This is a genomic window from Pseudomonas syringae pv. coryli str. NCPPB 4273 (assembly GCF_000972175.1).
In the GTDB taxonomy this organism is placed as follows: domain Bacteria; phylum Pseudomonadota; class Gammaproteobacteria; order Pseudomonadales; family Pseudomonadaceae; genus Aquipseudomonas; species Aquipseudomonas syringae.
In genome coordinates, this window is record NZ_AWQP01000065.1 from 1 (window position 1) to 57,671 (window position 57,671).

52 protein-coding genes and 2 pseudogenes (1 of these 54 running past the window's edge) are annotated in these 57,671 nt (G+C 59.5%); 22 read left to right on the forward strand and 32 right to left on the reverse strand.

Features of this window, described 5'->3' with window-relative positions; translation table 11 throughout:
- Positions 1–77: 77 nt before the first annotated feature.
- Positions 78–596, reverse strand: a complete 519-nt coding sequence (locus P406_RS22670) for a DUF2946 family protein (protein WP_235810382.1) — start codon at positions 594–596, stop codon at positions 78–80.
- Positions 597–1,444: 848 nt separating this feature from the next.
- Between P406_RS22670 and arnB the strand changes: the two genes are divergently transcribed.
- The 8 genes from arnB to P406_RS22710 are packed head-to-tail and all read left to right on the forward strand — an operon-like array spanning position 1,445 to position 10,268.
- A complete protein-coding gene (arnB, locus tag P406_RS22675) occupies positions 1,445–2,593 on the forward strand; it encodes a UDP-4-amino-4-deoxy-L-arabinose aminotransferase (RefSeq protein ID WP_046237426.1) in 1,149 nt (382 codons plus the stop codon).
- The gene (gene arnC, locus P406_RS22680) at positions 2,590–3,603 is read left to right on the forward strand and encodes an undecaprenyl-phosphate 4-deoxy-4-formamido-L-arabinose transferase (protein ID WP_046237427.1); all 1,014 of its coding nucleotides are present in this window, start codon (positions 2,590–2,592) and stop codon (positions 3,601–3,603) included. The genes arnB and arnC overlap by 4 nt, the downstream gene beginning before the upstream one ends.
- The gene (gene arnA / locus P406_RS22685; RefSeq protein WP_046237428.1) at positions 3,600–5,594 is read left to right on the forward strand and encodes a bifunctional UDP-4-amino-4-deoxy-L-arabinose formyltransferase/UDP-glucuronic acid oxidase ArnA; all 1,995 of its coding nucleotides are present in this window, start codon (positions 3,600–3,602) and stop codon (positions 5,592–5,594) included. The genes arnC and arnA overlap by 4 nt, the downstream gene beginning before the upstream one ends.
- A complete protein-coding gene (gene arnD / locus P406_RS22690; RefSeq protein ID WP_046237462.1) occupies positions 5,594–6,475 on the forward strand; it encodes a 4-deoxy-4-formamido-L-arabinose-phosphoundecaprenol deformylase in 882 nt (293 codons plus the stop codon). Before arnA ends, arnD begins: the two co-directional genes overlap by 1 nt.
- Complete coding sequence (gene arnT / locus P406_RS22695; protein WP_046237429.1) at positions 6,475–8,124, forward strand: lipid IV(A) 4-amino-4-deoxy-L-arabinosyltransferase; 1,650 nt, start codon at positions 6,475–6,477, stop codon at positions 8,122–8,124. Before arnD ends, arnT begins: the two co-directional genes overlap by 1 nt.
- Positions 8,121–8,465, forward strand: coding sequence for a 4-amino-4-deoxy-L-arabinose-phosphoundecaprenol flippase subunit ArnE (gene arnE / locus P406_RS22700; protein ID WP_003416769.1), 345 nt, complete (start codon positions 8,121–8,123; stop codon positions 8,463–8,465). The genes arnT and arnE overlap by 4 nt, the downstream gene beginning before the upstream one ends.
- Before the next feature lie 26 nt (positions 8,466–8,491).
- Positions 8,492–8,896 (forward strand): 4-amino-4-deoxy-L-arabinose-phosphoundecaprenol flippase subunit ArnF, encoded by a 405-nt coding sequence (gene arnF / locus P406_RS22705; protein WP_003344963.1) that lies wholly within the window; start codon positions 8,492–8,494, stop codon positions 8,894–8,896.
- Positions 8,874–10,268 carry a UDP-glucose dehydrogenase family protein gene (locus P406_RS22710; RefSeq protein WP_046237430.1) on the forward strand — a complete coding sequence of 465 codons (1,395 nt, stop codon included), beginning with the start codon at positions 8,874–8,876 and terminating at the stop codon, positions 10,266–10,268. Before arnF ends, P406_RS22710 begins: the two co-directional genes overlap by 23 nt.
- 20 nt (positions 10,269–10,288) lie before the next feature.
- Here the strand turns inward: P406_RS22710 and P406_RS22715 are convergent, their stop codons facing one another.
- The gene (locus P406_RS22715; RefSeq protein ID WP_046237431.1) at positions 10,289–11,770 is read right to left on the reverse strand and encodes an ArnT family glycosyltransferase; all 1,482 of its coding nucleotides are present in this window, start codon (positions 11,768–11,770) and stop codon (positions 10,289–10,291) included.
- Positions 11,771–12,183: 413 nt separating this feature from the next.
- On the opposite strand from P406_RS22715, the gene P406_RS22720 reads away from it, so the two are divergent.
- The gene (locus P406_RS22720) at positions 12,184–14,595 is read left to right on the forward strand and encodes a lectin (protein ID WP_046237432.1); all 2,412 of its coding nucleotides are present in this window, start codon (positions 12,184–12,186) and stop codon (positions 14,593–14,595) included.
- 146 nt (positions 14,596–14,741) lie between these two features.
- Here the strand turns inward: P406_RS22720 and P406_RS22725 are convergent, their stop codons facing one another.
- Complete coding sequence (locus tag P406_RS22725) at positions 14,742–15,761, reverse strand: hypothetical protein (protein WP_003416781.1); 1,020 nt, start codon at positions 15,759–15,761, stop codon at positions 14,742–14,744.
- Positions 15,762–16,181: 420 nt separating this feature from the next.
- Positions 16,182–17,786, reverse strand: coding sequence for a hybrid sensor histidine kinase/response regulator (locus P406_RS22730; protein WP_046237433.1), 1,605 nt, complete (start codon positions 17,784–17,786; stop codon positions 16,182–16,184).
- 265 nt (positions 17,787–18,051) lie between these two features.
- Here P406_RS22730 and P406_RS22735 point away from each other — a divergent pair, with 265 nt between their 5' ends.
- Positions 18,052–20,214, forward strand: a complete 2,163-nt coding sequence (locus tag P406_RS22735; RefSeq protein WP_235810426.1) for a TonB-dependent receptor family protein — start codon at positions 18,052–18,054, stop codon at positions 20,212–20,214.
- 27 nt (positions 20,215–20,241) lie between these two features.
- On the opposite strand, the gene P406_RS22740 is transcribed toward P406_RS22735, so the two are convergent.
- Both P406_RS22740 and P406_RS22745 read right to left on the reverse strand, forming a co-directional pair.
- Positions 20,242–20,790, reverse strand: a complete 549-nt coding sequence (locus P406_RS22740; protein ID WP_003344936.1) for a cupin domain-containing protein — start codon at positions 20,788–20,790, stop codon at positions 20,242–20,244.
- Between the two features lie 128 nt (positions 20,791–20,918).
- Positions 20,919–21,668, reverse strand: a complete 750-nt coding sequence (locus P406_RS22745; RefSeq protein ID WP_046237434.1) for a gamma-glutamyl-gamma-aminobutyrate hydrolase family protein — start codon at positions 21,666–21,668, stop codon at positions 20,919–20,921.
- 127 nt (positions 21,669–21,795) lie between these two features.
- Between P406_RS22745 and P406_RS22750 the strand changes: the two genes are divergently transcribed.
- The 3 genes from P406_RS22750 to P406_RS22760 all read left to right on the forward strand — a co-directional run bounded on the left by P406_RS22750 (position 21,796) and on the right by P406_RS22760 (position 24,917).
- Positions 21,796–22,683: a LysR family transcriptional regulator gene (locus P406_RS22750; RefSeq protein ID WP_046237435.1), complete on the forward strand. Its 888-nt coding sequence runs from the start codon at positions 21,796–21,798 to the stop codon at positions 22,681–22,683.
- Positions 22,684–22,828: 145 nt separating this feature from the next.
- Positions 22,829–23,893 carry a Rieske 2Fe-2S domain-containing protein gene (locus P406_RS22755; RefSeq protein ID WP_046237436.1) on the forward strand — a complete coding sequence of 355 codons (1,065 nt, stop codon included), beginning with the start codon at positions 22,829–22,831 and terminating at the stop codon, positions 23,891–23,893.
- Between the two features lie 73 nt (positions 23,894–23,966).
- The gene (locus P406_RS22760) at positions 23,967–24,917 is read left to right on the forward strand and encodes a PDR/VanB family oxidoreductase (RefSeq protein ID WP_046237437.1); all 951 of its coding nucleotides are present in this window, start codon (positions 23,967–23,969) and stop codon (positions 24,915–24,917) included.
- Here the strand turns inward: P406_RS22760 and P406_RS22765 are convergent, their stop codons facing one another.
- Both P406_RS22765 and P406_RS22770 read right to left on the reverse strand, forming a co-directional pair.
- A complete protein-coding gene (locus tag P406_RS22765; protein ID WP_003410621.1) occupies positions 24,918–25,628 on the reverse strand; it encodes a GntR family transcriptional regulator in 711 nt (236 codons plus the stop codon).
- A gap of 75 nt (positions 25,629–25,703) precedes the next feature.
- Positions 25,704–27,674 carry a putative bifunctional diguanylate cyclase/phosphodiesterase gene (locus tag P406_RS22770; protein WP_046237438.1) on the reverse strand — a complete coding sequence of 657 codons (1,971 nt, stop codon included), beginning with the start codon at positions 27,672–27,674 and terminating at the stop codon, positions 25,704–25,706.
- Between the two features lie 234 nt (positions 27,675–27,908).
- Here P406_RS22770 and P406_RS30410 point away from each other — a divergent pair.
- Positions 27,909–28,007: pseudogene (locus P406_RS30410) on the forward strand (nucleoside hydrolase); the annotation flags it as partial.
- A 26-nt stretch (positions 28,008–28,033) separates the two neighbouring features.
- On the opposite strand, the gene P406_RS22775 reads toward P406_RS30410, so the two are convergent.
- Positions 28,034–28,717: a hypothetical protein gene (locus P406_RS22775; RefSeq protein ID WP_046237439.1), complete on the reverse strand. Its 684-nt coding sequence runs from the start codon at positions 28,715–28,717 to the stop codon at positions 28,034–28,036.
- Positions 28,718–28,855: 138 nt separating this feature from the next.
- Positions 28,856–29,755: a LysR family transcriptional regulator gene (locus tag P406_RS22780; RefSeq protein ID WP_046237440.1), complete on the reverse strand. Its 900-nt coding sequence runs from the start codon at positions 29,753–29,755 to the stop codon at positions 28,856–28,858.
- 139 nt (positions 29,756–29,894) lie between these two features.
- On the opposite strand from P406_RS22780, the gene P406_RS22785 reads away from it, so the two are divergent.
- Together P406_RS22785 and P406_RS22790 are read left to right on the forward strand one after the other, a co-directional pair.
- A complete protein-coding gene (locus P406_RS22785) occupies positions 29,895–31,238 on the forward strand; it encodes an MFS transporter (RefSeq protein ID WP_024960947.1) in 1,344 nt (447 codons plus the stop codon).
- Between the two features lie 18 nt (positions 31,239–31,256).
- Positions 31,257–32,531 (forward strand): glucarate dehydratase family protein, encoded by a 1,275-nt coding sequence (locus tag P406_RS22790; RefSeq protein ID WP_046237442.1) that lies wholly within the window; start codon positions 31,257–31,259, stop codon positions 32,529–32,531.
- A 16-nt stretch (positions 32,532–32,547) separates the two neighbouring features.
- Here P406_RS22790 and P406_RS22795 read toward each other — a convergent pair whose 3' ends face one another.
- From P406_RS22795 to nac, 16 genes and pseudogenes are all read right to left on the reverse strand, one after another.
- Positions 32,548–34,212 (reverse strand): PqiB family protein, encoded by a 1,665-nt coding sequence (locus P406_RS22795; protein ID WP_046237464.1) that lies wholly within the window; start codon positions 34,210–34,212, stop codon positions 32,548–32,550.
- Between the two features lie 251 nt (positions 34,213–34,463).
- Positions 34,464–35,081 carry a hypothetical protein gene (locus tag P406_RS22800; protein ID WP_046237443.1) on the reverse strand — a complete coding sequence of 206 codons (618 nt, stop codon included), beginning with the start codon at positions 35,079–35,081 and terminating at the stop codon, positions 34,464–34,466.
- A gap of 55 nt (positions 35,082–35,136) precedes the next feature.
- Positions 35,137–35,556: pseudogene (locus tag P406_RS22805) on the reverse strand (IS66 family transposase); the annotation flags it as partial.
- Positions 35,520–35,735, reverse strand: coding sequence for a transposase (locus P406_RS22810; RefSeq protein WP_024683471.1), 216 nt, complete (start codon positions 35,733–35,735; stop codon positions 35,520–35,522). The pseudogene P406_RS22805 and the gene P406_RS22810, both read right to left, overlap by 37 nt.
- A gap of 127 nt (positions 35,736–35,862) precedes the next feature.
- Positions 35,863–36,696: an ABC transporter substrate-binding protein gene (locus P406_RS22815; protein ID WP_003416820.1), complete on the reverse strand. Its 834-nt coding sequence runs from the start codon at positions 36,694–36,696 to the stop codon at positions 35,863–35,865.
- Between the two features lie 52 nt (positions 36,697–36,748).
- Entirely contained in the window at positions 36,749–37,477 is a 729-nt protein-coding gene (locus tag P406_RS22820) for an amino acid ABC transporter ATP-binding protein (protein ID WP_170963801.1), read from the reverse strand.
- A 19-nt stretch (positions 37,478–37,496) separates the two neighbouring features.
- On the reverse strand, positions 37,497–38,237 hold the full coding sequence (locus P406_RS22825) for an amino acid ABC transporter permease (RefSeq protein ID WP_003410639.1): 741 nt from the start codon (positions 38,235–38,237) through the stop codon (positions 37,497–37,499).
- Positions 38,238–38,243: 6 nt separating this feature from the next.
- A complete protein-coding gene (locus P406_RS22830) occupies positions 38,244–38,945 on the reverse strand; it encodes an amino acid ABC transporter permease (protein ID WP_046237444.1) in 702 nt (233 codons plus the stop codon).
- Between the two features lie 117 nt (positions 38,946–39,062).
- Positions 39,063–39,815 carry an SDR family oxidoreductase gene (locus tag P406_RS22835; RefSeq protein ID WP_024643282.1) on the reverse strand — a complete coding sequence of 251 codons (753 nt, stop codon included), beginning with the start codon at positions 39,813–39,815 and terminating at the stop codon, positions 39,063–39,065.
- A gap of 127 nt (positions 39,816–39,942) precedes the next feature.
- Positions 39,943–40,713 carry a LamB/YcsF family protein gene (locus tag P406_RS22840; RefSeq protein ID WP_046237445.1) on the reverse strand — a complete coding sequence of 257 codons (771 nt, stop codon included), beginning with the start codon at positions 40,711–40,713 and terminating at the stop codon, positions 39,943–39,945.
- Complete coding sequence (locus tag P406_RS22845; protein ID WP_046237446.1) at positions 40,703–41,125, reverse strand: acetyl-CoA carboxylase biotin carboxyl carrier protein; 423 nt, start codon at positions 41,123–41,125, stop codon at positions 40,703–40,705. The genes P406_RS22840 and P406_RS22845 overlap by 11 nt, the downstream gene beginning before the upstream one ends.
- Complete coding sequence (locus tag P406_RS22850) at positions 41,125–42,096, reverse strand: 5-oxoprolinase subunit C family protein (protein WP_003394178.1); 972 nt, start codon at positions 42,094–42,096, stop codon at positions 41,125–41,127. The genes P406_RS22845 and P406_RS22850 overlap by 1 nt, the downstream gene beginning before the upstream one ends.
- Complete coding sequence (pxpB, locus tag P406_RS22855) at positions 42,093–42,764, reverse strand: 5-oxoprolinase subunit PxpB (RefSeq protein ID WP_046237447.1); 672 nt, start codon at positions 42,762–42,764, stop codon at positions 42,093–42,095. Before pxpB ends, P406_RS22850 begins: the two co-directional genes overlap by 4 nt.
- Positions 42,761–44,113, reverse strand: a complete 1,353-nt coding sequence (gene accC / locus P406_RS22860) for an acetyl-CoA carboxylase biotin carboxylase subunit (protein ID WP_046237448.1) — start codon at positions 44,111–44,113, stop codon at positions 42,761–42,763. Before accC ends, pxpB begins: the two co-directional genes overlap by 4 nt.
- A 55-nt stretch (positions 44,114–44,168) precedes the next feature.
- Positions 44,169–44,615, reverse strand: coding sequence for an acetyl-CoA carboxylase biotin carboxyl carrier protein (locus tag P406_RS22865; protein ID WP_046237449.1), 447 nt, complete (start codon positions 44,613–44,615; stop codon positions 44,169–44,171).
- Between the two features lie 115 nt (positions 44,616–44,730).
- Positions 44,731–45,642, reverse strand: coding sequence for a nitrogen assimilation transcriptional regulator NAC (gene nac, locus P406_RS22870; RefSeq protein WP_024960961.1), 912 nt, complete (start codon positions 45,640–45,642; stop codon positions 44,731–44,733).
- A gap of 275 nt (positions 45,643–45,917) precedes the next feature.
- Here nac and P406_RS22875 point away from each other — a divergent pair, with 275 nt between their 5' ends.
- From P406_RS22875 to P406_RS22885, 3 genes are read left to right on the forward strand one after another with little or no spacing between them, the layout of a single operon-like run.
- Positions 45,918–47,126, forward strand: a complete 1,209-nt coding sequence (locus P406_RS22875; RefSeq protein ID WP_046237450.1) for an aspartate transaminase — start codon at positions 45,918–45,920, stop codon at positions 47,124–47,126.
- Positions 47,127–47,136: 10 nt separating this feature from the next.
- A complete protein-coding gene (locus P406_RS22880) occupies positions 47,137–48,729 on the forward strand; it encodes an MFS transporter (RefSeq protein WP_046237465.1) in 1,593 nt (530 codons plus the stop codon).
- Positions 48,730–48,786: 57 nt separating this feature from the next.
- Positions 48,787–50,118: an OprD family porin gene (locus P406_RS22885; RefSeq protein WP_046237451.1), complete on the forward strand. Its 1,332-nt coding sequence runs from the start codon at positions 48,787–48,789 to the stop codon at positions 50,116–50,118.
- Between the two features lie 53 nt (positions 50,119–50,171).
- Here P406_RS22885 and P406_RS22890 read toward each other — a convergent pair whose 3' ends face one another.
- Complete coding sequence (locus P406_RS22890; protein ID WP_046237452.1) at positions 50,172–50,480, reverse strand: putative quinol monooxygenase; 309 nt, start codon at positions 50,478–50,480, stop codon at positions 50,172–50,174.
- A gap of 26 nt (positions 50,481–50,506) precedes the next feature.
- Positions 50,507–51,691, reverse strand: a complete 1,185-nt coding sequence (locus P406_RS22895; RefSeq protein ID WP_046237453.1) for an L-dopachrome tautomerase-related protein — start codon at positions 51,689–51,691, stop codon at positions 50,507–50,509.
- A 278-nt stretch (positions 51,692–51,969) separates the two neighbouring features.
- Here P406_RS22895 and P406_RS22900 point away from each other — a divergent pair, with 278 nt between their 5' ends.
- Positions 51,970–52,551, forward strand: coding sequence for a TetR/AcrR family transcriptional regulator (locus P406_RS22900; protein WP_003410674.1), 582 nt, complete (start codon positions 51,970–51,972; stop codon positions 52,549–52,551).
- A gap of 5 nt (positions 52,552–52,556) precedes the next feature.
- Here the strand turns inward: P406_RS22900 and P406_RS22905 are convergent, their stop codons facing one another.
- The 3 genes from P406_RS22905 to P406_RS22915 all read right to left on the reverse strand — a co-directional run bounded on the left by P406_RS22905 (position 52,557) and on the right by P406_RS22915 (position 55,242).
- Positions 52,557–53,531: a 5-oxoprolinase subunit C family protein gene (locus P406_RS22905; protein WP_003410676.1), complete on the reverse strand. Its 975-nt coding sequence runs from the start codon at positions 53,529–53,531 to the stop codon at positions 52,557–52,559.
- A complete protein-coding gene (locus tag P406_RS22910) occupies positions 53,528–54,400 on the reverse strand; it encodes a 5-oxoprolinase subunit B family protein (RefSeq protein ID WP_003344902.1) in 873 nt (290 codons plus the stop codon). The genes P406_RS22905 and P406_RS22910 overlap by 4 nt, the downstream gene beginning before the upstream one ends.
- Before the next feature lie 86 nt (positions 54,401–54,486).
- On the reverse strand, positions 54,487–55,242 hold the full coding sequence (locus P406_RS22915; RefSeq protein ID WP_003416851.1) for a 5-oxoprolinase subunit PxpA: 756 nt from the start codon (positions 55,240–55,242) through the stop codon (positions 54,487–54,489).
- Positions 55,243–55,397: 155 nt separating this feature from the next.
- Between P406_RS22915 and P406_RS22920 the strand changes: the two genes are divergently transcribed.
- Positions 55,398–56,315 carry a LysR family transcriptional regulator gene (locus P406_RS22920; protein WP_003410683.1) on the forward strand — a complete coding sequence of 306 codons (918 nt, stop codon included), beginning with the start codon at positions 55,398–55,400 and terminating at the stop codon, positions 56,313–56,315.
- 12 nt (positions 56,316–56,327) lie between these two features.
- Here P406_RS22920 and P406_RS22925 read toward each other — a convergent pair whose 3' ends face one another.
- Positions 56,328–57,263: a LysR family transcriptional regulator gene (locus tag P406_RS22925; protein ID WP_046237454.1), complete on the reverse strand. Its 936-nt coding sequence runs from the start codon at positions 57,261–57,263 to the stop codon at positions 56,328–56,330.
- A gap of 157 nt (positions 57,264–57,420) precedes the next feature.
- Between P406_RS22925 and P406_RS22930 the strand changes: the two genes are divergently transcribed.
- Positions 57,421–57,671, forward strand: partial view of a RidA family protein gene (locus P406_RS22930; protein WP_003394156.1) — the 5' portion only. 154 nt of this gene lie beyond the right edge of the window; the window shows 251 of its 405 coding nt (coding positions 1–251); the start codon lies at positions 57,421–57,423; its stop codon lies beyond the right edge, outside the window.

Genomic DNA, 57,671 nt, shown 5'->3' on the forward strand with positions numbered 1-57,671 from the left:
TCTACGTGTTGTAAATGAGCATTCCGAGCCTGTTTTTAACGAAGCATCACCGAGCGCAGCCACTTTTCGTACAGAGCCTAAGGGGCCTGTGGATTGAGTCCCGGGAGGGTATACCTTGGCAGGTTGCCGAGCCAGAAGTCGGGCAACACAAAACGAGTGCGGCGGACACGGATCAGCCAGCCCAGCGCCACGAAGAAAATCATCGCCAGCGTCAGTGTGCCGGCAAACGAACACTCTCCCGACTGCGCCTTCATGCTGCCTGACATGTCCATCTTCTTGGAAGAATCGTGCATGGACATGTGCATCGTGTGATGCCCGGCATGCATATCAGACATCCCATGATCTGCATGGGAAACCGAAGCCATTGCAGTGCCCGCAAAGGCGGCCATCATCTGGCCGTGACCGATGCTGCACGCAAGACCATTGAACAGGACAACTGCGTACAGTATCCAGGCAATGGGCGAGCAATGGGTTCGGAAGAAGTTCATGGCGGCTAATTTAACATCTCTGGCCGGAACTAGACAGAACGGGGTGAGCGGGTCGGCAGCCTGCGCAGGGTCGATAAACGGGTGGCATGGGTTATCCGAGTCCGCCACCTGTTCGCACGAGGCAAAGCACGCCGCGTGGCCCTTTGCTTTGCTGCATCGAATAAACCTGGCAATGGCAGTCGAGCGGACCGTCGTTCTACACCCGTTGTTAACTACTTCGTCGGTACCCTCTCCTTACAGGATCGTGCCGAATATAAAGGCACATGAAGTAAGCCTTGAACACTTCGCACCCATCAGCACGCCTGCATGAAACTGCCTTGACCTTATAACTCACCCAAACATTTCTCGATAATTACCTATACCAACCTGTTCCTTATCATCAAACTTTCTCTCTGCCGCACTGCCCGACCCTACCGCCTGGTTATATATATCACTTGATAGCGGTCATGTTTTCTACACCCGGCAAGCTTCCTTCTGACCGGGGTTTACGCGAATGCAACGCCTGCGTCTCGAAGAACCGAGAAAAAAGCTGCCCCCCCAATGAAACCTGATCAATAGCAAGCTTTTCGAGTCAGGCTCGACCCTGCCCAACAACGCAAAACCCATTCCCCGGTCATGAAAGCTTCATTAAAAAAACCTGCAACTGCAACACACTTCATCCGCTTTAACTTTCCATGATTATCATGAGCAAGCTGAACTAAAGCTGTCTGTTCATGACGCGTTCGATGAAATCTGAACGGCAGATTAATAATTCTACATGGACGTATAACGGCGTTGTCGTTCGTTTGGCTTTCACCCTACTCTATGATTCGAAAGCCTGCCAGGCGATACAAAAAAGCAACGGCGTCTGGACATTATTTTCATAGTTGAACGCCTAAGTTCACCGCACTCACGCGCACTCGTGGTGTGACTTTTTTATGTTCGGCCCTGCTGCGTCAATCGGAGAGTCTCTGTAGATGAGTCAAACTTTTCTTGCCTTTTCACGGCCGTCCATTGGCGATGAAGAAATTGCTGCGGTAACGCGTGTGCTGCGTTCCGGATGGATCACCACTGGCCCGGAATGTCAAAAGCTGGAGGAAGAGTTCGCCGCGCGGGTCGGCGCGCAGCATGCAGTGGCACTGTCTTCGGCCACTGGGGCAATGCACGTTGCGCTGCTGGCGCTGGGCGTAGGGCCTGGCGATGAAGTGATTACGCCGTCGCAAACCTGGGTGTCGACAGCCAACATAATCTGCCTGCTGGGGGCCACTCCGGTGTTCGTCGATGTCGACCGTGACACCCTGATGACCAGCGCTGCGCTGATAGAGCAAGCCATCACCCCGCGAACCAAGGCGATCGTGCCGGTGCATTACGCAGGCGCTGCATTCGATCTCGACCCGCTGTATGCGCTGGCCGACCGGCACGGCATCACCGTGATCGAAGACGCTGCGCATGCCGCCGGCACTGCTTACCAGGGACGTCCGGTCGGCCAGCAGGGCACTGCGATCTTCTCTTTTCACGCAATCAAGAACATGACCTGTGCCGAAGGCGCGATGCTGGTCACCGACAATGCGCGACTGGCTGATCGGGTGCGTCAGCTTAAATTCCATGGTCTGGGTGTCGATGCTTACGACCGCCTGACCCTGGGTCGCAAGCCCCAGGCCGAGGTTATGGAGCCTGGTTTCAAATACAACCTGGCCGACATCAATGCGAGCATTGCGCGGGTGCAGTTGCAACGCCTCGATGCCATCAATGCGCAGCGCCAGGCGCTCGCCAGCCATTACCTCGAACGACTGGCCAGCAGCCCCGTTCTGCCTCTCGCCCTGCCCCGGCATGCCCAGCAACACGCCTGGCACCTGTTCATTCTGCGCATCGATCCCGAGCGCTGCGGGCTGGATCGCGACGCCTTCATGAAGGCCTTGCAAGCGCGAAACATCGGCACCGGCATTCACTTCATCGCGACTCACCTGCACAGCTATTACCGCAAGCGTTTCCCCGACGTCCGCCTGCCCGACACGGAATGGAATTCATCAAGGCTGTGCTCCATACCCCTGTTTCCCGACATGACCCTCGATGATGTCGAGCGGGTTGTCGGTGCCATTGAATCGACCGTGGAATCCAGCCATTGAAACCGTATCCCATCAAGTTCGTGTCGATCGTCATCCCTGTCTACAACGAACGACAAAGCCTGCCAGAGTTGTTGCGCCGCACTGAAGCGGCCTGCAAACAGCTCGACCACCGCTTCGAAATCGTGCTGGTCGACGATGGTAGCCGCGACGACTCGGCAGACATTCTCCAGCGGGCTGCCGAGCGCGCCGACAGCCCCTTTGTCGCAGTGATCCTGAATCGAAACTACGGTCAGCACGCTGCCATCATGGCCGGATTCGAGCAGTGCCAGGGCGACGTGGTCGTCACCCTAGATGCCGACCTGCAGAATCCACCCGAGGAAATCCCTCGTCTGGTAAAGCTCGCTGAACAGGGATACGACGTAGTCGGCACGGTGCGCAGCAATCGTCAGGACTCCGCCTGGCGACGCTGGCCATCGAAACTCATCAACCTGGCCGTGCAGCGCTCCACCGGCGTGGCCATGAACGATTACGGCTGCATGCTGCGCGCATACCGGCGCACGATTGTCGACGCCATGCTCGCCTGCCGGGAGCGCAGTACGTTCATTCCGATTCTGGCGAACGGCTTTGCGCGACACACCACCGAGGTGCTGGTCGATCACGCCGAACGCGAGCACGGCGACTCCAAATACAGCCCGATGCGCCTGATCAACCTCATGTTCGACCTGATCACCTGCATGACCACCACGCCCCTGCGCCTGCTCAGCATCATCGGCTTCAGCATGGCGTTGCTCGGTGTCTCGTTCGCGGCCCTGCTGATCGTTCTGCGCCTGATCTTCGGCGCGTCATGGGCCGGGGACGGCATGTTCGTACTGTTTGCCGTGCTGTTCGTATTCACCGGCGGGCAGTTCATCGGCATGGGACTGCTGGGTGAATACCTGGGCCGGATGTACAGCGATGTGCGTGCGCGTCCGCGGTTCTTTATCGAAAAGGTCGTGCGCAGCTCGTCACCGGTTGCCACCGACCGCATTGATTCCTCTGTAACTCCCTATATGAACAAGGTCGCGCCATGAGCACTAAAGCTGTCGTTTTCGCTTATCACGATATTGGCTGTGTCGGCCTGCAGGCGTTGCTGGACGCGGGCTATGAGATTGCGGCGGTGTTCACCCATGCCGACGACCCCAAAGAAAAAACCTTTTTCGGCTCTGTGGCGCAGATGTGCGCCCGGCACGGCATTGCAGTGCATGCCCCCGAGGACCCGAATCACCCGCTATGGGTAGAGCGCATCGGCAAACTGGCGCCGGACTTCATTTTCTCCTTCTACTATCGCCAGCTGCTCGGCGATTCGCTGCTGGCCTGCGCGAAAAAAGCTGCGCTGAACCTGCATGGCTCGCTGCTTCCGCGTTATCGCGGACGCGCGCCGGCCAACTGGGTGCTGGTCAACGGCGAAAGTGAAACCGGCGTTACCCTGCATCAGATGGTCAAACGCGCGGATGCCGGGCCTATCGTCGCTCAGCAGCGGGTATCGATCAGTGCCACCGATACCGCCTTGACGCTGCATGGCAAATTGCGTGACGCCGCCGCTGACCTGCTTTGCGAAACACTGCCCCTGCTGGCCGCGCAAGGGCAACTGCCAGCTACGCCCCAGGATGAATCCCGTGCGACGTATTTCGGTAGGCGCACCCCGGCCGACGGTTTGATTGACTGGTCGCTGCCAGCCACTCAGCTCTATAACCTCATCCGCGCGGTAACACAGCCCTACCCTGGCGCGTTTTGCCCGGTCGGCGACAACAAGCTGATCGTCTGGGCTGCCAGCGTGGACACAAGCAGCAATGGCGAGGCGCCCGGCACGGTCATCAGTCACGAGCCATTGCGTATCGCCTGTGGCGAGGGCTCGCTGGTCATCACCGCAGGGCAACGCGGTGACAGCGGCTTGTACCTCAGTGGTGCACAACTGGCGCGCGAATTCGGGTTGGTAGCAGGCTCACAACTGCTCGACAAGACAAAGCGCCGGTCGGTTCGTCGTACCCGAGTGTTGATCCTCGGCGTCAACGGTTTCATCGGCAACCACCTGTCAGAGCGTCTACTGCAGGATGACCGTTACGAAATCTACGGCATGGATATCGGCTCGGACGCCATCGAGCGCCTGCGTGCCAAGCCGAACTTTCATTTCATCGAAGGTGACATCAGCATCCATACCGAATGGATCGAATACCACATCAAGAAATGCGATGTCGTGCTGCCGCTGGTGGCCATCGCAACGCCGATTGAATACACGCGCAATCCACTGCGGGTTTTCGAGCTGGATTTCGAAGAGAACCTGAAGATCGTCCGCTACTGCGTGAAGTACAACAAGCGCGTGATTTTCCCCTCCACGTCCGAAGTCTATGGCATGTGCCAGGACGCAAACTTCAACGAAGACACGTCAAACCTGGTCGTTGGCCCGATCAACAAGCAGCGCTGGATCTACTCGGTGTCCAAACAACTGCTGGACCGGGTGATCTGGGCCTATGGCCAGAAAGGCCTGCAATTCACCCTGTTTCGCCCATTCAACTGGATGGGGCCGCGTCTGGACCGCCTGGATTCGGCGCGCATTGGCAGTTCGCGGGCCATCACCCAACTGATCCTGCACCTGGTCGAAGGCACGCCCATTCGCCTGGTGGACGGCGGCGCCCAGAAGCGCTGTTTCACCGATGTCGTCGACGGCATCGAGGCGCTGGCGCGGATCATCGAAAACCGCGATGGGCGCTGTAACGGACAGATCATCAACATCGGCAACCCCGACAACGAAGCCAGCATCCGTCAATTGGGTGAAGAGCTGCTTCGCCAGTTTGAAGCCCATCCGTTGCGCGGCCATTTCCCGCCTTTCGCGGGCTTTCGTGAAGTCGAAAGCCAGTCTTTCTATGGCAAGGGCTACCAGGATGTCAGCCATCGCACGCCGAGCATCGACAACGCCAAAAAGCTGATTGGCTGGACGCCGGGTATCGAGCTGAGCGAAACCATCGGCAAAACCCTGGATTTCTTCCTGCGCGAAGCCATGGCTGAAAAAGCGGATCAGTGCTGATGCAGGCAGGCTTGAGAATCGATGTCGACACTTACCGGGGCACGCGTGAGGGCGTGCCCCGGCTGCTGGACATACTCGACGAAGCGCAGGTCAAGGCGACCTTCTTTTTCAGTGTCGGCCCCGACAATATGGGGCGCCATCTATGGCGCCTGGTAAGGCCCACGTTCTTCTGGAAGATGCTTCGCTCCAGGGCGGCGAGCCTGTATGGCTGGGATATTCTGCTGGCCGGTACCGCATGGCCGGGCAAACCGATCGGCCGGGACCTTGGCCCGCTGATGCGCCGCGCGCTGGATGCAGGTCACGAAATCGGCCTGCATGCCTGGGATCACCATGGCTGGCAAGCCAATGCCGGACACTGGAGCGACAGACAGTTGACCGCCCAGATACACCGTGGGGTCGATTGCCTGAGCGACATCCTCAGCCATCCGGTGGTCTGCTCCGCAGCGGCAGGCTGGCGCGCCGACCAGCGCGTCGTGCAGGCCAAAGAGGCGTTTGGCTTTCGCTACAACAGCGACTGCCGTGGCGCCAGCCTGTTTCGCCCGCTGCTGGCCGACGGTAGCCCCGGTACCGCTCAGATTCCAGTGAACCTGCCGACCTTCGATGAGGTGATCGGCGCGCACCTCAAGCCGGATGCGTTCAACGACTACATTCTCGGCCGCTTCGCCGCACGACGGCTCAATGTCTACACCCTTCACGCCGAAGTGGAAGGGATCATCATGGCCGACGGTTTCAGGCAACTGTTAAAGCGGGCCAATACCCAAGGCATCCACTTCGCGCCGTTGGGTCATCTGCTGCCCGATGCTATCGAACGGTTGCCTTCCGGGCATATCGTTCGCGGCCACCTGCCTGGCCGCGAAGGCTGGCTGGGGGTGCAGCAGTGATGCACGTCAGGCATCGTCATCTTGCACTGCTGTTATTGGCGTTCGTGCTGGCTTATCTGCTGCCGCTGGGCTTTCACGGCCTGTGGATTCCCGATGAAACCCGCTATGCGCAGATCAGCCAGGAAATGCTCCACAGCGGTAACTGGATCGCGCCGCACTTCATGGGGCTGCGTTACTTCGAAAAACCGGCTGCCGGTTACTGGCTGATTGCACTGGGGCAGCAGGTCTTTGGCGAGAACCTGTTCGGCGTGCGCATTGTGTCGGCACTGGCCAGCGGCTTGAGCGTGCTGCTGGCCTATCTGCTGGCCGGCAAGATCTGGAACGACCCGCGCAAGCAGTTCGCCAGCGCCTTGCTGTTCATGAGCTTCGGCTTTGTCGCCGGCCAGGCCGGTTACACCAATCTTGATCCGCAATTCACCCTCTGGACCAACGTGACACTGCTGGCATTCTGGTACGCCGTGCACAGCGTCGGTCGAGCGCGTCTGGCGGCATGGGCGTTAGTCGGCGTGGCCTGCGCAATGGGCTTCATGACCAAGGGCTTTCTCGCCTGGGCACTGCCCGTCATCATCGCCCTGCCCTATATGCTGTGCCAGCGACGCCTGGGCGAGCTGCTCAGATTCGGCCCGCTCGCGGTACTGATTGCCGTTGCCGTCTGCCTGCCGTGGGCGCTGGCGATCCACCAGCAAGAACCCGACTACTGGCGTTACTTCTTCTGGCACGAGCATATTCGCCGCTTTGCCGGGGACAATGCCCAGCATGCCCAGCCCTGGTGGTTCTATATACCGCTGCTGGTGGCGGCCTGTGTGCCGTGGGCGCTGCTGCTGCCGGTAACACTGAAACAGGCATGGCAAGAAAAAAGCCGCCCTGACATTGCCTTTTTGCTGCTGTGGCTGCTGCTGCCGCTGGCGTTTTTGAGCCTGAGCAAAGGCAAATTGCCGACCTACATACTGCCGTGCCTGCTGCCGTTGGCGCTGCTGATGGCCAACACTCTGGTCGAGCGCCTTGATCTAGGCCACAGCACAGCGTTGCGCGCGAACGGAATATTCAACGCGACCGTCACTTTTCTTGGGCTTGTGGCGTTGATCTACCTGCAACTCAAGCAGCCCGTCTACGAAAACGAACCGATGCATCTGTCACTGGCGGTCATCGTGCTTCTCGGATGGACACTCGCCAACGCCCTGCAAGGCTTGCGCCCCCTGACCTTTTGGGCCACGCCGGCGCTGGGCAGTTGGCTGCTGATTGCATTGCTGCCCGCAGCACTGCCGAACGATGTGATCAACAACAAGACTCCCGACCCTTTCGTGGTCAGGCACCAGGCCGAACTGGCGGACTGCACGCATCTGCTGAGCAACGACCTGGGCGCTGCCTCAGCATTGGCGTGGCGCCTGAAACGGCCTGATGTTGCACTGTTCAACACCTGGGGCGAGCTGGAATACGGCCTGGGCTATCCGGATGTGCAGGGTCGAGAAGTCCGCCTGCAGGACATCGATGCCTGGATGAAGAACGCCCGCAGCCAAGGCCGGGTCGGCGTCATCATGCGCGGCAAGAGCGATGAGGAACTGAAAGAGCTCGAAAGTCTTCCCAAGGATGGTCAGCGCTATGACGAAGGCAACCTGGCCATCCTCATTTACGAGAAGTCGGCATCGTGACCTGGCTGATGCTGGCAAGCGCATGCCTGCTGACCTGCCTGGGCCAGATCGCACAGAAGTACGCGGTACAAGACTGGCGCGGAGCATTTCCCGGCGCGTTTGCAGCGCTGCGCTCGATATGGCTGTGGCTGGCGCTGGCCTGCCTTGGGTCGGGCCTGCTGGTCTGGCTGCTGGTGTTGCAACGCCTGGACGTCGGCATCGCCTATCCGATGCTGGGTGTTAACTTCGTACTGATCACGCTGGCAGGTCGCTATCTGTTCAACGAACCGGTTGACGCACAGCACTGGCTGGGTATCGCGCTGATTCTTGTCGGGGTATTTCAACTGGGGCGTCAGGCGTGACCCGCTGCCGGGCAACCCTGTGCGCCATGGCCAGTGTGGCGCTGGTCAGCGCGGCACAGCTGGGTATGCGCTGGAGCATGAGCCGCCTGCCCTCGCCCGCTCAATGGCTCGAACTGCACAATTCGACGCAGCTCGATCTCAGTGCCCTGATGGTCGTCTGCGCCTCGATCACTGCTTATGCGCTCTCCATGCTTTTCTGGTTGCTGGCCCTTCGGGTCTTGCCCCTGAGCCGTGCTTATTCGCTGCTCAGCATCAGCTACGCGCTGGTTTATACGCTCGCCGCAGCACTGCCGTTTTTCCACGAGACATTCACGGTATCGAAAACTGTGGGTGTCACCCTGATCGTGGCAGGTGTCTTGATCATCAACCTTCGGCGCGTCCCCCGGCCATCACCTCAGGATCTTCCCCATGAAAATCAGCGTTTTCGGTAGCGGATATGTCGGCCTGGTACAAGCGACCGTGCTTGCCGAAGTCGGCCACGATGTGGTCTGCATGGACATTGATCAGGCCAAGATCGACCAATTGCGTCAGGGCCAGGTGCATATCTACGAGCCTGGCCTGGCCAACTTGGTGCGTGAAAACCTGGACCAGCAGCGTCTGTGCTTTACCACCGACGAGCAGATGGCAGTGGAACATGCCGAGGTCCTGTTCATCGCGGTCGGCACGCCCTCCCGTGCCGATGGTTCGGCTGACCTGAGCGGCTTTTTCGCAGTGGGCGAAGCCATCGCCCGGCATCGACGCGAACCACTGATCATCGTCGAGAAATCCACCGTGCCGGTCGGCAGTGGCGACGCCTTGCGCAGCCACATCGACAAGGCGCTGCGTCAGGCGGGCCGGCTGTTGCAGTTCGATATCGTCTCCAATCCGGAATTTCTCAAGGAGGGCTCGGCGGTCAACGATTGCCGGCGCCCGGACCGTATTGTCATCGGCTGCGAAAATGAAGCCGTGCGCAACGTCATGCGCGAGCTGTATGCGCCGTTCAACCGCAATCATGAGCGGATCATGTTCATGGACCTGCGCAGCGCCGAACTGACCAAGTACGCCGCCAACTGCATGCTGGCGACCAAGATCAGCTTCATCAACCAGATCGCCGAACTGGCCGAGCACCTGGGCGCGGATGTCGAGTCGGTGCGGCTGGGCATCGGTGCCGACTCACGGATCGGTTACGACTTCATCTACCCCGGTTGCGGTTACGGTGGTTCATGCTTCGGCAAGGACATCCGCGCGTTGATTCACAGCGCCCGGGAGGCCCATTGCTCCAACGATCTGCTGTCGGTGGTCGAGGCGATCAACGAACGGCAGAAGAACAAACTGTTCGAGCGGGTCAACGCGTTCTATCAGGGCGACCTGCGTGGCAAGACCTTTGCCCTGTGGGGCCTGGCGTTCAAGCCCAACACCGACGACATGCGCGATGCCCCCAGCCGCGTACTCATGGAAGCGTTGTGGGAGGCTGGCGCCAGCGTGCGCGCGTTCGACCCCGAGGCCATGCAGGAAACCCAGCGCCTCTATGGCCATCGCAAGGACCTGATTCTCATGGGCACGCCGGAGTCCGCGCTCAACGAGGCCGATGCATTGATCGTCTGCACCGAATGGCAACAGTTCAAAGCTCCGGATTTCGAGTTGATCCAGCAACGGCTGAACGCCCCGGTCATCTTCGACGGGCGCAATCTGTACGACACTGAACGACTGGCAAAACGCGGCTTCCACTACTTCCCCATCGGCCGTGGCGAATCGTGCGACCTGCCAATCCCGCAAAAACAGTGGACGGCCTGTAACCCGCTTGTCAGCAGCCAGGCTGTGTAACGGCCCTGCTCCGGTGACCGTCAGTTGCCGACAGCCACCGGAGCCTGGCTGACGAAATAGTAGATACGCTCACCGACCTTGACGCTGTCGATCACTCGCAGGGGTGGTTCGGGAGGCTGCAGGCTTTCCATGATCGCCACATTGCCGTCGGCACGGGTCAAAAAGGCGCTCAATTCAGCACTGGACGTGAACGTGTCCAGTAAGCTCTGGCTGTAGAACACGCTGGCGCCTGCCAGCCGTTCACTGGGCTGAAACAAGACAACATGCCGCCCCTGGACCTGCAGAGCATGAACCTTGTCGGTCAGCGGCAGGAACGACAACTGCCGATCCGCTCGCGGTTCCAGCCATAGGGCTGCGCTGAGATACCCCGCCACAATCAAAACGGCAGCGGCAACCGTCATCGCTCTTGCGTTTCGTACAACGAACGCCGCATACGGAGAGCGCTGCGAGCGCGCCTTGAGTCGCTCGCCCAACACAAAGGTATATTCCGCCGCAATGACCGCCGCCGCAGGGGCCAGTGACATCAGATAAACCATGCGTTTACTCGAGGCCAGCGACAACAGCAGGAACTGCGCGATCAGCCACAGGCTGAAAAACAGCAGGTAACGGTTGGCCAGCAGCTGTTTGCGGAAATGCCACAGCCCCAGATAGACGAGCACATTCCACGGCAAAAACGCTTCAGGCAGTTTGGTCAGATAGTAATGCACGGGCTCGTAATGCCCCGCCTCTTCGAACGAACCACTGAAGCGTCCGACACTGTTGGTCCAGAGCACGTCCTTCAACGACTGCGTACCGCCCTGCCCGTATAGAAAGCACAGCCATACCAATAAAGGCACCAAAGCCAGGACGGTGAACATCGCCGGGCGTAGCCAGTGGGAGAGAACAATGCGTTTGCTCTGCACCGACTCGCACACCAGCCAGGCGAAAATGACCACACCCGGCATCGCGAGGCCCAGCACGCCCTTGCTCAGGGTTGCCAGCGCAATCCCCAATACGAAGAGCAACCAGGCCCCTGCAGAAGATCCGTCGCTGCGCAGACGCTGACTGGCGTGAAAGAACCCCAGTAGCGCCATGCTCACACCCAGCGCCAGCAACGCGTCCTCGCCCACCTGTCGCGAATTGCTCCAGAAACTGGCCTGGGTCGCCAGCATGAATGCAGCCACCCACGCTATGGAGGCAGGTCGCCCGAAACGCCACAGCATGCTGTAAAGCAGCAACACGCTGAACAACCCTGCACAGGCGGATGCGAGCCTGACCGCCCAGGGAGTCGCGCCGAACACCCCGATGAACGCGGCGTCGAGCCAGACACTCATCGGCGGCTTTTCCAGAAACGGTTGATCGTTCAGTTTCGGGGTAACCCAGTTGCCGCTCAGGTGCATTTCCATGGCAATGCCGGCCACGCGGGGTTCTGTCGAGTTTTGTAATTGGTGATTGCCCAACGCGAGGAAAAACAGCATTGCACCCAGCATCAACAGCAACGGTGAAAGCACACGAGAATTCATCAAGGTAGGTACCGGGTTGACGGGGGGGCAAGCAAACAAGCGAGTCGGTCTGGCAAAGTATAAGTCGCCAATTGTTGAAGAATTGTTAACCGGCGGCACACCAGGCAGCCACTCAACGCTTGTTCAAAAGCTCGGCAAAAAGTCAGCCGTGAACGCCTGACTTGGCGCAGATCCCCCGTAGCCCAGGACGCATCCGACATGCAGAATGCGACCGGTGATCGGGCCCAATAAATCTCTTCGCAGGTCTACTAATCTTACAGATAAGCCAGCCTGATGCAGGTCATGCCTAAGCGTGACATGGCCGTGTTGGTCAATCCTGTATTAACCGCGAACTTTTAGTTCAGAAATAGTTATAGGGCAAGCAAAATACAGACGGCGCAAGGGATGCGCCGACACAAGCAACAGGGAGAGTTATGAAAACAATGCCGGCTTTCACGTACGTGTTTTTCTTGGGTTTTTTCCATTCAAACGCCTTCTCTACAGAGATGAATCCTTATGAGCAGATCATCAGCACTGCGCAAGGTGAGCAGGTCTGTTTAACCCTCGACAGTGATTTAAGTTCTGTCTCACTGCAGAAGTGTGTCAACACCGATTATCAACAATGGATCTTTGTGTCATCAGGGCCCATGCTGTACCTAAAAAACAAGGCGTTAGGCGGGTCAACGCAGGCAATGTGTTTGTCGGCGTCGAACCCAAGTCACGTCAGCATGAAAACCTGTGCCAGCGCCGACAGCAACGACTATCAATCCTTGCGACTCTGGAGCAGAGACGGTGACCATACCAGCCTGTTATCAAATAAATACATCAAGGATTTAGGGTTTGATAACTACCTGCTCAGTAATGAAAGCGAGCAGTTGGTATTTGGCCCTGCAGAGGGAGCCTCATCACAATGGACAATCACCCAACCTCTTTACGAAGAAATCATCAGCACAGTGAATGGCCCGGACGCCTGTTTAACATTGGCGGGTGACATGACCAGTGTGGTACTGCAAAAGTGCCTGGGGAGGGACAGTCAGCAATGGACTTTTACGCCCAAGGAAAAAAGGCTTTATGTAAAAAACAAACTGCTGTCCACATCAGCACAAGAAATGTGTTTGTTTGCGGCGAATGCAAACAGCGTAAAAATGGCCGCGTGTGCCAGCGCGGGCAGTCATGACTATCAGTCCAGGCGACTGTGGAACCGGGACGGCAACACCCCCAGTCAGCTGTCAAACAAATATATCAGTGACCTGGGAATGGCTAACTACCTACAAATCAATGCCAGCGAACAGTTGATATTTGGTGGCAAAGAACAAGGCTCGGCGAGCTGGAGTATCGCCAAGCGTTACGGTTACATCAGGAACGTTGAAAAAGGGCAGGAAACGTGCCTCGCTTTGTCTGCAGATGAAGTCAGCGTCGAGTTTTCGCCCTGTAAAAGTGTGCCCGGACAAGACTGGCGAATGTCCGTCATCGTACCGGGGTATGACAAATTGACCAATCGCGCGCTGCTGGACAGGGATACAGAAAAGTGCTTTGGGTCAAATAGCAAAATGATCAACTGCCAGGGTACCGGGTATACCTCGGAGCGTTCCTGGAGTTACAACAGGAACTTCATTCCCCTCATAGAAGGGTTTGTACTGGCTAATAAATATCGCAACGACCTTGTCGGTCCCAACGAAGTTCTGGGCTTTGCAGGTAACACCATCCAGATGGTACCGGAGTCACGGTCGAAGGCAGTGACATGGAACTTTGAATTGGCAGTACCTAAAATCCCCAGACGCCCCATCGTAGGCGATAGAAAAGTTCTCCTGCTGCACACCCGATACAGTGACAAGCCAGAAACCGACTTCGAGGCCACCAGGGCGGCCTTCTTCGGAGCGCCTGGTGATAACAAATCATTTGTCAACGCGGTCTCTTTTTCTTCCGGCGATCATCTGAAGTTCATCGGGGATGCGGTGACCGGTCTAGACCTGGGCCCAAGACCTTCAGGTTGCCCGGCCACTGAACTGAGGAACAAAGCGATAGAACTCGCACGCGACAAGGGAACTGACAGGGATAATTACGATTATGTCGCCGTTGAGATTCCTTCTACTTCGTGCTCCTGGGGTGGGCTTGCTGAAATGCCGGGCTGGTGGGCCATGGGAAATAATTCGGGCCACAAGCCATGGATGTGGCAACACGAATTCGGTCATAGCTTCGGCGGACCTCATGCGACCTCGCTGGAGCGCTGCCCTTACAATAATCGGGAAGTTGTGCAAATCGGCGGCAGTGGGTGCGCAGTCACTAATAGCGCTGACCCTTCGGATACCCTGAATGGTGGAGGGTCACGTCTTTACCCCATTCCTTATTTGTACTACGCGGGCTGGCTCACTGATGACCAATTTCCTGAAGTGATGAAAAATGGCACCTATAACATTGCACCCTTGTTCAGAGCGGCGGATCCCAAAGTGGTCAAAGGCTTACGCCTGTTTCGTAGCGATGGCAGTTATCTCACGCTGGAATTCCGCAAGCCTTCACCCGGCTTTGAAAACTGGCCAACTGACAATCCATTTGTCAATGGTGTGATTGTGAGAATCGCTCGTTTTAATGGCAACTCCGTCTCCAACACGCTCGTAGACACAACGCCATCAGGCATACATGGCATGAATGACGCTCCGTTGCGGCAAGGTGGGTCGGCAGACGATGTTTTATCCGGGAAGCGAATCAGAGTGATCCATGCCGATGACACGGGGGCTACCGTTGAAATCACCGATATTCCTGGTAGCTCTTTGGCAGAACGCTTGCTCTTTGAACGCTCTTTTATTGAGCAGACTGCAGGACAGGATGATGAGGTGGTGGAAGATTGAGGATGTGCCGAAAGGTAACCTCAATCAAAAAATGTCGACTGCATCAGTATCAACTGCACGCCATCAATCACCTGCATCATGAATAAAAACGGGGAGCGATCAACGCTCCCCGTCTGGTGCTTCAGTTCAAGTCTTATTGCAGTGAATCAGACCGCAGCAACAACCTTGGCTGGCGGCTGAGTACGACGACCCAGTACACCTGCACCCGCCGCTACCAGACCCGAGATCACCAGCGTGATCAGCAGAATCCAGGCACCTTGCGAAACACGCTTGGCGGTCACTTCAGCCGCTTCGCGGGCTTTCTGTTCGGCCTGAGCTTTCAGTTCCTGATACTTGGCATAAGCCTGACGGTAGCTGGCCTGAGCCTGATCAACGATCTGATTGGCTTCGGCATCAGTCTTGTTGCCACGCGCCTTGATCAGATTGACCAGCGCCTGACGGTCAGCGGCATCCCATGCCTGGTCGCCTTTGGCTTTGATGCGATCCATCAGGCCGCTCAATTGCTGGTCGGCTTGCTGAGGATTCTGTGCGCTCTGCTTGGCAGTGTTCTGCGCGTCTTGCTGAGTCGCCTGAGCTTCCTGCTTGACGTTATCCGGATTCAGTTCGGGCTTGCCGGTCTGACGCATGGCTGTTTCAATCTCGCCCTGAATATCGTCCAGATTGAAATCAATGCCCTGAGCGCGCAATTGATCCTGAATCTTGCTGCCAACGGCCGGAGCCACCTGTGCGATACCGCTGCCCAGTGCCGACATGCCGCTGCCCGCCAGGTTAAGGCCGCCGCGCACCACGCCAGTCACTGCGCTGGAGACCAGATAAACCGTGATCAGCGAGACGCTCGCCCATACCAGCAAGCCATGAAATGCACCTTCACGCTGCGCCAGACGTCCAGCGGCCCAGCCGCCGACGAACAGGGAAATCACCGAGCTGATCACCACCCAGATACCTGCACCCGTACCAATGCCGGACAACGGATTGGCTTCCTGCATGGGATCGATACTGGCACTTCCGATTGCCGTACCCAACAGGTTCAGCAACAGCGAAACAACCATGGCCAGAACAACACCGGCCAGAATCGCACTCCAGGAGATTCGTTTAAGCAGCGGAGCCGCTGCATGAGTTTCGTGGTACACGGGGGCACCTGGGGCGATACGGTCGTCGCGAATCATAGTCATAGTCCTTTGAGTCATTGGCAGTAAACGCACACATGTGTGGCGTACCCATCAATGACCCGAGCGACGTTCAAGAAGTTTAAAATTTTTATAGACTTTTTTTCAGGCTTGAAAAAGCACAATAGAACTGTATTGATAGTGACGCACATCAAAGGAACGTTACCTGCGCGCCATGCTCCAAGCGAGTTACAAACGTTCAGTTTTATTAGGTTGTTTGCTATAACTATTAGCAGTTGTCTGATGTCCGTTAATAACAGACGGGCATTAACCGGCTGTCCGCCTTTTTGAATACCGACACTCACTGGATATACCCAACCTTACAAGGGTGTGCGCAGGTATCGTAATAAAGACAGCGCCAAACAGCATGAAGGCCCGACTGAGAACAGGCAGGCCTTCATGTGTTCATTGTCAGTATCGTCAGGCGATACCGTTCGGCCCGTCGAGGACCTGCCTGACCTTCCTGGCGAGGTCCTGCGGCATACAGGGCTTGGACACCACTTCAAACTCGGAGCCGCCAATGTCGGTTCGCTCGATCGAGCTCTCAGCGTAGCCGGTGGTCAACAGCACCTTGACCTTCGGGTACCTGCGCCTCACTTCACGCGCGAGCATCACACCATTCATGCCGCCCGGCATGATCAGGTCAGTGAACAGCAAATCATACATGCTGCCGGCCTCGAAGCGCTTGAGTGCCTCACGGGCATTGAGGACGATTTCCGACACATAGCCGTAATCATCCAGCACCATCTTCGCCAGCTCGGCCACGTCAGGACGGTCTTCCACGATCAGAATCCGCTCGGAGCTGCCAACGCGCCTTTCCGAGGCTTTCGGCGGATCGTTTTTGCTCAGCACCGCTTCGTCTACAGGAAAATACAGGCGCAGCGTGGTGCCGACACCTTCTTCGGTATAAATACGCGCAGCACCACCCGACTGTTTGGCAAAGCCATAGACCATCGAAAGACCGAGCCCGGAGCCCTTGCCTTCTTCTTTGGTAGTAAAGAACGGGTCCATTACCCGATCACGGATACTCGCGGGCATGCCGATGCCGTTGTCCGTCACCGCAATAGAGACATAACGGCCGGGTAACAGACCGTCGTAAGACATATTGGCCAACTCGTCGACGACCAGATTGCGGGTTTCAATAAATATCTTCGGGTCGGGCCTGCCAATCAGTGCATCGCGCGAATTGATGAAAATATTAAGAAGGGCAACTTCTGCCTGGGTCGGATCGATACGGCAGTTCTTCAGTGCCGGATCCAGATCGGTTTCGATAACCACTTCCGGACCGAACGTACGCTCGATCAGCGGTTCTGTCGTGGAAACCAGGCCATTGAGATTGAGCACTCGCCCCTGCAGTTTCTGTTTGCGGGCAAATGCCAGCAGTTGCTTGGTCAGTGTACTGGCGCGCTCGACGGCAGACTTGGCGTGATGAACACTGCGCTGGACACGCTGCACATCAATGGTGGGTTTCTCTGCCGCACTGCCGATCAGATCGATGTAACCGCCCATCACTTGCAGCAGGTTATTGAAGTCGTGCGCGATGCCACCGGTAAGCTGACCCAAGGCCTCCATCTTTTGAGCCTGACGCAATGCTTCTTCGGCATCTCGACGGCGACTGATGTCCAGTTGCGAGGCAAAGAAATAAATCAGGTCGCCCGCGTCGTTATAGACCGGGGAAATAAACAGCGCATTCCAGAACGATGAGCCGTCCTTACGATAGTTGAGAATTTCAGTGGAGATATCGACGCGCTCTTCGATTGCATCGCGAATCGACTGCACCGCTGCCCGGTCAGTGTCCGGCCCTTGAAGAAACCGGCAGTTGCTACCGATGATTTCCTTAGACGAATAGCCGGTCATTTCCAGAAATGCCTGGTTGGCAAAAATGATGGGGTTGTCCGGGCGATTGGGGTCCGTCACGATCATCGGCATCCGAGTCGTTTCTACGGCCGCGAAAAAGATATCTTTCCCCTGATGCTTGATATCTCCCGTCGCCGCATTGTCGACCCGGGCTTTATTTTCCGACACTCCAGAAACTCCACGACTGTTTATTGGGCTATTGCGCCTGCTCTCTAATGGCTAGGACTGGTGAAGCCTCAAAGGGTTCTCACTGAGCAGACGAAAATCAAATTATATTCACTTAGGGCATTGAACAGGCTCGAATTATCCCCCGGCGTCGCCTGTTCACTCACCCGATTAGTGACGCCTGTCACACATCAGGCATCGAACACCTGTCCCTTTTTTCAGAGCACGCAGGGCCTGCTGTTGACGCCGGCCGTGAACCACAAGGCGTATGCACTTGCAGTACTACCCACCGTTTCTGCTTTCCCCCCTGGCGCTGACGCTGCAACTGTTCGGTTTCAGTACAGCTCTTGCTTTTGCCTGCGTCGCCGAGGCTGATGTTGTCAGTCTGTCCAGCATCGAAGTTGACGGCTCGAGTACCGACAGCCCGGCGCAAATCGCTCGCGACGCGTTACGGGAAGTTCCGGGCGGCACCAACGTCGTCGATATGAGCACCGTCGAGCAAGGACGGGTCGCCAATAATGAAGACGTATTCAAGTACCAGCCCGGTATATACGCCAAGGCCGCCAACAGTGAGGGGGCAAAAATCTCGATTCGCGGCTCGGGCCTGAATCGGGCGCCCGGCGCGCACGCCTCCGGGCTGTTCGAAATGCTCGATGGCTTGCCGCTGACCGGCCCCGGCGGCACGCCCTACGAGCTCAAGGAACCGTTATGGCTGAGCCATGTGGAAGTGCGACGCGGTGCCAATGGCTTTGAGCTGGGTTCGCTGGCGCTGGGTGGCGCGGTCAACTATGTCACCCACACCGGTTATGACGCACCCAGGCTGCAGTTGCGCTATGAAGCAGGAAGCCACGGCTACTCGAAACGGCAGATCAGCTCGGGCCAGGTACTGGGCGATCTGGACTATTACGTCAGTCTGACCGATTCAGGCTACAACGGCTTCCAGGACCAGAGTGCAGGCGGCAGCCAGGGCATCGCAGCCAACGTCGGTTACCGTTTCAACCCGAACCTGGAAACCCGCTTCTTCTTTCGTTACCGGGAAACCGACAACGACTCGCCGGGCAGGCTGACCCGCGAGCAGATCCGCCATGATCCGCAGGCGGCCAATGCGCTCAACCGTGCGCGCGACTCAAAACGACTGCAACCGGGCAGCACCTGGCTCGGCAACAAGACCACTGTCTACCTGGATGACAGCTCACGCCTGGAAACGGGGCTGGTCTATCACGATTACCCCATGGACCTGCGCGAGGGCACCAATCGCCTGAAAGTCGCTTACACCGATATCAGCGGCACGCTCAATTACATACGTCAGGACACCGTATTCGGCCGTCAGAGCATTACCACGCTGGGACTGCGAACCAGCAAGGGGCTGCCCAACAACGGCGCATCGGAATTCGTCCGCGTGCCTGCCGGCAACACCGCAGGCTATGCGCCGGGGACCAGAACCCGGGATTACAGCTATCTGGGCTCGGACAGCGTGCTGCACCTGAGCAATGATCTGGAGCTGTTACCGGACCTGTGGCTGACAACGGGTGTTGCCGCCCTCTATACCCGTCGCGAAACCGAGGTCACCTACCCCGCCACCCAACAAGCCGTCAGCACTCATGCCTGGGACTATGCCACCCGGCTGGGCCTGCGCTACGACTTCACACCGCAGTTGCAGCTTTACGGCAATCTGAGTCGTTCGGTCGAGCCGCCCCACGCGTGGTCAATGATCTGGGGCTCCAACCGTTTCTTCCCTGCAGGCAGCGGTGCGGCCACCGGTCTGCAGAGTGTCGGCGTCAAACTTGAAAATCAGACCGCGACTACGCTGGAGCTCGGCGGCAAGGGTAACAGCGCAGCAGGCGACTGGACCGCAGGGTGGTATTACTCGCAGGTCAGGCATGAACTGCTCAGTGTCGAAACCCAGGCAGCCAGCGCGACAGGCTCGCAAGTCATTGCCGAGTCCAACGCCAGCCCGACCATCCACACCGGTATCGAACTCAGCCTGGACAGCCCGCTGTGGCAGGGAGGCACTGCGGGCAAGGTCGATTTGCGCCAGGCCTACACGTTCAGCGACTTCCACTACCGTAACGACGACCGCTTCGGCGACAACACGCTGCCGGGCATCCCCCGGCATTACTATCAGGCCGAGCTGCGCTACAGCCATCCTGTCGGTGTTTATGTGGCGCTGAATACCGAGCACGCGTCGAGGATCGCGGTCGATTACGCCAACTCGTTTTACGCCGATCAGTACACCTTGCTGGGCGCCACACTGGGCTATGCGTCACCCGGCGAGGACTGGCAGACCTGGCTGGACCTGCGCAACCTGACTAACCAGCGTTACGCCAGCACCGTGACACCCGGTTATGACGACAACGGCAAAGACATAGCGCGCTCGACACCCGGCGACGGGATGGGGATTTATGCGGGCATTTCCTGGAGCCTTCGTTAGGCGCAAGGCATTGTTGGCTGTCAGCGCCTAGAAGTTGGCCGGCGTGTTGGCGCTGATGATCTCGGCTTCGTCCTGGCCGATATTGCGGAAACGATGCGGCAAGGTGGTCGGGAAGTAATAGCCGTCCCCCGGACCGAGGATATTGACCTGCCCATCGATGGTCAGCTCCACGGTGCCGCGCGTCACCAGACCGCACTCCTCGCCTTCGCTGTGAACGATCGGCTCATCGCCCGAGTCGGCGCCCGGCGCGTACTGCTCACGCAGAAAGCGCATCTGCCGGCTCGGCAGGGTCGCGCCCACCAGCAGCAGGCGAGCACCGTTGCGCCCCAGGTCGGGTTGATCACCGGCTCGAAACACGTACTGATCCTGCCCGGGAGGCTGATCGAACGTGAAAAAATCCGCCAGCGTCATGGGAATCCCTTCAAGCAGCTTTTTCAGCGAGCTGATGGAAGGACTGACACGATTTTGTTCGATGAGGGAAATCGTGGCATTGGTCACACCACTGCGTCTGGCGAGCTCACGCTGTGACAGCTTGTAGCTTTCACGCACCAGTTTGAGTCGTGCTCCCGTATCCATAGTGGCCTTATGTGAAAGATATCCGGTGAATGAGGCAGCGCCCCGGCGCAATGGATCGTCCATTACCCGAAGCCCGTCAAGCCGGATATTAAATCACGTTTGCCCACAACACTCAGCAGCTCATCGCTCTAGCGGCTGCTGCGCGCATAGCTCTGGCAGGCCTCGCGAAAGGCCTTGAACAGGCTGAGCGACACAGGGTTGTCCATGAACTCCCATTCCGGGTACCACTGCACGCCCAGCACAAAGCCTGGCGCGCCGGGCATGGACACCGCTTCCACAAGGCCATCGGAGGCCAATGCTTCTGCGCGCAGGTCCGACGCCAGGCGGTCGATACCCTGGCTGTGCAGGCTGTTGACCTCGAACCCCGGCGCCAGCCCGAGCGAGTCGAGCAAACCGCCCATCTGCACCTGCACGGGATGCTTTGGCGCGTACTGCACCGCCAGCACCTCGCTCTGCGGCTCACGGTGATCCAGATAGCCAGGCAACTCCTGGACCCGCTGATGCAGGCTGCCGCCCAAGGCTACATTCAGCTCCTGAAAACCGCGGCAAATGCACAACACCGGCACGCCCTGAGCGATGGCAGCCCTGAGCAGCGGCAGTGTGGTGCGATCCCGGAATACATCATGAGCGGTGCCCTCCACGCTCGCCGGCCCATTGTAGTGACGTGGCTCGACGTTGGACGGCGAGCCGGTAAACAGCAGGCCATCCAGCGACGCGAGCAATTGCGCAGGCTTGGTGGGCACCTCGAGTGCAGGCAGAATCACCGGCATGCCCGCGAAGGCTGCAGCCTCGACGTACTTGTCGCCTGCGGTGTGAGAAGAATACTTGCCCAACTGCTGACGGCAGGCGGTAACACCGATCAAGGGAGGTCGCGACATAGCTTGAATCCTGTGTGAAATCTGAGTGGTCAGCGCCATTTGGACGCTATCCAGCGGGAATGAAACCAGTCTAGGATAGTCATCTGCGCAACAAACATAGGCGTTCAGGCAAAGGAACAATGCACCGATGCAATATGAAATCAGCCACGCCGACCTTTCACTGGTGCTCGCCCTGGTTCGCGGCCGCACATTGGCCCGTGCCGCCGATCTGTTGCAAGTTGATGTATCGACCGTATTCCGCTCAATCCGTCGCCTGGAAGCCGCGCTTGGCGCAGCGCTATTTGAAAAGAACCGGCGCGGATACATACCGACCGATACCGCGCAGGCCATGGCCGAGCAGGCCGAGCGCGCCGAACAGGCACTTGCCGCTGCGCGCATCGCTTTGCAACAGGGCGAACAAGTGGTCAGCGGTACGGTACGCCTGACCTGTACCGATGCGGTACTGCACAGTCTGCTGTTGCCAGCGCTGGCGGACTTCATGCCGCAGTACCCGGCCCTTACGCTGGAGCTGGCCACCTCCAATGCTTTTGCCAACCTCAGCCGTCGCGATGCCGACATCGCCCTGCGCCTGACCAATACGCCACCCGAGCACCTGATCGGGCGCTGCCTGGGCAGTGCCGACTACTTTGTCTGCGGCCGCCCCGAATACCGCGAGGCCTTGACGCAAAACCCGGCCTCGATCCCATGGATCAGCCCCGACGACTCGATGCCCGACCATACCTCGGTGATCTGGCGCAAACAGGCCTTTCCGGGGGTACTACCGAGCTACCGCTGCAGCAACATGTCGGCTGTCTCGCAGTTGGTCGCTGCCGGCCTGGGCGTCGCGGCGCTGACCGGTTTCACGGTCGAGGGCCTTGGAGCGGTCGAACGCCTGAGTGGCCCGCTGGAAGGATGCCGCACCGACCTGTGGCTGCTGACCCGCCCCGACTGTCGCGCATTGCGTTCCGTGCAGACCCTGCTGGAAGCCCTCGCGCCGCGCCTGCGCGCAGCGTTGCAGGTATCCAGCCCCGGTTGATCAGCCTCTGTGGATCCATTAAATAATAGTTAACTAAATTAATCATTGGATTAATCGCGATCCTGTGGCATTAATAATCGCAAGGAAACAACTTGATTCATTCTGTGGATCCATAAGACCAATAATCGAACCGTGGAGAACCATCATGCACCCGAAAAATGCGTGGTACGTCGCTTGCACAGCGGATGAAGTCGCCGACAAGCCTATGGGCCGGCAGATCTGCAACGAAAAGATGGTGTTCTATCGCGACCAGAACCAGCAGGTCGTTGCCGTCGAAGACTTCTGCCCGCATCGCGGCGCCCCGCTCTCGCTGGGCTATGTCGAGAACGGCCAGCTGGTGTGTGGTTACCACGGGTTGGTCATGGGCGGCGACGGCAAAACTGTTTCGATGCCCGGCCAGCGTGTTCGAGGCTTCCCTTGCAACAAGACCTTCGCGGCGGTCGAGCGCTACGGCTTCATCTGGGTCTGGCCAGGTGACCGGGAAAAAGCCGACCCGGCGCTCATTCATCATCTGGAGTGGGCCGTAAGCGACGAATGGGCCTACGGCGGCGGGCTGTTTCATATCCAGTGCGACTACCGCCTGATGATCGACAACCTGATGGACCTCACCCACGAAACCTACGTGCATGCTTCCAGCATCGGCCAGAAGGAAATCGACGAGGCCGCGCCTGTCACGACGGTCGAAGGCGAAGAAGTGGTCACCGCCCGGCACATGGAAAACATCATGCCGCCGCCGTTCTGGCAAATGGCACTGCGTGGCAACAACCTGGCCGACGACGTGCCGGTTGATCGCTGGCAGATCTGCCGCTTCACGCCGCCCAGTCATGTGCTGATCGAAGTCGGCGTCGCCCATGCGGGCAAAGGCGGCTATAACGCGCCTAAAGAGTTCAAGGCGTCGAGCATCGTCGTCGACTTCATCACCCCCGAGACCGACACGTCCATCTGGTACTTCTGGGGCATGGCGCGCAACTTCAATCCGGCCGACGAAGCGCTGACCGCCAGCATCCGTGAAGGCCAGGGCAAGATCTTCACCGAAGACCTGGAAATGCTTGAGCGCCAGCAACAGAACCTGCTCAAGCACCCGCATCGCAACCTGCTCAAGCTCAATATCGACGCCGGTGGCGTGCAGTCACGCAAGATTCTGGAGCGGCTGATCGCTGCCGAGCAGGCCGGTCCCGGCGAGCAGATTCCCGTGATGGCAACAAAATGACCGGCCATTGCCCGTCGAAACACCAAGACAACAATCAGAAGTGACCCATGCCGCGGTCACCCGAGGACCTACCATGATCGACGTGACGGTGTTATCACGTAACGATGAAGCGCTGGATATCTGCAGCTTTGAACTGGTGCGAGCAGACGGAGCGCTGTTGCCGCCGTTCACCGCAGGCGCGCACATTGACGTGCACCTGCCGGACGGGCTGATCCGCCAGTACTCGCTGTGCAATGCCCCGAACGAGCGTCACCGCTACCTGATCGGCGTCCTCAACGACCCGGCTTCGCGTGGTGGCTCGCGCAGCCTGCATCAACAGATTCAGACTGGCGCACCGTTGCGTATCAGCGAACCGCGCAACCTGTTCCCGCTGGCTGAAAACAGCCGACGCACGCTGCTGTTCGCCGGCGGTATCGGCATCACGCCGATCCTGTGCATGGCCGAACAGCTTACGCTGGAGGCTGCCGATTTCGAGCTGCATTACTGCGTGCGTTCCGCCGAGCGCGGCGCCTTTATCGAGCGCCTGAAGCATTCAGCATTTGCCGAGCGCATCACGCTGCACTTCGATGAACAGCCGGGCACCGCGCTGAACGCTGCCAAAGTGCTCGCCAACCCACAGACAGATACCCATCTGTACGTGTGCGGGCCAGGCGGTTTCATGCAATACATCCTCGACAGCGCGCGGGCCGCTGGCTGGTCCGAGGACACTCTGCACCGCGAGTACTTTTCCGCAGAGCCGGTAGACACCAGCAACGACGGCAGTTTTTCGATCGAGATCGCCAGTACCGGCCAGGTCATTGCCATTCCGGCCAACAAGACGGTCGCTCAGGTGCTCGAAAGCCACGGTATCGATATTCCGCTGTCGTGTGAGCAAGGTGTCTGTGGCACCTGCCTGACGCGGGTGTTGAAAGGCATTCCGGATCATCGCGATCTGTTTCTGACCGAAGACGAGCAGGCGCTCAACGATCAGTTCACGCCCTGCTGCTCACGTTCGAAGACGCCCGTGCTGGTGCTCGACATCTGATCAGTCCGGGCGCTGAATGACCTTCATGCGCTCGTTCTGCCCGGCGCCGAAGATTTCCGCATAGCGCAAGGTGGCGTTGGCATGCTCGCGCATGATGGCCTCGGCGCGAGCGCCCTGCCCGTTGACCAGCGCATCCACCACGGCGTGATGCTGCATGTGGGCGAAATTGAACCGCCGGTATTCGCGAATCAGGTTGTCGCGATCCACGGCCAGCGCGGTTACCGAGGCAAAAGGCAGGTGGTCGTTGCGCGACAGTGCATCGGCAATCGCGCGATTGCCGCTGCCCTCGACGATCACGCGATGCAGACGCATGTTCATGTCGTGATAGACCTCCAGGTCATCTTCAGTGACATGGCCTTTTTCGAACAGCGCATCACCCTGCACCAGACAGGCCTCAAGCTCGTCGCGCGCCTCCTGGGTCACGCCGCGCTCGGCCATTTGCCGCGCCGCAAGCCCCTCAAGGACGCCGCGGACATCCACCGCGCCGGCGATTTCCATCGGGGTGATCGAGCGCACCTGAAAACCACGCCCGCCAAACGGCACCAGCAGCCCCTCCTGCTCCAGCGTACGAAACGCCATGCGCACCGGCATGCGCGAAACGCCGAACAGCTCGGCGGTCGGCACCTCCATCAGGCGCTCTCCGGCAGCCAGCTCGCCTGATGCAATCATCTTGCGCAACGCAACAAGGACGGTCTGCCCGGGTTTGCTCATCAAAAGGCTTCCGTGGGGATCAAAAAAGGCATCTTACCCCACGCGCGCCCGAGTGAATCGCCCACATGCAATCGATCAGAGGGGGCACGAGGCGGCGTAACCGAAGGTGCGCTCTTCATCGGGTATTTCAATCCACGCCAGCGTCTCTGCAAAACTGATCGGCGGGCTGTAGAAGTAACCCTGCACCATCGTGCAACCCAGGGTGGTCAGTGCATTCAACTCATCCTGCGTTTCGACGCCTTCGATCACGCAGCCCAGGGACATGTCCAGACTCAAGGCAACCAGCGATTTGACGATCTTGTAGCTGGCCGGGTTGTGATGCACGCCGGTGACAAAGCTGCGGTCGATCTTCAGCTTGGTCAGCGCCAGCGCGTGCAATTGACTGAGGCTGGAGAAACCGGTGCCGAAGTCATCCAGCGAGATGCCGCAACCCAGCTTGCGGAACTGGGTAATGGCCTGCTGCACCTGAGCAATATCTTGCATGACCGCCGTTTCAGTGATTTCCAGATCGAGCCGCGACGCATCGAAGCCGCTGTTTTTGATGATCTCGACAATTCGGCTGACACTTTCCAGAGACGCACAGTCGTGCGCGGACAGATTGAACGACAGCCTGACGGGCGCAGGCCAGGACAGGGCCATGTGCAGCGAGCGGGTCAGCAAGGGCGCAGTCAGCTTGTTGATCATGCCGATGCGCTCGGCGATCGGAATGAAATGCGCCGGCGATACGGCCCCCAGTTCAGGGCTGTTCCAGCGCGCCAGTGCCTCGAAAGCCACTGTTTCGCGTGTGCAGCTTTCAATGATCGGCTGAAACAATACGTGAAACTCGGTTTCCAGATTGGCGCGCCGCAAGGCCTGTTCGGTAACGCCGTCGGCATGCAATTGCTCACGATGGCTGGCGGAGAACAGGCAGGTGGTGCCGGGGTTATGGTTCTTGCCCTGATACAGCGCGTAGTCGGCAAACTCGAACAGCTGGGTCGCGTTATCCGCCGTGGCCGGGTACGTCGCCAGGCCCAGTGTCGCGCCAATCTGGATCGGCATGTCCGACAGCTCGAAACTCTCGCGCATGAGGTCACACAGGTGCTTGCCAAACGCCAGCAACGAGGCGCTGTCCATGTCACCCTTGATCACCAGCGCAAACTCGTCACCGCCCAGTCGCGACACATGCACCTTGTCGCTTGAGGCGCTGGTCAGGCGTTCAGCAACCAGCATCAGCAGACGGTCGCCGATCCGATGACCATAAAGGTCATTGACCGGCTTGAACCCGTCCAGATCCATCACCCCCACTGCCAGCCCGCTACGCTGCGCCATTGCCTCGGTCATCGCAGCATCCAGGGTCTGAAAGAACTGCCGACGATTGGGCAGGCCCGTCAGGCTGTCCTGATTGGCCAGCAGCAGGTTCTCGTTACTCAGTTGCTCGGTCTTTACCTGCACATTCACCAGGCTGGTGAAATCGCGATACTGGTAATGAAGAATGATCAGCATGCCGATCGACACCAGCACGATATTCACCGCTGTGGCGATAAAGGTAATGTTGTAGGTCGAGGCGAAGAAGATGACGAAGGCGGTGTTGACGACCAGCGCGGTGGTTAGCGCTGCGGGCCGCAAGTGCATCATGCAGAAGATGCAGACAATTACCGTAATGCCCATGAAAAACGCGACATGTGCCTGGGAATAGGCATCGCCATAGGGGTAAAGCGACAGGGACCAGGCGGCAAACCCCGCCGCTATCACGCCCGCCAGGCCATGGGTTCCACGCAGCGTGGCCAGAATGATCGCAGGAGCGGGTGGCGGCCGGTTTACCGTGCGCAACCATTTGCGTGCACGGACAGCACAGATAATCGTGAGCAGCGCCGGAACCAGCAGCGTCAACCACATCGGGGCTGTTCGCCAATGGGTGAACGCCAACGCCCAGGTATTGACCAGCAGCACGAAGTACATCAACGGCAGTTGTCGGGACAACGCAACGTATTGGGCCTGCAACAACCTGGGGTTATCAGCGGGCACAGACATCAGGGCACGCAAGGCACCCGGTAGTTTTTTCAGCATCGCAAGGCTTCTCTGTTACCACAGTCAAAGCACACGTGGCTTGCTGCTCATCATGCGAACCGGACAGCTAATTGTCGGTTCGCTTGTCAGGCTCTCGGCGGATGTGATTAATTCTTTACGGTAAAACCGAGCCGTGCATCGGTTTAATTGAAAAAATCCGCCGGTCACTTTCCCCCTGCGCGCGCCTGGATTAATGACGCTTGTACACCTTTCAAGCGTCCGCTACGGACAAAGGGCATTAACGTGCCGATCTTCCATTTGCAGGCGACCATGCTGATGGCTGGCGGTATTGAAGCAGCGAAAGTCGATGAGCAGTTTTTGTCGGTCAACAGCCTCTCAGGCTTGACGCAGTCACTCCATCAGTTCGCCGCCACCTGCGCTCCGTCGGCCTGCATGACCAATGCTTTTAGCGAAGCGTCGAACTGTTTCAAGGCATTTACCTGCAAATCACGCTGCTGATCGATCTGTGCGGCGATCTCTGGAGCGGCCTTGCCTTGCACCCAGACCGAGGTCATTTCCCGAACCACCTCACCTTCAGCCTTGCCGATGTATTGCAGGTCATTGTCATAGAAGCGCGCCATGAACCGCGCTTCGACCTGACTGTTGCGCTTGCTCACCAGACGATTGTAAGTGTCGAGCATAACCACCACGTCCGGCCGCGCCTGCATCAGCGCATCGAGATTGTCGTAAACGGTTACCGAGGCGAACTCTTTCTTCAATGAACCCACCAGCCAGTCGGTCGCAAGTTGAGGGGCCGAGCTGTTGATGAATGCATTGCGGATACGCGCATCGAGTGCGCCATTGCTGCCGCTCCTGAGTGCAACCGAATGGTAGTTGTTCAAATACTGAAGGTTGCTGAGGGTGTTTTCGCTGTACAGCACGCCCACTGACTGAGTGTGTTGCAGGCTCGCGGCGCTGTCGACGACGGGCATGAAATGGCAGGACTGTTCGGAGACCGGGGAGACGGCAGCATTGACGGGGGCAGTGAACACAATGCTGGTGCTGAACACGGCAGCAAACGTCAACAGATTGAAGATTCTCATCGCGTCGTCTCCCTTTGGAGCAGGTGGCTATGGCGCCATCCTCCTCCTTTGCCGGAAAAACAGAACTTGCCTTGCTTGATGATGACTATCGACTGAATGAATGATAGTTGATGCCACTGCGTTGCAAGGTTTTTCGCTTCAATTTTCATCTGCCCTGACGGCCGCACGAATGGCTTGGAGCAGCATCCGGCACGCCGGATTGTCATTGTCGGTACGCCAGGCCAGGTGCAACTCGCTCTGCACGCCTTCGCCCAGGTCAATGTCACGAAACACGACGTCCTTGAACACCACATTGGTTGCGCAACGCGGCACCAATGCCAGGCCCATTCCAGCGTTGACCAGTGCCAGAATAGTCAGTGACGATCCAAGCCATTGGACATACTCCGGCGCAACTCGTGCGGAGCGAAACATACCGGTCAGCAGTTCGTTGAACGGTGGATACGCCGAATGCGAATACATCAGGAACGGCGCGCCATCCAGATCGGCCACCGCCACCGAATCGGCATGCGCCAACCGATGATTGCTCGGGACGGCCAGCACGAACGGCTCGCGTACCAGGCATTCGCTCTCATAACCCGGCTGAAACAACGGCGCTCGCACGATACCGAGGTCAATGCGCCGCGCCCTGAGTGCTTCGTGCTGCTGATAGGTGTTCATTTCCGTCAGGGAAATCTTCACCTGCGGCTGCTTGAGGCGCGCCTCGGCGATCACCCTGGGCAGAAACTCATACACCGCGCTGCCGACGAAACTAATGGTCACCGAGCCGATGTCACCCTCGGCAAAGCGCCGCGCGGAAATGGCCGCCTGCTGCGCGCGCTCCAGCAAGGTCTGCGCCTCGATGAAAAAAGCCCTGCCCGCTGCAGTCAGGGCCACACTGCGGGTACTGCGAGTGAACAGCTCGACGCCCAGATTGTGCTCCAGTATCTGAATCTGCCGACTCAACGGCGGCTGTGTCATGTTGAGCCGTTCGGCGGCACGGCGGAAATTCAGCTCCGTGGCCACCGTGGTGAAGCAACGCAGTTGGGAAAGCTCGAACATTGATCCACTCCCGGTATCAATCAAGTCAAAAGCTGGATTGGACAGGAATAATACACGCCTCCATGATCGACTCATCCCCAAAAAAACAATGAATGGGAGTCGCCTCTTGAATACCATCCCTGGTACTACGGACGTCACGGTGCTTGCCCGTGCGGCCGCCAAGGTGAAACGCCACGTGCTGCCGCTGTTCGTGGTGATGTTCATCGTCAATTACATCGACCGGGTCAATATCGGTTTTGTACGCAGCCATCTGGAAACCGATCTGGGCATCGGCGCAGCAGCTTACGGGCTGGGTGCCGGATTGTTCTTTGTCGGTTACGCACTGTTCGAAGTCCCCTCCAACATGCTCTTGCAGCGCTACGGTGCCCGCGCCTGGCTGACCCGCATCATGTTTACCTGGGGCGCGGCCGCGATGGCCATGGCGTTCGTGCAAGGCGAAACCAGTTTCTACGTACTGCGCTTCATTCTGGGCGCTGCCGAAGCCGGTTTCTTCCCCGGCATCATCTATTACTTCACCCAGTGGCTACCCTCCAGTGATCGCGGCAAGGCCATGGCGCTGTTTCTAAGCGGTTCGGCGATAGCGTCGGTGATTTCCGGACCGGTGTCCGGCGCCCTGCTCGGTATCGAGGGCCTGAACCTGCATGGCTGGCAATGGATGTTCCTGATCGAAGGCTTCGCGTCGATCGTGCTCTGCGGTTTCGTCTGGTTCTGGCTGCAATCACATCCTCATGAAGCCCGCTGGCTCAGTGACGAAGAAAAAACCGCGCTCAGCACCGCCATCGCCGAAGAGCAACGGCTGCGCGAAGCTTCACAAACCGTCAGACCCTCGGTCTTCCGACTGTTGGCGGACCGGCAGATCCTGCTGTTCTGCTTCATCTACTTTTCCGTGGCACTGACCATCTACGGCGCCACCTTCTGGCTGCCGAGCATGATCCGCAAAATGGGCAGCTTCAGCGATCTCGAGGTCGGGTTGTTCAATTCGATTCCGTGGATCATCTCCATCGTGGCCATGTACGGCTTTGCAGCACTGGCGGCACGCTTCAAGCACCAACAGGCCTGGGTGGCGGTCACGCTGGTCATCGCCGCAGCCGGCATGTTCATGTCCACCGTGGGCGGTCCGGTGTTCGCCTTTGTCGCCATCTGCTTCGCGGCAATCGGTTTCAAGGCCGCCTCTGCGCTGTTCTGGCCAATCCCTCAGGGCTATCTGGATGCACGCATTGCCGCTGCGGTCATTGCGCTGATCAACTCCATCGGCAACCTGGGCGGCTTCGTCGCGCCCACCACGTTCGGCTTTCTGGAACAGACCACCGGATCGATTCAAGGCGGCCTGTATGGGCTGGCAGCGACATCGCTGCTGGCTGCGGTGGTGATCTTCTTCGCCCGCACTACGCCACGAGGTGACCGTGGCCGCCCGTCCAGAGCTGAGCGGCCCGCAGCGCTCAGCCCTGCCGTCACTGGCACCCCTTCCAGCCTCAAACCCTGACTTCCGGGAGACCGCCCTTTGAAAATCATCCGTGTAACCGTGACCCCTATCGCCTTTCGCGACCCGCCGCTGCTCAACGCCAGTGGTATTCACGAACCCTTTGCCCTGCGATCGATCATCGAGGTGGAAAGCGACAACGGCTACATCGGCCTCGGTGAAAGCTATGGTGATGCCCCGGCACTGGCGATTCAGCAACAGGTGCAGACCCAGCTGATCGGGCTCGACCCGTTCAACCTCAATCAGCTGCGCAGCATCGTGCAGGCGACCGTGGCGGCGCATAAGCCTGCCAGCCTGGCCGGTGCCGAACTGGCGCCGGGCTCACACGCCAGCAAGGCGGTCAGCAATGCTTATTCTGCGTTCGAAGTGGCGTTTCTGGACTTGCAGGCACGTTCCATGAACCTGCCACTGGTGGACCTGCTCGGCGGTGCCATTCGTGACCAGATACCCTTCAGCGCCTACCTGTTCTTCAAATATGCGCAGCATGCCGATGCGCCTTACGCGCCCGACAGCTGGGGTGAAGCGCTCAGCGAAGAGCAGATAGTCGCCCAGGCCCGGCGCATGATCGAAGCCTATGGCTTCAAAAGCATCAAGCTCAAGGCCGGTGCGCTGCAGCCGGAACACGAGGTGTCGTGCATCAAGGCGCTGAAAAAAGCCTTCCCCGGTTATCCGCTGCGCATCGATCCCAACGGCAACTGGTCGCTGGAGACCTCGATTCGCATGGCCGAACTGCTGGGCGATGATCTGCAATATTACGAAGACCCGACGCCGGGCCTCGACGGCATGTCCGAATTGCACAAACGCACCGGCCTGCCGCTGGCGACCAACATGGTGGTGACCGATTTCGACGAGTTCCGCCGCAGCGTGGCCCTCGACAGCGTGCAGATCGTGCTCGCCGACCACCATTACTGGGGCGGCCTGCGCGACACTCAGGCGCTGGCGAAGATGTGCGACACCTTTGGCCTGGGCGTGTCGATGCACTCCAACTCGCATCTGGGTATCAGCCTCATGGCCATGGCCCACGTCGCAGCGTCGGTGCCCAATCTGGACTACGCCTGCGACACGCACTACCCGTGGCAGGAGCCGGACGAGGAAGTCATCAAGGGCGGCAAACTGCCGATTGTCGACGGCTGTGTCAGCATCACCCGCGCACCCGGTCTGGGGCTGGAACTGGACCATGACCAGCTCGGCAAGCTCAACGACCAGTATCACAGCTGTGGAATCCGGCAGCGCGATGATGTGAAGCAGATGCAAAAGTACAAGCCGGACTGGAAGGCGGTCAAACCGAGGTATTGAAGCCGTCCGGCTCGGCTTAATCGGCTCGCTGAGCAGGCGCGGTCTTCTGGTAGACACCCGGTGGATCCTGCCGGGTGCGGCCACGGATCAAGGCTTCGGGGTTGCGGCTCAGGTAATCGGTGAGGACCCTTACCGAGCGGGCCATGCGCTGAACCTCATCCATTGTCCGGTCGATCTGTTGACGTACAGGCGAGTCCTCGGCGAGCGCTGCGCCGGCAATGTCCAGCGTGCTTCGGGATTGCAGCAGAACGCCGTGCAGTTCAGGCATCACCTGCGCGTTGAATAGCCTGAACGTCTTCTGCGCCTCGCCGAGGCTGCCATTCAGGTTGCCGGCGATCTCCTGCACCGGCACTTTGCCGACCTTGTCGATGATCTGCTGTACCTGCTCCTGCATTTTTTCAAGCTCCCCCGGCACGGTCGGGATTATCAGCGGCTGCGCACTGACATCGAACGGTGCCGGCGTAGCGTTGGCGATAAAACCCAGCGAAATATACAGTTGTCCGGTCAGCAGACTCTCGCTGCGAGGCTGTGCACGCAGGCCCCGCTTGACGAAGTCGGCTATCAACTGTGCCGTACGTGCATCGTCGGTAACGCCCAATGTCTTTACGATTTTTTCATTGGCCATACCCAGGCGATCCGGGTAAATCACCGCCCCGACAATACTGGTGAACGACTGGCGGGCCGCGTCGTAATCCAGGTCTACCGAGACGACTCGCCCCAGTGTTATACCCATGAACTCGACCGGTGAATTGACCTCAAGCCCCCGCAGCGACTGACTGAAGATCATGCGGATGTAACCCGGTTCGCCGTCGGGCGGCGACAGCGCCTTCTGCTGATCGTCGAACAGCGTAAAGCGTGCATGCTCTGCAGCCCTGGGTGCCTTCGTGCTGTAATCCGGCTCGACGAAGGCCACCCCTCCCGCCAGTATCGTCGAAACTGATTCAGTCTTTATTTTCAGACCATCGGCGTCCACCGTCATGCCGATGCCACTGGCATTCCAGAAGCGCGTATCGGTGGTCACGAACCTGTCGTTGGGCGCATTGATGAAAACTTCCGCATCCACGCTCTTGCCGTCATCGGATAAATGAAAGGCCGCTATCTGTCCGACTTGAATGCGTCGGTAGTACACAGGAGACCCCACCTCCAGTGAGCCCATGTCCCCGGCATGCAGGGTAAAACGTGTGCCTTTTGTACCGTAGGTAATGGGTGGCGCAGTTTCCTGACCGACAAAGTGTTTTTTCGTACGCCCGGACGTGCCACTGTCCGCAGCGATAAATGGCCCGGAAAGCAAGGTATCCACGCCCGACACACCGGTGGCGCCTATACGCGGGCGCACCACCCAGAACAAGGAATCCTCGGCAGTGAACGCACGGGCGTTGGCATCAAGGTCCACCGTCGCCACCACGCCTGTGCGGTCGTTGTTCAAGACCACGGCAGATACCTCGCCAATCACGACATTCCTGACCTTGACCTTCGTCTTTTGAGCTTCAAGCCCCTCGGCGCTCTGGAAGGTGATGAAGACTCTCGGGCCTTTGGACAGTGTGCTGCCGATCAGCAGCGAAAGGCCTATCAAGGCAGCAAGCAGCGGAACCAGCCAAACCGGGGATACGCCGAAACGTCTGTTTCGGGAGAGTGAAGCGCCGACTGCCGATGCAGAAACCGAACCTGAGCGATCAGACATTTTGTCCTCTGAGACGCCCACACGGGGTCATGCCGACGATTGATACTGTCGGTCGAACTCTGAACCTCGGCTATCAATAAACCATCAAGGAAATATCAAGATCTGATCAAGATGCGATGGTGCCGTTGCGGCGGGAATCCATCGTGTGGTCTTGCATGAAGCCGACCTTTTGGTCGTAAGCGGATGGCGAACACATCTTTACTTCGTCCTCACATCGATCTGCTTCCAACTGCTATATAAACTCCGTCTCGCTAAGAGGTGTGAGTAGGTAGTGGGAGCGATGCGATCATTTGATCAAAGGCCGCCACCGCATATCTTCCATCAAGGCTTTTCAAGGTTGGCATTGCTGAAGGAAACCCGAATCTCACTCTGCCGGGAAGCACTTGATCCATAGCTGAGTACCAGGTCAGCAGAGCTTGTTGGAGGCGCACGTGTAGCTCGAATCCACTCCGTCGGCGGGTGGTGTCTGCTTTGGCTCGTTCGCGCGCGAGCTGAGGGTCTATGCGGCCAACAATGTAACAGTCAGCAAAGCCAATACGTCCTTGTACGATTGTTTCTCTTGTGGCGTTCAACTCTATTCGCCAGGTGTGTTCGCTCGTCTCGCCGATCTGCCAAAGGCTCCAAATGTAGTGGAGCTTGAGAGGGTCACTGTCACACAAAGCCCACGAAGAAATGTCTTCCATGGCCAACGCTTTTTGCCAACGATCCACGTTTCGCTCTGCCCAAAAAGTTGCTGCTCCGACTGGATCTTTTATCCGATCCGGTTCGTTTTCAAAACGGCCGTTTTCAGGAATGACATGTTGCCCTCCATGCTTAGCGCACCAAGTCGTTTTCCCGCTGGCGCTGATTCCTTCAACAACCAAAATCATCGTTATGACTACTCCGTTAATTGCGCCATCCTTGCAAGTCCCAAATCATCAGGGGTTACGTGGTTTCTGCCGCCACCCACTGATGCGGCAGCAGTTGCTCGATCTCGCTCGCCAGCTGCGTCGGCAGGCGTGTAAGAACGTCCTTCAAATAAGCATACGGATCATGCCCGTTGAGCCGCGCAGATTGGATCAAACTCATGATCGCCGCCGCCCTTTTTCCGCTGCGTAGCGACCATGCAAAGAGCCAGTTCTTACGTCCAAGAACCCATGGACGGATTTGATTCTCGGCCCAATTGTTGTCAATGGGTACGGCTCAGTCGTCGAGGTAGCGCGACAGCGCTGCCCAGCGTTTCAGGCTGTAATCGAGTGCTCTACTGATGGCCGAACCTTCGAGCACGAGATCGCGCTGGGCGATCATCCAAGCATGCACCATGTCCATCACCGGTACGGCTTTTTCTTGCCGTATTCGGCGCCGTTAAATGCAGGTTGCGGCGCCGTGTTTTTCTGCGCTTGTACCCGTATCCATTTATGGAAGAGGTTTGCGTTGAGGCTATGGCTGAGCGCGATGCTGGCAATAGAAGCGCCGGGCTGGGCACACTCTTGAATGACTTGGGCCTTGAAGGACTTGGAGTAGGAACGGCGTTGTGGCTGCATGAAATACCCGCTTAAAAGGCTAGAACTGGTGTCCACCTAAATTTAAGTGCACACCATGTCCTGGCCTCGCGGGGCTGGGTAGATGACTTGGCCGGACGCATACTTTTGGTCGGCTTCATACCGTTGATCAAGGCAACGGATCAAACTTCAATTCGCTGAGGCTTTGCACCTTGTCTTCGCGAACCATTTTGTATTCGGTGTTCGGGCCGATCCAGTGCGCCCAGATTGCGTCGATCTCGCCTGCGGCTTCCATTGCGCGCAGTGATTCGTTGACCTTCGCCAGAAAGGCCGGTTCGCCCTGGCGCATGCCGGCACCAATGGGCTCAAGCGCCATCGGTTCCTTGGCGATTGCCAATTCCACGCCGCCGGCCTTGGCCTGCCCTACCAGCTTGATCGCAGTCATGGTGTTGGTCACCAGGCCCACCACCTTGTTCTGTTGCAGTGCCATGTAGGCAGAGCCAGTGTCCTGGAAGGTCACTGGCGTTGCGTCAGCCAGGCGGATCGACTGCTCGGACGTAGAGCCCTTGGTCGAACTGATGCGTTTGCCCTTGAAGAACGATTTCGGCTGATCGGCATTCGCCGCACGGACTACCAGTGTTTCCTTGGCGATGTAGTAAGGGTCGCTGAACTGGATCTGCTCGGCACGGCTCTTGGTGTAAGCCAGGTTGGCGAAAATCACATCTACGCGGCCCATTTTGACTTCCGGGATCCGTGCTTCTACCGACAGCGGCTTGAGTTCCAGCTCCACGCCCATGTGTTTGGCCAGGGCTTTGCAAAGATCGACGTCCATGCCCACCAGTTCGCGGGTTTGAGGGTCCGGTGCCGAGAACGGCGGAACGTCGGCGTACACGCCACAGCTCAGGCTTTTCTTGCTCATCACATCGCTGAGCTGATCGGCATGGACCGCTGAAACAGCCAACGGCGACAACGCCAGTGCAGCCAATACAGACTTGATACGCATGGTGAGACTCCTGGAAATGAATTGAGTGATTCGCTGAAATCAGTGCCTGCGCTCAATGGCTGCGCAGGTCGGCAATGAAGCGCTGGGCACGCGGATGGCTCGGTTGCTGAAAGAACACCTCAGGGCTGGATTTTTCGAGGATCTGCCCCGCATCCATGAACCAGATGGTGTCGGCCACTTCCCGGGCAAAATTCATCTCGTGGGTGACGCACATCATGGTCATGCCCTCTTTGGCCAGGCCTTTCATGACGCCGAGCACCTCGCCGACCATTTCCGGGTCAAGTGCACTGGTGGGCTCGTCAAACAGCATAACGGGCGGCTCCATCGCCAGCGCGCGGGCAATCGCCACACGCTGCTGCTGGCCACCGGACAACTGTGCGGGGTAGGCACCGGCCTTGTGTGCCAGCCCCACCCGATCCAGCAACTCCATGGCGCGGGCGCGCGCTTCGCTGCTCTTCAGGCCACGGACTTTGGTCGGGGTCAGAATGATGTTGTCGAGCACCGACAGGTGCGGAAACAGATTGAAACTCTGGAACACGAAACCCACGCGGCTGCGCAACCGATTGACGTTGGCGTCGGTGCCGTTCACGTCACGGCCATCAAACAGGATCTGGCCTTGCTGCACGTCCTCAAGACGATTGACGGTGCGGATCAGCGTCGACTTGCCCGAGCCTGAAGGCCCGCACAGCACCACCACTTCGCCGCGCTGCACCTCAGCGGTGATATCGGTCAGGGCCTGGTACTCGCCATACCATTTATTGATCCTGGAAAACATGATCATCGGATGCATTGGGCAACCCTCAATTATCGGTAGTCAAAGGCCGGGGAATGGGCACAGGCGATACATCGCCTTCACGTTTGCGGGCAATCCGCTGCTCCACCACGGCGGCGAGACGGGTCAGGCCGTAGCACAGCACGTAGTAAGTGATCGCCAGGATGAAGAACACCTGAAACGGCTTGGTCAGCAGCTGGTTATTGATCTGATTGGCGGCAAAGGTCACTTCCTGGACATTGATCACGTAGCCCAGCGACGTTTCCTTGATGATCGAAATGAACTGGCTGATCAGACTCGGCAAGGCGTTGTACAGCGCCTGCGGCAGGATCACCCAGACCGTGGTGCGCAGGTAGCCCATGCCCAGTGCGCGGGAGGCTTCGTACTGACCGGTCGGCAGCGCCTGAATAGCGCCGCGGATGATTTCGCACAGGTAGGCGCTCTGATAGACCACCAGCGTGCAGAGCATGGTGGTGAAACCGGTGATGTTATGCCCGATCAGCAAGGGGACCAGAAAGTAGGTCCAGAAAATCACCATCAGCAGCGGAATGCCGCGCATCACGTAGACCCAGACCGTCGCCGGGTAGCGCAGCCAGCGCCACGGTGAAACCCGCGCCAGCGACAACAGCAGCCCCAGGGGAAAGGCCAGCAAGAGTGCCAGCGCCGCCAGCATCAGCGTCGAGATCAGGCCGCCCATCGGGCCATGGGGGTATTGACCGACCAGCAGCAAGGTCCAGTTATCGCGAACAATCGTGAAGACATCGAACATCGCCGCCTACCTCGCCATGGCTTTGCTGAACTGCCGGGCCAGCAACGCGCCCAGGCCCATCAGCATCAGTGAAATGGCCAGGTAGACCACGGTTGCCACCAGATACGCTTCGAAGGTGCGGAAGGTATAGTTCTCGACTTCGCGGGTGGCATAAGTCAGCTCCACCACGCCGATGGCCATGACCAGACTGGTGTTCTTGAACAGCAGGACCGTGTGATTGATCAACGACGGCAAACAGTTGCGAACCCCTTGCGGCAGGATGACGTAGCGCATCGAACGCACATAGCCCAGGCCCAGGGCACGCGACGCCTCGACTTGCCCGGCTGGAATCGCGCGTAACCCGCTGCGGATGTCTTCACTGAAATAAGCCGCCTGGCAAAGCCCCAGCGCGATGACCGAGAACAGGTACTCGGTGCTGTAGTTGGCCAGCCAGATCTGCGTGCTTTCGGACAGCAAGGTGGGGATACCGAAATACCAGAGCATCAGTTGCACCAGCGTCGGCACATTGCGGTGGTAGGACACATAGGCCGCCACCAGGCGCTCGGCGTACTTGTTGCCGGTCAGGCGAATCGACACCAGCAGCAGGGCCACAGCCATGGCCAGACACCAGGCAACCAAGGCCAGTTGCAGGGTCGTTTCTATGCCCTTGACGATCAGCTCGGCGTACTCGCCCTGCAGGATCGCTGAAAGATCGAATTTACTCGTCATGGTTGTTCCCATAGACATTCAGCCAGGGCAGAAGCAAGGCGCCAGTGAGTCTGGCGCGGGTATGGCATGGCGGCTGGTGCCGCTCTCGTGATGGGTACAGCCCTCGAAGACGCAGCCTCAGCCTTCGTAGTCCTGCGGGCGCGCCGTCGACAATCCGCCGGGGACCTGCAGCGTCGGGGTAATTTCCATGTGGCCGATGTTGACTGCGATGGGCGCGGCAATCACATAGGCGATCGCATCGGCAATGTCCTTGGCCACCGGCAGCTCATAGCCCTCGATGAAACGCTTGCGCACTTCCTCGGAGTCGCCATGCACGTGGGCGAAGATATCCGTCGCCACGCGCCCCGGACAGATTTCGGTAACCCGCACGCGCTTGCCGAAGGCATCGATGCGCAACTGCCGGGACAGCATGCTCACCGCCGCCTTGGTCGCGTGGTACGTCGAGTTGCCACCGAAGTTGTACGCGGCAGCGATCGAGCTGATGTTGATGATGTGCCCGCGATCACGCTCGACCATCCCCGGCAACGAAAGCCTGGCGATCTGCAACACAGCGCGCAGGTTCACATCGACCAGCAGATCGATCCCTTCGGCATCCGCCTTGAGCAGCGAGCCGGGCCGGTCGACGCCGGCATTGTTGACCACGACATCGAAATGATGGGCCTGAAACAGGGCCGTCAGGCCAGCCAGATCCGTTACGTCGATAGCGTGCGCGATACAACCGGTGCGCTGCGCCAGTGCCGCCAGCTTGTCTGCACTGCGCGCCAGCGCATGGACCTGCAGACCTTCGGCACACAGCCGCTCGACGACGGCCTCGCCAATGCCGGAAGAAGCGCCGGTGACCAGCGCGGTTTTGTAATCGGAAAAAGGCATGTCAGGGTTTCCTTGAATAAGCGTCGATCAGCCGCTTTGCTGTTAATGCTGATCGCCTTGTACTGGACTTTAACGAGCGTCACGGGCAGCGACCAAGACACAATGGTTGTGTGGCGATAAGCTGCGCTTATGACCCGAGCAACTGTGAAACCGGGGTGATGACACCGCCCTGCTCTTCGATACTCCGGCGAATGCTGCGCGCCAGCTCCACCGCCCCCGGCGTGTCGCCATGCAACAGAATCGACTGGGCGTTGACCGCCACACGCTTGCCACTCAGGGTCGTGACCGTGCCGTCCTGCAGCAGTTGCGCAACCCTGGCCCGGACCTGCTCCGGGTCCTTGACCACCGCACCGGCAATGCCACGCGGCACCAGCAGACAGTTTTCGTCATAGGCGCGGTCAGCCAGAAAGGTCGTCGCCACCCTCAGGCTGCACGCCTCGGCGGCGCTCTCGATGGCGGCGCTGCTGGATGAACTGATGATCAACTTTGGGTCAAAAGCTGCGACCGCCCTGACCAAAGGCCCGGCCAGTTCGGCATCGGCTGCGGCCATATTGCCCAGCGCGCCGTGAAAACTCATGTGCGTGACGCGGTAACCGGCAGCGGCTGCAAGGCCCGCCAGAGCGCCGAGTTGATACACCACGATGGCGCACAACTCCTTGAGTTCGATGTTCATCCTGCGGCGGCCGAACCCCTGCAGATCAGGAAAACCGACGTGCGCACCGAGATCGATGCCCAACGCCTTGGCGCGGCGCACCGTACTGTCCATGATCAACGGGTCTCCGGCATGAAAGCCGCAGGCGACGTTGGCCGAGGAGATCAATGGCATCAACGCCTCGTCCTCGCCCATGGTCCAGGGGCCGAAGCCCTCACCCAGATCAGCATTCAGATCAATGCGCATGCTCATGTTCCTCAAGTTCGACCAGCGGCTGGCCATAACTGACGCGCTCGTTTTCGGCGGCCAGGAAGCGCAGTACGCGCCCTGCCTGATGACTGCGCACCGGCAGATACAACAGGCCGATACGCAACAGCCCAAGCAACTGCCCCACAGCCACTGCATCGCCGGGTTTCACGTAGCTGTCGCGTTCATCGGGATGACTCGACACAAATACGCCGGGGTTATCGGCACTCACCACATGCGCAGTCAGCGCAGACTGTTCAGCGGCAACTTGTGGCGCAGAAGGCGCAGCACAGGCCTGCACAGGCTCGCCACGGCGCATCAACAGCTCGAAACCCGGGCGTTTCAGTTCCAGTACAGTAAGCCCGGCGTCCCGAATCCATGCTGCCAGCTGGCGAATCTCTTTGATGTTCATCAGCGATGTCCTTGCAGGCTGCGCAGCGCGAGCATGCGCCGGGCGTCTTCGATGAAAGCGTGATTGGTGTCCAGCGCCTCGACCGCCTCGTCGTAACTGCACTGCACAAAACGCACCTTGCTACCGATCGGCGCCTGCCCAAGGCGCCACAGGTCGGCTTCAATGACCGTGGCAAACTTGGGATAACCGCCACTGGGCTGGGCATCACGCATCTGCACGATCGGCTGTCCGCCGTGGGGCACCTGAATCACGCCAGGCACGATGCCATGAGAGCGGATTTCCAGCGCCTCGCGCGCAATCAAGGGCGTGCCCTCCATGCGGTAGCCGTAACGGTTGCTCTGCGTGGTGATTTTCCATTCGCCGGCAAAAAAAGTTGCTTGCGCCTCGGCACTGAAACAGTCGAACTCGGCCGCCGGCAACACCCGGATGGCGGGCAACCCGTCGAGCATCAACGGCAAGGCCGCCACGGACGATTGCAAACCGAAATCACTGGCACGCGGCTCATTGGCAGCGCCCGCAGGAATCACATCGCCCTGCTGCAACGCACGGCCCTGCCAGCCCCCAAAAGCCCCACGCAATTGCGTACTGCGCGAGCCCAGTACCAACGGCACATCGACGCCACCGGCCAGGCACAGATACACGCGGCTGCCCATTGTCGGGTAATTGAGCCGCAACACCTGATTCTTGCGTGCCTGGGCGACCCAATTGCCCGGCAGCCGCTCACCATCGAGCGACGCAGCGCAGGCGGCGCCGGTGATCGCAAAGGTGCAGTCATCGACAAAGCGAACTTCGAACGGGAACAGCGGAATTTCAATGCCCGCCGCGTCTTCATCGTTGCCCAGCAACAGGTTGCCGAGCCGCAGTGACAGCGTGTCCATCGCGCCAGACGTGCCGACGCCGTAGCCGAGGCTGCCGTGTCGCCCAAGATCCTGAACGGTCGCCAGTGCCGTAGCGCTGATAACTTCGATCATCGGATGATCCTCTCGATGCGCAAGCGCAGTTGATCGCCGGGTTGCAATAGCGCCGGAGGCTGCTGACCCGCATCGAAAAACACCATCTCCGTGCGTCCTATGGTGTTCCAGCCACTGGGGCCGGCCGAGGCGGAAATACCTGTCTGAACGCCACCGATGGAGACCGACCCGGCACCGATATCGAGTACCGGCACCTTGCGCCGCGGCGTCGCCAGGCGCGGGTCCATGCCGCCCAGATAGCAATAACCCGGATGGCTGCCCAAGGCGTACACCGGGTACAGCGGCTCGCAGTGCAGATTGGCGATGGTTTCGATATCCAGCCCGGTATGGGCGACGACATCAGCCATGTGCGGGCCGCCATCACCGCCGTACACCACCGGCAATTCAATGATCCGGCCTTGCAACGGCAGCGGCTGGCACTGCTCCCAGGTCTCCAGCAAACGGTTTTTCAGACCGGCCAGGTCCCGCGGTGGCGCCGCGAAGGTCAGCATCAGGTTGTTCATCCCCGGCACCGCCTCGCGTACCTGCGGCCAGTCCTTGCTCAGACGGGCCAGTGCCCATATCCGTTGCTGCGGTGCCAGGTCGAGCTCGCCGGGTGCTTCGAACAGCAACGCGGTGGTTCCCAGCAAGGTGATTCTTGGCGCATTCGGCGCCCGCACGAGACTCATGGTTGGCTCCTTGTCTGCAACCAGCGCTCCAGGTGATGAATGTCCATGCCACCCTTGCAGAACACCGGGTCCTGCAGAATGTCGCGATGCAGCGCGATGTTGGTAGAGATGCCCTCGACGTGCATTTCGCTCAGTGCCAGACGCATGCGTGCCAACGCCTCATCGCGACTGGCGCCATGGGTGATGACCTTGGCCACCATCGAATCGTAATAAGGCGGAACGCGGTAGCCGTGGCTGACATGTGAATCGACCCGCACACCGAAACCACCGGGGATCTGCCAGCGAGTGACCAGCCCCGGCGTCGGCATGAAGCTGCGCGGGTCCTCGGCGTTGATCCGGCACTCCAGCGAATGGCCCGAAACGCGTACGTCGGCCTGACTGAAACTCAGCCGCTCGCCCATCGCCATGCGAATCTGCTGCTGGACAATGTCGATGCCGGAGGTCATTTCCGTTACCGGGTGCTCGACCTGCAGGCGGGTGTTCATCTCGATGAAATAGAACTCATCCTTTTCGAAGAGGAATTCGAACGTGCCGACGCCCTGATAGCCGATCTGGCGGCAGGCCTGCGCGCAACGCTCGCCTACTCTGGCCATCAATGCTGCGTCGATGCCGGGTGCAGGCGCCTCCTCAAGGACCTTCTGGTGGCGGCGCTGCATCGAGCAGTCCCGCGAGCCGAGCCAGACGGCATTGCCGTAGGCATCGCATAACACCTGAATCTCGACATGGCGCGGCTGACCCAGAAACTTCTCGATATACAACTCGGGATTGCCGAAGGCGTGCCGGGCTTCTTCGCGGGTCAGCGCAATTGCATCGAGCAACTGAGACTCTTCCCGAACCACGCGCATGCCCCGCCCTCCGCCGCCGCCTGCGGCCTTGACGATGACCGGGTAGCCGATGTCGCGAGCGATTTGCACGATGCTGTGCGGATCGTCGGGCATGCTGGTGTCCGGACCGGGTACGCACGGCACGCCAGCCTCGCGCATTGCCCGCTTGGCTGCGACCTTGTCGCCCATCACCCGAATGCACGCTGCGCTGGGGCCGATGAAGGACAGGCCAGCCTGCTCGATGCGTTCGGCGAACGCGGCATTTTCAGACAGAAACCCATAGCCGGGATGGATCGCCTGAGCACCGGTCAACTGCGCTGCATAGAGCACGGCCGCCTGATTCAGATAACTCTGCCCTGCGGCGGCAGGACCGATGCACAGCGCTTCGTCGGCCTGCTGTACATAGCCGGCATCGCGATCCGCTTCGGAATACACCGCGACCGTACGCAGGCCCAGACCCTTGCAGGCGCGCTGTATGCGCAGGGCGATTTCGCCGCGATTGGCGATCAACACTTTATCGAACATCAAAAACCCCTGATCGGTGAACCCGCAAGACGGCCTACAAGACAGCTCAAAACCATCACGCAATGCTGAACAGCGCCTGACCGGCCTGAACTTCTTCGCCATTGGCAACCAGAATGGCAGTCACGACCCCTGCCGCTTCAGCCTTCACCGGATGAAACATCTTCATGGCCTCGACCACGGCCAGGGTCTGCCCCACCTCGACGGACGTGCCGATCTCGACGAAAGGCGGCTGATCGGGTGCCGGCGTCAGGTGCAACACCCCGTACAGCGAAGCGCAGGCCTGTGTCTGTTGCACGGCGGCCGTCGTACTTGCCTGAGCCGCAGAAACAGGGCGCGCTGCGGGCATCGTCTGCGCTGTCGAAACAGCCGGATTGGCGCGATTGGCGACCTGAGCGGGCTTGCGCAGCAAACGCAGCTGCGCGTCGCCTTCACACAGGCTGAGTTCGCTCAGGTCCGATTCGGCCATCAGGTCGATAAGTGCTTTGATACGTTCCGGTTTCATGCAACAGCCCTTGCCTGGCAAATGAAATGTGGCTGAGGGCAATGTAACGAGGCAGGTTTTTGACCGCCAAGACGGTTTGACTGTGGGGTGATAAGCGCCCCTTATGACGTCGGGGTCATTGCGTACGGCGGTTACCGCGCATCTCTGCGACCAGTTCCAGAAGGATCGCCTTGACCGCCTGGGCCGGCACCGACAGCGGCAAGTGCCCGGAGAGGCACAGCGCGAGAGGTGCTTCGATTTCGGGTTCGACAATGCGGCTCAGGTTGACCGCATGCGTGTCTGCCAGCACCCGTGCAGCAGACTCGGGAAGAATGGTCGAGCCGAATCGATCGGCCACTGCTGCGGCCAGCGTCGTCGAAGATTCGACTTCTGCGACCACCCGGGCACTGCGCTCGATACGCACAAATGCCTCATCCACCAGACGCCGGACAGTGTTGTAGGTGCGCGGCAACAGCAGGTCGATATCGGCCAGCTCGCTGAGCGGAATTTCCTCGCGGCCCTGAAGCACCTCTTCGGCACTCACCAGATACAGTTGCTCGCGTATCAACGGCACGAAACTCAGGCCATGCACCTCTCGCCCTCCATAAAGAACGGCCATGTCCATGCGCCCGTTCATGATCAACTCGCTGAGGGTGGTGCCAAAGTTCTCATTGAGGTACAGCAGAATGCCCGGATGACGCTCGCGTACGCGTTTGAGCAACGGCAGCGACAGGGTCGAAGCGGCAGTGCCGGGTGCCAGCCCTACCGACACCGGCCCCGATAAAGCCAGACCGCTGGCGTTGACGTCACTCTGCGCCTGCTCGCACTGGCGCAGGATCACCTGAGCATGCCCGTACAGCACCTTGCCCGCCTCGGTCGGGGTGACGCCGCGCTTGGTGCGGATCAACAACTGTTGCTGCAACTCGGCCTCCAGCGTCACCAACTGCTGGCTCAGCGCAGGTTGTGCGATGTGCAGCACATCGGCGGCCTGGGTCAGGCTGCCGATATCGACAATTTTCACGAAATATTTCAAACGGCGAAGGTTCAAGGTGCTGCACTCCAGAGTCGCGATCAGGAGGCTTCAGCAAGACCCAGGCCAGCTCCAGAAAACCAGACATAAGCAATTGCTATGTCAGTCTCCGCTGATCGGGTTTCCCAGGCGCTGATCCCCCTGCAACCATTGCCCGCCCGTTTTTGGTGCAACGCTGGTTCATCTGCGGTCATAAGCGCTGCCTATCAACCCAGAACGAACTCGTCTTATGGCGAGCGCTTCGCTGGCTCGTAACGTATTCCTCATCAAGGCCATCAACGAGGAATGCCAACGTGACCGCATCTCGCATCGCTGCCCGCGTGCTCCGCATCAAACCGTCGCCAAGCAGTGCTGCTGCCGATCGGGCCAATGAACTGCGGCGCGCAGGCAAATCGATCATCAATCTGGTGGTTGGCGAGCCGGACTTCGACACGCCGGCGCACATTCGTCAGGCCGCCTTTGCCGCCATCGAGAACGGTGAAACCCGCTACACGCTCAACGCGGGAACCACGGCGCTGCGCGAGGCAATCGCCGCCAAGCTGCAGCGTGAAAACGGCCTTGCTTATGCGCCCGGCCAGATCGTGGTCACCAGTGGTGCCAAGGCCGCGATCTTCAATGCATTCGCGGCGACATTGGGTGTCGACGATGAGGTGCTGATCCCCGCGCCTTACTGGGTGTCATACCCGGACATGGTTCTGGCCTGCGACGGTCGCCCTGTGACCCTGGCATGCCCGGAAGAAAATCAGTTCAAGCTGACTGCCACGCAACTGCGCAATGCGATCACGCCGCGCACCCGCTGGCTGCTGCTCAACTCGCCGAGCAACCCGACCGGTGCCACCTACAGCGCATCCGAATGGCGCGCGCTGGCCGACGTACTGCTCGATTACCCGCACGTGCTGGTCATGACCGATGACATCTACGAGCACATCCGCTACGACGACGCTCCGCTCAGCCACTTGCTCACTGTCGAGCCGGCGCTGCGCGAACGCGTGCTGATCATCAACGGCGTGTCGAAGACCTACGCCATGACCGGCTGGCGCATCGGTTACGCCGCAGGCCCCGACGATATCATCAAGGCGATGGCGACCCTGCAATCGCAGTCCACCAGCAACGCCTGCTCGGTGAGCCAGGCCGCGGCAGTAGCTGCCCTCAACGGCGACCAGTCTTTTGTCAGCGACAGCGTCAAGGTCTACAAACAGCGCCGCGATCGTTGCCTGGAGCTGATCAACGCGATTGACGGCCTGAGCTGCATCAAGCCCGAAGGCGCGTTCTATCTCTACGTCAATTGCGGCGCGCTGATCGGCAAAACCACACCGTCAGGTTCGGTACTGGAAGCCGATACGGACGTGGTGCTGTACCTGCTGGAAAGTCAGGGCGTGGCCGTTGTCGCAGGCACCGCCTATGGCCTGGCGCCGTTTTTCCGGATGTCTACGGCTACTGCCCTGGAAACCCTTGAAGACGGCTGCGCGCGCATGGCGACTGCTGTCGCTGCATTGCGCTGAGCACCTCGACATGACGACGCCGAGCCATCCAGCCCTGACCTTCAAACAGGCCTTGTTGGCCATGCTCGGCATATCATTGGTACTGGGCCTTTCCGCGCTGGATCAGACGGTCATCGGCAACGCACTGCCCAGCATCGTCGCCGAGCTCAACGGTTTCGAGTTGTACGCCTGGGTCGCCACCGGCTACCTGCTGGCCTCTATCGTGACCATCCCGATCTTTGGCCGGCTGGGCGATTTTTATGGACGCAAACCGTTCGTACTGGCCGCAACAGTCATCTTTACGCTGGCCTCGCTGCTCTGCGCACTGGCAGACAGCATGTTGGTGCTGGTGATCGGGCGAGCCTTGCAAGGCGTGGGCGGCGGCATGTTGATCGGTACCGCCTTTGCCTGTGTGCCCGAACTGTTTCCCGACACCCGCCAGCGGCTGCGCTGGCAGGTGTTGCTGAGTGCCATGTTCAGCGTGGTCAATGCCATCGGCCCAGGATTGGGCGGTTATCTGTCCGGCGAGTTTGGCTGGCGTTCGGTTTTTTGGTTGAACCTGCCCCTGGGCGTGGTTGCCTTGTTTTTTGCCTGGCGCTTTCTGCCGTGGCATCGCCCGCAAGGGCATCGAGCCCATTCTGCCGGTGCGATCCGGCTCGACTGGCTCGGGGCTTTATTGATCGTACTGACGCTGGGCAGCCTGCAACTGTTCGTTGAATGGCTGGGCCAGCGTTCTCTGTCGATCAGTCTGACCTGTGGCGCCGTGACCCTCGCGGCCATGGCCGGCCTCTGGTTCCAGGAGCGCCGCTGTGCCTTCGCCTTGCTGCCTGCCGGGCTGTTCGCCAACCGCAGCATCCGCCTGCTGTTCATTATGTCGCTGCTGGCCGGCGCCATCATGTTCACCCTTCTTTTTTACCTGCCGCTGCTCTTGCAGGGCAGCTACGGCTACTCGCCAAAAGACGCTGGGTTACTGCTTACCCCGCTGGCGCTGAGCATTACGCTGGGCGCCATCGTCAACAGCCGGATCGTCACACGCATGGCCAACCCCAACCGGCTGCCGGTCGCCGGGTTCGCGGCCTTGTCAGTCGCCTGCATTGCCCTGGCACTGGTCGGGCTGCATGCCGGGTTCAGCACCTTGCTGGGGCTCATTCTGCTGGCGGGGCTGGGGCTGGGTTTCATTCTGCTCAACCTGACCGTGTTCACCCAGACGCTCGCCGAACGGCAATTTCTCGGCATTGCCACGGCACTGACGCAGTCCTTGCGGCTGGTCGGCGGTTTGCTGGGTACGGCGGCCATGGGCGTGCTGGTCAAGGTGCTGTATGTCGCCAACCTGCAAAGTGCGCTGAACGCAGCAGGTCAGGCGTCGGCCTTACCGCGCCTGGCTGACCCTCAGGTTCTGCTGCAGCACACGCCCGCCAATGTCGATGCGGCGCTGCTGATAGCCCGCACCGCCCTCGCCCAGGCGGTGGGCACGGGGCTGCTGACATGCGCCGGACTGGGCGTGCTCGCGCTGCTGGTTCTGCATCGTCTGCCTCGCGTCACCCTTCACCAGGTACCCCGTGCAGCAACGCCTGTAACGGATTCATGTGCAACACCTGCGCCTGAAAAACAACAAGAAACCTGACTGCCGCCTGACTCTGCCTCTCAAAAAACACTTAATTACAGCATGAGGATGATCCCGATGGAGCGTATCAATCGCGCCACCCCTTTCGTTGCGGGCTTTTGTGGTCTGCTGATCGCTCAGCAGAGCTACGCCGAAGGTTTTCTGGAGGACAGCAAGGCCAGTATTCTTGCGCGCAACTTCTTCAGTAACGCAGACAACCGCAGCGGCGCCGCCGACCCGAACTACACGCAGGAGTGGGGCCAGGGCTTCATGCTCAACTACCAGTCGGGCTATACGCCAGGCACGGTGGGCTTCGGTGTCGATGCACTCGGCCAGTTGGGCATTCGTCTGGACTCGGGCAAAGGCCGTCACTACAACCCGCAAAGCACGGCGTTCAATGGCAATATCTTCCCCACGGACAGCGACGGTCGTGCGGTCGACGAATTCAGCAGCCTGGGGGCGACGCTTAAGGCACGCGTCTCCAGGACCGAACTGAAATACGGCACGCTGGTGCCCATGCTGCCGGTGGTGATGTCCACCGACCGCATGTTGCAACAGACTTTTCGTGGCGGGCAGATTCAGTCTGGCGACCTGAAGGACTTCACCTTCACCGCAGGCCAGCTGGAACATGTCATGGGCCGTGGTTCGACCAATCAGATGGGTATGTCGATTCCGGGTGCAAACAACCCGCTGACCGGCGAGTTCGTCAACAAGTTCTACTACGCAGGCGTCGATTACAAACCGACCAAAGACCTGACCTTGCAGTACTACTACGGCAACCTGGAAAACTTCTACAAGCAGAACTTTCTGGGCCTGAAATACGACATGCAACTGGGTCCAGGCACCCTGCGCACCGACCTGCGCCATTTCGACAACCGCTCGGACGGCGCCAACGGTCACGACCCGGCGTTCTACACGGTTGGCTATTACGGCAACGGCGTCACCAAGGGTGAAGTCGACAGCCGCCTTTCCAGCGCCCAGTTCACCTACCTGATCAATGGCCATACGTTCGTCGCGGGATACCAGGCCGTGACCGGCGACAGCGACGCGGTCTGGCTGAATCAGGGTGACGGCTCGACTGCCTACTTCATGACCGAGTCAATGATCGGTAAATTCCAGCGCGCCGGAGAACGTACCTGGCAGGTTCGCTACGGCTACGACTTCGCCAGACTGGGCGTCCCCGGCCTGAACTTCCTGGCAATGTATGAAAGCGGCTCGAACATCCAGACGTCCGACGGCGACAAGAAGGAATGGGAGCGCAACGTCACCCTGAGTTATGTGGTGCAGTCGGGTCCGGCAAAAAACCTCAGCGTCGCGCTACGCCACGCGCAACTGCGCACCGAATTCGCCAGCCAGCGTGATTCCGATGAGCACCGGGTGATCGTGAGTTACCCGATCAATATTTTCTGAGATATCACAACCCACTGCGGGTGGGCCCGGACTGACCGGGCCCTTTCGGACACTCAGCTCGATACCTGATCGAGAAATATCAGCTGCGGCGGCTCTGCCAGCAACTCGCCGCTGACCGCCGCGAACTGTTGGTAGTGCGGCGTGGCGACATGGGCGTCCAGTGCTGCCTGATCCTTGAAGCATTCACGCATGTAGAACGTGCCGCGCTCATCGCGCGCTTCGAACAGTGTGTACTCGATATTGCCTGGCTCCGCCCGGGTCGGCTCAACAAGTGCCGATAATGCGTGTTTCAGGGCCGACTCTTTGCCGGCACTGGCTTTCAGGACTGCCATCAAGGCCAATGGCTTTGCAGGTGTGTTCATTTTCGATGCTCCGGTATTCGATTCGATCAGTGGGTAGGTGCGGGCGCAGCGTCTATTTTCAAACGCAGCAGGCTGTAGGGTTTTTCCCGCTTGTCGTGGCCGGCGTTGAAGTTGGCCTGGCGGTGCAACTGGTTGACGATGAAGTACAGGTAGCCATCCGGGCCGATCGACAGGGTGTCAGGCCACAGCATGCGCGGATCGTGTGCCACTGTTTGCCAGGTACCATCCGGCAGGCGTTTGCGAATCGAATTATGCTCGTAGTCGCCTGCGTATACCGCGCCTTTGGCATCGGCTTCCAGGCCATCCGAAGCACCTTTTTCACCAAGGTCCTGCACCGCCGCTGCCAACTGCTGCTCACTGACCTTGCTGTCGTTCAACAACTCGGTGGCCACGGCGTACAGATGGCGGCTGGACAATGGCGAGAAATACAGTGTCTTGCCGTCTGCCGACAACGCAATGCCGTCCGAGGCGACGCCGACCGGTTTGCGCGTTCCGTTCGGGCCATCGCCCAGCACAGCAACACCTTCGACAACGGGAACGAAAGCCGGATCGACAGATGTTGACTGCGCCCCGTTCAAGCGCCGCACGGCGTGACCGCTGGCAATGTCCATGACAATGATCGCACCCGGCCCGCTCAAGGATGAGTCCGTTAAATAGACCGTCCCCTCCGATCCCTTGCGAAAGTCAAAGCGCATGTCGTTGACATAGGTGCCGGGCAATATGACGTTATCCGGAAACACCAGGCGCTTGACGATTCGGTTGGTGGCCAGGTCCACCGCAACCAGTTTGGCGCCGCCTCGACGCGGAGACGCAAAGCCCGGCGCGGCCGTGTCCAGAAGCCAGACACGCCCCTTGCCATCGGCAACCACGCTCTGCACGCTGATCAGCCCGTCGCCGGGGTCTTTGGGGTTCTCCTTGTTGACCGCCAGATCGGGGTAGGCAACCACTTTGCCGTCACGAATCTCGCCCACGGTAAACGGCACCTTGTCACCCCAGCGCGGAAAATTGACGAAGATCCGCCCGGTTTCAGTCACCGTCACCCCGGTCGGCATCGCGTCATAAAAGGCATGAACCTGCTCGAGCTTGCCAATCGGTTTGTCAGCAGGCGCACTGGCAGGCAATGGAATGGCGGTCGCGCCGTAGGCCAGCGAAGTGGCGAGTGTGGCGGCGGAAAGAATGGCAAGTGCGGCGGAAATTTTCGTTCGATGCATAGTGCTCTCTCCTGAGGGGCCAACTGCCCATCAGCATTGGGGGCTTTGTGTGCCATAAACAGGTTGACGACTAGTCTGAGCTTTCTTGTTACAAAGAAAAACGCGGGTAACACGCTAACACTTTCAACGCGAGGGCGAAGATCCGTGTTGCTTGCCAGCCATCTCCTGCAGCCAGCATCCTGACGATCAGCGGTTTTGATGACGGTCAGCATCAATGCTATATTCACCCTCTTCCAGGCCCAGATGGCCACCACCAGACAGGCAAAGAGGCAACCTGCATGAGAGTCACCAAGGCGCAGGCCCAGGCCAACCGGGCACACATCGTCGAGACGGCGTCCGTCCAGTTTCGCGAGCATGGCTATGACGGTGTCGGGGTGGCCGACCTGATGGCGGCGGCGGGCTTTACCCACGGCGGGTTCTACAAGCATTTCGGTTCCAAATCCGACTTGATGGCCGAGTCGGCGGCCTGTGCCTTCTCGCAGACGGTGGCGAACTCGACCGGCATCGATCCAGCGCAGTTCATCGATTACTACCTGTCCCGAGAGCACCGCGACAACCTTGGCACGGGCTGCCCCATGGCCGCGCTGAGCGGAGATGCAGCGCGCCAGTCGGCCGAGGTCAAAGCGACCTTCGCCGACGGCATCGAAAGCCTGCTTGCAGCGCTTGCTCCCGACCAGGCAGCACCCGGCGACGAAGAATGGAAACAGGCGCGGGCAAACACCATCGACCGCTTTGCCCATGCGCTGGGGGCGTTGCTGCTGTCACGCAGCTGCCCGAATGACTCGCCGCTGGCGGACGAAATACTCGAGGTGTGCCGCGCGAAGATGCGGGCACAACTGGAGTCCGGGCAGACCGACTGACCGTCTCAGGAAGGAAACAGTTTGCTCAGGCAGGCGAGCTTCTTCTTGTAGGACTTGCGCGCCACCAGCGCTTCCTCCAGCGTTACGGCCACGAATCGGGCGGTCTGATTGGGTTGCATCTGACCGATCAGGTCCAGGTCCGCGCTGATTACTGTACCGATCATCGCGTAGCCCCCGCCCGACACGGCATCACGATGCAACACAATCGGTTCCAGCCCGGCAGGCACCTGAATCGAACCGATCGGGTAGCAGCTGTCGACGATATTGGACGGATCGGAACCGGCGCCGAAGGGCTGCTCCCTGGGCTGGAAGGTCAGCGCCCTGCCCCCTTTGAAGCGATAACCGATGCGGTCGGCTTCCGACCCTACGCTCCAGGGTTCGGAGAAAAAACTGGTGGCGGCAAATTCGGTCAGGCGCTCGTAATACAGGCCCGGCACCACCCGCAGATACACTTCCCCGCCCAGCGATTGGCGCAAGGCCATCGGCAGACTGGCCCCGGCGCGTCCCTTGCCGCTGGGTGTGCCTATCGGCAGCTGGTCATCAGCGGCCAGTCGGCGACCCTGAAAACCGCCAAGCGCACCCAACGTGTACGTCGAACGGCTGCCCAGCACCAGCGGCACATCAATGCCGCCGGCGACGGCCAGATAGGTGCGCGCACCGTCCTTGGGAAAGTCGAAACGCAGCACTTGCCCGGCCTTCACCGCAAAGGCGGTGTCGTGGTGCATTTCCACGCCGTCGAGACGCGCCGCCATGTGCGCGCCGCAGACTGCAGCCAATGTATCGCACTGGAACTCCAGTTCCGGCCCCAGCAGTGTGCATTCCAGCCCCGCAGCGCCGGGTGGGTTGCCGACCAACTGATTGGCGGCGCTGAGGGCGTACTGATCGAGCGCACCGGAGGGCGGAATGCCCAAGTGGTAATAGCCCTCACGGCCGAGGTCCTGAACCGAGGTGGCCAGACCGGGTTTGAGCACCTTGATCATGCCAGCACCTCCTGCAACGACTTGGGATAGCCCACTGGATCGGCCAGAAAGGCATCCAGTGAAAACTCGACCGGGCGGATGAGCAGGTCGAAGCGCCCGGCTTCCACCTCTGCGACAGCCTCGTCATAGGCTTGCCGGTCAAGCGGTTTGAACTGGACGATATCGCCCGGCCGGAAGAACACCATGTGCTCTTTCAGGTAGGCCAGCTTCTGCTGCGGGTCATAGATCGGCGCGGGAGTGACGCCAAACATCTGATAACCGCCCGCTCCGCGTACCGAATAGATGCAGCCGAAGCAGCCGCCGTGGCCGAGTGTGTGTTTGGGCGTATCGGTGCGCGGACGCAGGTATTTGGGCACCTGCAGCTGACGCTCGCGCTCCACCATCTGGAACATGAACGGCAGACCGGCGACAAAACCGACCATCGAAACGAACCACGGTGCTCCGCTGTGCGCGGCGATGAAAGCATCGACATCCGCCAGGTTATTGATGCGTGCAGCGTATTCCAGGTCGGTGGAACCGGGGTCCTGATGACGATCACGAAAACGCATCAGGGTTTCGTGGGTCCATGGATCGTTGTACAGCACCGGGATTTCGATAATCCGGGTCTGCAAGGTACGTTCGGCGACCGCACCGGCCTCGGCCGCCCTTACCGCTTCGAGTAAGACGTGCGGTGCGATACGGTCCGGGTCAAAACGAATCTGGAATGACGCGTTGGCCAGGCACACGTCCAGCACACCGTCCAGCGCCAGACGCTCGACCGCACGGGTCACCGCCAGTCCCTTGAAAAATGCTTCCAGCGACATACTGTCACTGACCTCGGCGAACAGATGTTCATCAGCGCCAAAGCTGTAGCGAATCGGATCAGCCATGTCTGTTCCTTTCTTGAAATCGTTGTAGAACGGCAGGCAAAAATCAGTAACACGGCTCGTACGTCTGTGCACACGATGCCTTTTATTCAACGCGGTGCACGCACCTTGATGCCCGCAGCGTCTAGCGCCAGGCGTGTCGCTTCTGCAAGGTCCAGCGCGCCCGGCGTGTCGCTGTGCAGGCAGATCGAATCGAATTCGATGCTCAGGTCCTCACCCTCGACAGTACGCACCAGACCTTGCAGGCACGCGCGCACCACTCGGGCTGCGACTTCGGTCGGGTCCAGGGCGCGTACGTGACGGGTGAAGACGATGGAGCCGCTGAGGTCGTAAGCGCGATCAGCGTAGAACTCGCGGATCACCGGCTGGCCCAGCTCCTCAGCGATCTTGCAGATAACCGAACCGGGCATGCAGTAAAGCAGCAAATCGGGCTCCAGGCGCTGCAGGTTTTCCACCAGCAGGCGGGCTGCGGCTTCGTCCCTGGCCAGGTGCATGTACAAGGCACCATGGGGTTTGAAATGCTGCAAGGCCACGCCCTGCACCCGCGCCAATTCGCGCAGGGCTCCCAGTTGGTAGAGCATGTCGTCGACCAGTTCCTGAGGCGTCGAGTTGATATGCCGGCGACCAAAGCCGACCAGATCGCGGAACCCCGGGTGTGCGCCGATGGCAACGCCCAGGCGTTTTGCCTGCTCGATCGTGCGGCGCATGGTGCCAGGGTCACCCGCGTGAAAACCGGTCGCAACATTGGCGGAGCTGATATAGGTCATCAATTCAGTATCGACGCCGTCACCAATGGTCCACGCGCCAAAGCTTTCACCCATGTCCGAGTTGAAATCCACCTGCATGGCTGTTGCTCCTGTGGCTGGCCGGACAAGGGGCTATCCGGCTTCATGCAAACCACGTTAAATTCAGTCGCACCCCTTGGGTAGATCTATTAACAGATACGCTATCTTCTGAAAAACAGATACCCCGCCCGGTAGAACCTCTGTCTGGAGTGCTTATGTCCCTGACCCTGCGCCAGGTCCGTTATTTCGTGGCAACTGCCGAGATCGGGCAGATATCGCAGGCGGCCATTCACCTGAACATTTCCCAATCGGCGGTCACCACGGCGATCAAGGAACTGGAGGGCATGCTCGGCACCCTGCTGTTTCAGCGCTCGGCGCAGGGCATGAGCCTGACTGAAGCAGGCCGCCACTTTCTCAACAGGGCTTACGTCATCCTGCGCAGCGTCGATGATGCGCTGAACAGCCCGCTGCCCGATATCCGCGCCAGCGGCGTATTGCGCCTGGCCGCCAGCTACACGGTCATCGGCTACTTCCTGCCGCATCACTTACAGCGCCTGGAACACTGGCACCCGGACGTCGCCATCGAGGTGCATGAGCAGGAACGACAAGCCATCGAACAAGGCCTGCTGCAAGGTCGCTTCGACATGGCGGTGGTGCTGACGGCAAACATCACTCACCCGGATATCATCTCGGAAACGTTGTTCAACTCCGAGCGCCGCCTGTGGCTGTCCAGCCATCACCCACTGTGCCAACGCGCTTCTGTCAGCCTCGCCGATGTCGCGCAGGAGCCCTATATCCTGTTGACCGTCGACGAAGCCGAACAAAGCGCCATGCGCTACTGGGAACTGGCCGGGCAACAGCCCAACGTCAGAATCCGCACCAGCTCGGTGGAAGCCGTACGCAGCATGGTCGCCAACGGCAGCGGCGTGGCGATCCTTTCCGATCTGGTGCATCGTCCCTGGTCGCTGGAAGGCAAGCGTATCGAAACGATCACCGTCACCGACACGGTAACGCCCATGAGCGTCGGCCTGGCCTGGCACCGCGAACGTGAATTGAGCCCGGCCATGCAGGCCTTCCGCAACTATTTTCATGACGCATTTCTGGCCCCGCAGCAGCTGTCGGCACGGCGTTGAACTACCCGTACGCTATTGCTGATGGCGTGCCGGTGGCCGAGCGACAGGCGCATGCTCGGCCATCAGCTCGGTGATCCAGCCGATAAACACGCGGACCTTGATGCTGATGTGCCGGTTCGGCGGGAAGGCCACGTACATCGGCATGCTGTCCAGCTGCCAGTCTTCGAACAACGGGACAAGGGCTCCGCGCTCCCGATACGGCCTGGCCATGTAGTCCGGTAGCCAGAGAATGCCCATTCCGGCCAACCCAGCGGCAACGTAGGCATTGCCATCATCCACCGCCAGCGTATAGCGCCCCTGTACATGGACCTTTTCTCCGTCGCGGTGCATGGCATAGGGCAGCGCCTTGCCGGTGCGCGCCCACAGATAGCCGACGATGCGATGGGCCGAGTCTTCGAGTTCTTGCGGATGAACAGGCGTGCCCATACGCTGCAGATACTCCGGCGCGGCGTAAACGCCCAGTTGCAGGTCGCCCACCCGCCGCGCCATCAGCGACTGATCGGCTATTTCGCCACCCCGCACCACGCAGTCGACGTTCTCGCCAATCAGATCGACCATACGGTCGCTGACGCCCATATCGATCTGAATGTCCGGATAACGCGCATGAAAGCCTGGCAAGGCGGGCATCAGCAGCATGCTGGCCAGCGGGCTGGGCACGTCCACGCGCAATCGTCCTCTGGGCAGCGACGCTGCACTGGACAGACTGGTCTCAGCGTCATCCATGTCGGCCAGCAGCCTGACCACGCGCTCGTAAAACACCGCACCGTCGGCAGTCACGTTGACCCTCCGCGTGGTGCGATTGAGCAGCTTGACCCGCAAACGGGCCTCCAGTTGCTGCACCAGTTGCGTCACGCTGGTCTTGCTCATGTGCAGCGTAGCCGCAGCCTTGGTGAAACTGCCGGTTTCCACCACGCGGGCAAACGCTTGCATTGCGTCGAAACGATCCATCCTCGCCCCCGCCTGTCTTGCCTCATCAGCCTGTCGATTGTTTGGGTTTCCCAAACAGTGCTGAGTACGGTTGCTCGTTTATCGCGCTGACGCAAGACCCTACTGTGGCTTCAACGCTGATTTCAGCTTTCGTACCCAAGTGTTGATGGAGACACCCATGACCCAACGTGACGTCGTTTTTCCGGCTGGCCGCCAGGCGCTTTACGAGCGCAATCGCTATTCGCCCGCCCTACGCTCCAATGGTTTTCTGTTCGTGTCCGGACAAGTCGGCAGTCGCGAAGACGGCTCACCCGAGCCGGATCTGGAGAAGCAGGTGCGCCTGGCGTTCAACAACCTGAATGCCATCCTGCTGGCCGCCGGTTGCACGTTCGACGATGTGGTCGACGTGACAGTGTTCATTGTCGATCC

Bases quoted from the DNA above. Each gene is read 5' to 3' on its own strand.
- P406_RS22830 (WP_046237444.1), bottom strand. From the start codon at position 38,945: ATGACGAGTAAATTCGATCTTTCAGCGATCCTGCAGGGCGAGTACGCC.
- P406_RS22770 (WP_046237438.1), bottom strand. From the start codon at position 27,674: ATGCTGAAAAAACTACCGGGTGCCTTGCGTGCCCTGATGTCTGTGCCC.
- arnT (WP_046237429.1), top strand. From the start codon at position 6,475: ATGCACGTCAGGCATCGTCATCTTGCACTGCTGTTATTGGCGTTCGTG.
- P406_RS22840 (WP_046237445.1), bottom strand. From the start codon at position 40,713: ATGCGCATTGATCTGAATGCTGATCTGGGTGAGGGCTTCGGCCCCTGG.
- P406_RS22755 (WP_046237436.1), top strand. From the start codon at position 22,829: ATGCACCCGAAAAATGCGTGGTACGTCGCTTGCACAGCGGATGAAGTC.
- pxpB (WP_046237447.1), bottom strand. From the start codon at position 42,764: ATGAGTCTCGTGCGGGCGCCGAATGCGCCAAGAATCACCTTGCTGGGA.
- P406_RS22920 (WP_003410683.1), top strand. From the start codon at position 55,398: ATGTCCCTGACCCTGCGCCAGGTCCGTTATTTCGTGGCAACTGCCGAG.
- P406_RS22850 (WP_003394178.1), bottom strand. From the start codon at position 42,096: ATGATCGAAGTTATCAGCGCTACGGCACTGGCGACCGTTCAGGATCTT.
- P406_RS22895 (WP_046237453.1), bottom strand. From the start codon at position 51,691: ATGCATCGAACGAAAATTTCCGCCGCACTTGCCATTCTTTCCGCCGCC.
- P406_RS22725 (WP_003416781.1), bottom strand. From the start codon at position 15,761: ATGATTCGCGACGACCGTATCGCCCCAGGTGCCCCCGTGTACCACGAA.
- arnB (WP_046237426.1), top strand. From the start codon at position 1,445: ATGAGTCAAACTTTTCTTGCCTTTTCACGGCCGTCCATTGGCGATGAA.
- arnD (WP_046237462.1), top strand. From the start codon at position 5,594: ATGCAGGCAGGCTTGAGAATCGATGTCGACACTTACCGGGGCACGCGT.
- P406_RS22735 (WP_235810426.1), top strand. From the start codon at position 18,052: ATGCACTTGCAGTACTACCCACCGTTTCTGCTTTCCCCCCTGGCGCTG.
- P406_RS22915 (WP_003416851.1), bottom strand. From the start codon at position 55,242: ATGCAGGTGGATTTCAACTCGGACATGGGTGAAAGCTTTGGCGCGTGG.
- P406_RS22750 (WP_046237435.1), top strand. From the start codon at position 21,796: ATGCAATATGAAATCAGCCACGCCGACCTTTCACTGGTGCTCGCCCTG.
- P406_RS22820 (WP_170963801.1), bottom strand. From the start codon at position 37,477: ATGATCATGTTTTCCAGGATCAATAAATGGTATGGCGAGTACCAGGCC.
- P406_RS22905 (WP_003410676.1), bottom strand. From the start codon at position 53,531: ATGATCAAGGTGCTCAAACCCGGTCTGGCCACCTCGGTTCAGGACCTC.
- P406_RS22910 (WP_003344902.1), bottom strand. From the start codon at position 54,400: ATGGCTGATCCGATTCGCTACAGCTTTGGCGCTGATGAACATCTGTTC.
- P406_RS22745 (WP_046237434.1), bottom strand. From the start codon at position 21,668: ATGTCGCGACCTCCCTTGATCGGTGTTACCGCCTGCCGTCAGCAGTTG.
- P406_RS22925 (WP_046237454.1), bottom strand. From the start codon at position 57,263: ATGGATCGTTTCGACGCAATGCAAGCGTTTGCCCGCGTGGTGGAAACC.
- P406_RS22760 (WP_046237437.1), top strand. From the start codon at position 23,967: ATGATCGACGTGACGGTGTTATCACGTAACGATGAAGCGCTGGATATC.
- P406_RS22740 (WP_003344936.1), bottom strand. From the start codon at position 20,790: ATGGATACGGGAGCACGACTCAAACTGGTGCGTGAAAGCTACAAGCTG.
- P406_RS22825 (WP_003410639.1), bottom strand. From the start codon at position 38,237: ATGTTCGATGTCTTCACGATTGTTCGCGATAACTGGACCTTGCTGCTG.
- P406_RS22710 (WP_046237430.1), top strand. From the start codon at position 8,874: ATGAAAATCAGCGTTTTCGGTAGCGGATATGTCGGCCTGGTACAAGCG.
- accC (WP_046237448.1), bottom strand. From the start codon at position 44,113: ATGTTCGATAAAGTGTTGATCGCCAATCGCGGCGAAATCGCCCTGCGC.
- P406_RS22845 (WP_046237446.1), bottom strand. From the start codon at position 41,125: ATGAACATCAAAGAGATTCGCCAGCTGGCAGCATGGATTCGGGACGCC.
- P406_RS22775 (WP_046237439.1), bottom strand. From the start codon at position 28,717: ATGAGAATCTTCAATCTGTTGACGTTTGCTGCCGTGTTCAGCACCAGC.
- arnA (WP_046237428.1), top strand. From the start codon at position 3,600: ATGAGCACTAAAGCTGTCGTTTTCGCTTATCACGATATTGGCTGTGTC.
- P406_RS22880 (WP_046237465.1), top strand. From the start codon at position 47,137: ATGACGACGCCGAGCCATCCAGCCCTGACCTTCAAACAGGCCTTGTTG.
- P406_RS22720 (WP_046237432.1), top strand. From the start codon at position 12,184: ATGAAAACAATGCCGGCTTTCACGTACGTGTTTTTCTTGGGTTTTTTC.
- arnF (WP_003344963.1), top strand. From the start codon at position 8,492: ATGGCCAGTGTGGCGCTGGTCAGCGCGGCACAGCTGGGTATGCGCTGG.
- P406_RS22765 (WP_003410621.1), bottom strand. From the start codon at position 25,628: ATGAGCAAACCCGGGCAGACCGTCCTTGTTGCGTTGCGCAAGATGATT.
- P406_RS22715 (WP_046237431.1), bottom strand. From the start codon at position 11,770: ATGAATTCTCGTGTGCTTTCACCGTTGCTGTTGATGCTGGGTGCAATG.
- P406_RS22865 (WP_046237449.1), bottom strand. From the start codon at position 44,615: ATGAAACCGGAACGTATCAAAGCACTTATCGACCTGATGGCCGAATCG.
- P406_RS22885 (WP_046237451.1), top strand. From the start codon at position 48,787: ATGGAGCGTATCAATCGCGCCACCCCTTTCGTTGCGGGCTTTTGTGGT.
- P406_RS22900 (WP_003410674.1), top strand. From the start codon at position 51,970: ATGAGAGTCACCAAGGCGCAGGCCCAGGCCAACCGGGCACACATCGTC.
- P406_RS22890 (WP_046237452.1), bottom strand. From the start codon at position 50,480: ATGAACACACCTGCAAAGCCATTGGCCTTGATGGCAGTCCTGAAAGCC.
- P406_RS22800 (WP_046237443.1), bottom strand. From the start codon at position 35,081: ATGATTTTGGTTGTTGAAGGAATCAGCGCCAGCGGGAAAACGACTTGG.
- P406_RS22810 (WP_024683471.1), bottom strand. From the start codon at position 35,735: ATGCAGCCACAACGCCGTTCCTACTCCAAGTCCTTCAAGGCCCAAGTC.
- P406_RS22835 (WP_024643282.1), bottom strand. From the start codon at position 39,815: ATGCCTTTTTCCGATTACAAAACCGCGCTGGTCACCGGCGCTTCTTCC.
- P406_RS22780 (WP_046237440.1), bottom strand. From the start codon at position 29,755: ATGTTCGAGCTTTCCCAACTGCGTTGCTTCACCACGGTGGCCACGGAG.
- P406_RS22815 (WP_003416820.1), bottom strand. From the start codon at position 36,696: ATGCGTATCAAGTCTGTATTGGCTGCACTGGCGTTGTCGCCGTTGGCT.
- P406_RS22795 (WP_046237464.1), bottom strand. From the start codon at position 34,212: ATGTCTGATCGCTCAGGTTCGGTTTCTGCATCGGCAGTCGGCGCTTCA.